This is a genomic window from Clostridium sp. 1001283B150225_161107_B6, from assembly GCF_015556325.1.
Lineage (GTDB): Bacteria > Bacillota > Clostridia > Lachnospirales > Lachnospiraceae > Enterocloster.
In genome coordinates, this window is the sequence record NZ_JADNMD010000002.1 from 1 (window position 1) to 57671 (window position 57671).

Consider the following 57671-nt stretch of genomic DNA (forward strand, 5'->3'; position numbering starts at 1 on the left):
CCTGGTGTACCGGTTTCTTTTCTCTTGCCATAATAAAAGGCCTCCTATGATTTTTTATTTTATCATAGAAGACCTTTTGCTAATACCTATTTACAGAAAAATTTTCATACACTCTGTAATGCCTGGAAAGTGTATTTATACTATCTTTCCAGGCTGATATACTATATCAATATAGATTGTATTTACGTAATCTTTTACATATTAAATAGCCATCTGATATATTTTCACCACATCATCTTTATAAAGTGTCTTGAAAAATCCAACATTCCCATTGCCGGAAGCCACACATTTTTCTGCCATCTCATTTATCTGCTCTTTTGTTGGGAAAATACCCAGCTCTTTCATGGTGACAGGCATTCCAATTTTATGGCACCAGTCTTCCCATGCTTCAATCCCTTTCAGCGCGGTTTCCTCCGGATTGTGATAATCCATAGGGACAGAGAATACGCGGGTAGCAAACTGTGCAAAGCGTACAACGTCAGTTTTATATACATATCGTGCCCAGCTTCCCCAAATTGCACAGAGACCAGCGCCGTGGGTTACATCAAACATTCCGCCCATTTCATGTTCAATTTTATGGGAGGCGAAGTCAGCGGTTCGCCCGGTACCGGTAAGTCCATTATGTGATAAACTTCCACCCCACATAAGTGTTGCCCTGGCTTCATAATCATGGGGGAACCGCACTGCTTTTATTGTAGCTTCTTTTACTGCGACCATCAGACCCTCGGCCATACGGTCAATCAAATCGACATTGGGAGTCGTGGTAAAGTACCGTTCCATGGTATGCATCATGATATCGGCCCCTCCGCTGGCTGTCTGATAGGCTGGAAGGGTATAAGTCAGTTCCGGATTCATGATGGCGAATAAAGGACGGGCACAGTCATGATTGTAAGCCCGCTTCAACCATCCGCTTTCGATTGTGATAACAGAGGAGTTACTGGTTTCCGAACCAGTGGCAGCTATGGTAGAGATACAGCCAATAGGGGCAATTTTGTCAGTTGAGACGCGACCCATATACAGGTCTTCTAAATCAAAGTTGTTGGCAAGGCCGTATGCAATGGCCTTGGCTGAGTCGATGGGGCTTCCGCCACCAATGGGAAGAATGAAGTCTACCCCTTCCTTTCGGCACAGTTCCACACCTTGTTTTGCTAATGCCATCCTTGGATTGGGGACAACCCCATCTAAATCTACAAAAGAAAGACCGCTGTCGGTCAGACTTTTATGTACCCGGTCCAGAGTTCCGTTCTCTTGCAGGTATGTTCCACCGTAATGAATCAGCACCTTCTTATATCCCCTGGATTTGATTTCCTGCCCAACTTGTTTTTCGGCATCTTTTCCAAAAATGACTTTAGTTGGTGTATGAAATTCGAAATTAATCATGTTATAATACCTCCCTTGTATTTTCCGTTTTTATCAATACTGCCAAATGGGATGCTGCGATTTTAGGTGCTATGCTACTGAACGAAATGCAGCTTTTATATCTTCTATAGTACCAGCGGCCTTTAAGGCATCCCTGAAATCATCATCCATCAGTCTGGCAGCCAGAGTAGACAGCATTTTAAGGTGAACATTGTCCGCGGTATTTGGAGCTGCGAGCATGATGACATAGTCTACCGGTTCCCCATCAAGAGATTCCCATTCAATTTTACGGGCCAGCTTGATGAGGGCAAAACCGGCCTGGTTTACTGAATCATCTTTGCAATGGGGGATGGCAATTCCCATTCCAATTCCTGTTGCACATTCTTTTTCGCGTTCTAATACGGCATGGATATAATTTTCCGTATTATTGATTTTTCCGGATTCATACATAAGCTTTGCCGTGGCATGTATCACATCGTTTTTTGATTTAGCGTCAAAATTAAATTTCACCAAATGTTCGTCAATCATTGCAGTTAAATCCATTTTAGACCTCCTTTAGTCTGTGAAATCTTTTTCATATAGGCGGAACTGGTCCGGGTCGTGTCCGAAGATGAGTGTCGCATCATATTCTTCCTGCATTTTTTTGATAAGTTCCAGTTCACTGTAAAATTCATCCTCTGTTTTATTAATGGTTCCCCCTGGCGGAAGCTCCTTCTCAAAGGATTCTCTGGTATAAATTGCATCTGATGTAAAAAGAAAATTCCCGTGATGCTCTGTTTTTACAATCATACCAAGGACCCCTGGCGTGTGACAGCGCTGAGTGAACAGAATTAAATCATCGGCTAGTTTAATGGTTCCGTTTACTGGGCGGTAGATGTTTCCGTAATGGCCGCAGATTGTATCCATAGTATATGCTCCGGTATCTGTCATGGTATTTACAATATAGAATGCTTCTCTGGCATCGTCTTCATTGACTATAATACCGTTTCTTCCTGCCTTTGTACCATCAAAATAAGGCAGACCTCCTGTGTGGTCCATGTGAAGATGAGATATAATGATGTGGTCGATATCATTAACGGTCAAACCGTTCTCAGCCAGCTTTTCTTTGATTGTTATGACCTCCGGCACAGGATAGACTGCTCTTGCATGAGGTGAATAGATTTTGTCCCCTGATTCGTAATTACCTGTATCATATAGGATATTGCCAAGAACAGGATGTTGAATCAGGACAGCAAGCATAGGGGAATGTATCAGTTCCTCCTTATTATCTGTGCGGACAAGATAATCTTTCCGGCATAAGATATGTCCAAGATAGAGCATCTTAAATTGAAGCCCCTTCATGGTGTTCCTCCTTTTTGTTATGGCGTGGATGTTATATACGCCTTGATGTTAGCTCTGATTATAACAAGATACCAGGATATGAAAAGTCAATAATATTCCCCAGGATAGTGAAATTAAATGTTATAAAAACGTGTGAGAAACCCGAATCAGTGGTTGATGAGGTTAAAAAGGCTTTAAAGTATAAATATTAAGGAAATTATAGATATATCCGTGTGGAAGAACTCGGATACCGGCTGTTATATTCAAAAAATGTCACTATATAAGGGAAGTTAATTGAATTGTCTATCTGTTCTTTTGTACGTATAATCACAGCATAGAACTCGCGAGGAACTGTAAATCAAACAAAATCAAATTAACAGGGGAGAGTGAAGTTATGTATATTTTAGCAATTACAAGTTGTCCGGTTGGTATTGCACATACGTATATGGCTGCGGCAAATTTGAAGAAGGCTGCAAAGAAAAGAGGGATTGACATAAAGGTAGAGACTCAGGGAGCTGAAGGGCCGGAGAATGTAATTACTGCGGATGATATCAGGAAAGCGGATGGAGTTATTATAGCCAGCGATGTCAAAATAAAGAATCCAGAGAGATTTGAAGGAGGCATACCGGTTTTGGAATGCAGAGTCCAGGAGGCAGTCAAGAACGGAATTGGTCTGGTAGATGAATTACTTGAGGCATTGGAGGATATGGAAAAATGAATACAATCCAAAGAAAAGGCGGAAAGAAGATTACGAGAGGTGAGAGAATAAAAGCCTCCTTTTTGACTGGCACTTCTTATATGATACCGGTGGTAGTTGCGGGGGGTATTATCCAGGCCATTGCGAAAGCAATTGGTGGTTACGATGTTGCCAATCAGGCAGGAACATTTGCTTATCTGATTAACCAGATTGGTGTATGTGCATCCTTCTTTACAGTACCCATTCTTACAATGGCAATCGCCCAATCCATTGGAGACCGGCCAGCAATGGGGCCAGGACTTGCCATTGGCTATCTTGCGAATCAGATTAATGCGGGTTTTGTAGGAGGGCTCATAGGCGGTTTCCTGGTAGGTTACATATGTTTATGGATGAAAAAATGGAAGGTTCCAAACTGGGCTAATGGCATTATGCCTATTCTGGTCATCCCTGTGTTCAGTACGTTAGTCACCGGCGCTATATTTCAGTTCGTAATCGGTCATCCCATTGCAGTATTAATGACAGCTTTCCAAAACTGGCTGGCATCCCTGCAGGGTGGTTCTAAATTTTTCCTTGGTGCGGTAATGGGAACCTGCTGGGGAATTGATTTTGGAGGGCCTCTCACCAAAACTGCGGCGTCCTTTGCCAATGCACTGAATGCAGATGGTGTATTTGGGCCAACAGCCGTTAAGATGGCGGCCGGAATGGCTCCTCCACTGGGAATGGCCATTGCTGTATTTCTACAGAAAAAGAAATTTTCCAGAGGTGATATTGAGAATGCCAAGGTTGCAGTGCCTTTGAGTTTTTGCTATATCACAGAAGGCGCTATTCCATTTGCTTTGAATGACCCCATTCGTGTATGGTGTTCCACAATCCCTGGTTCTGCCATTGGAGGAGGTCTGGCAATGCTTTTGGGCGTGGAATCCCCAGCTGTACATGGGGGTATGTTCGTGGTGCCTATGATGAATAAACCACTGGTATTTTTAATGTGCTTGGGAATAGGTTCACTGATTACCGGAGTTATATATGCATTCCTAAAACGTCCGGTTGATTTGAATATGGTAGATGATGATTAAATGCTGAATGGAGGTAAAATATGTATGTATCAATGAAAGAAATGCTTCTTCACGCCCACAGGAACGGGTATGCGGTGATGGCCATCAACTGTACCAATATGGAACAGGCGAAGGCGATTGTGCAGGCGGCAAAAGAGGAGTGCTCTGCAGTTATTATTAATGTTTCTCCCAGGCAGATGAAGGCCCATGCCCATGGAGAAATCATGGTGCCTATGGTCCGCAGCCTGGCGGAGACTGTGGATGTGCCCGTAGCATTTAATCTGGACCATGGAGGCAACTATGAGGATATTCTTTATGCAATAAGATGTGGTTTTTCCAGTGTGATGATAGACTCTTCCAGTTATAAATTCGAGGAAAATGTGAGAAGAACCAGTCTTATTGTGTCATTGGCACATAGCATGGGAATGTCCTGTGAGGCAGAGCTTGGACATGTGGGACAAGCCATTGAGGCAGATAATACAAAGCTGGATTTATATACGAATCCGGAACAGGCTAAAGAGTTCGTGGAGCGTACAGGCTGTGACTGCCTGGCTGTGGCAATCGGTACAGCACATGGGAGTTATCCCAGAGGTTTTGTACCAAAGCTGGACTTTGACCGGCTGAAGCTTCTTAAAAAGACACTCGAGATGCCATTGGTACTTCATGGTGGGTCAGGAGCCGGAGAAGAAAACATACGAAAGGCCGTGGCTTGCGGAATAAATAAGATTAATGTCTGCACGGACCTGTTTAAGTATGGGAGACAGTCTATGGTGGATGCAATTGGAAGGAATCCTGACATAGATTATATGGATGTGAATATAGCTGTACAGAATGCCATGAAAGAATATATCAAATCTTATATGCGTTTGATTGGCTCCAGTGGACAGTATACATTTGAAACAAGTGCAGGGCCTGAATTGGATTGATTTTCCGGCACAAGGGAAAACATATTCAGGGGAGTTTACAGGGGAGAGAACATAATAGATTGGAAAGCGGAGTGGACCGATAAACGGTTTCTCCGCTTTGTCTTCAAATTGGGAAAAGAGGGAGTACATGTTTCCAAGAGAAAAAAAGCTTTTGGAACTGCTGGCAAATGACAGCAGGGTTTACACAACGGCCCAGCTGGCAGATTTGCTGCATGTCAGCGCCAAAACAATCAAAAAGGATATAAAAAACATAAAAGAAGAACTGAAAGATTCAGGATGTGAGTTAATCTGCCAGACAGGAAAAGGGGTGTGGCTTACTTATACCGATGGAGGAAACACTTTTATCAGAAACCTGTTTAATGATTTAGGACAAATTAATTCGGATATTCCAGAAAACAGAAAGTATCATGTGCTTTTAAAGCTGCTTCAGGCGCCATCTTATCTTTCTATGGAATCCATTGCTGATACTCTTTATGTAAGCAAAGGTACAGTTGTTAATGATATTAACGAAATAATACCTTTTGTAGAAAAACATGGACTTCTAATTGAGAAAAAGGCAAAATATGGGGTGCGTGTCTCTGGAAAGGAGAGTCGGATTCGTATTACTCAATGTGCTGTCATAAGAAGATTAGTCATGCTTCAGGGAAACAGTCTGTTGGAAAAACTCGAACCCTTTTTTGCAAGGTCGAATGTGCAGATAATAAGCAGCATTCTTCATGAGATGGAAGATGATTATGGCTTTACGTTTGCGGATTTATCTTATGCGGAGATGGTGGTCAATCTTGCAATTACCATTGAGCGAATACAACAAGGCAATTTTTGTAGTCCGACAGAGGTTGAGTTGGATGGATATAAAAGAAAAATACAGTGGACTATAGCTGGATATCTGGCCAGAAAATTGGAACAGGTGTTTTGTGTGACAATGGATGAACGGGAACAAGCATACCTTACTATGAATCTTTTGGGAGCAAAACTGCAGAATCGATACGCGGAAAACAGTATTTTTGTCTTTGAAGAACAGGATAGCCGGAGACTGGATGGAATAATGAAGGCTGCGGAAGAACTCTATCATGAGGATATATTAGGGGACCAGCTTCTCAGAAACACTTTATATACGCATCTCGAAGGAATGTTCAACCGTTTGGATTATAAGATACATTTGGATAATCCAATGAAGCAAATGGTAAAGGATGAGCTTGCCTATGAGTTTGAAATAGCTACATATATTGCAGGACTGATTACGGAACAGTTCGGAAACAGTCTGGGTGATGATGAGATATGTGATATTGCTTTATATTTGGGAGCAAGCTTCGAACGCAGAAAGGTATCTAACTCCTCCGTCGCGCCCACAGTAGTCATAGCTTGCGGTACAGGAATGGGGACATCTCTGTTTTTTGAGGCCAGATTTAAACGTATATTTCCAGATGTTACAATCCGAAGAGTACTTCCGATATCCAGGATAAGGGAAGGATTGAAACAGGAAACACTTGATTGTGTGATTTCTACGGTTCCGCTGACTTTGGACGGCATTGACGTAATCCAGGTATCACCGGTTTTGAGTGACAGGGATATAGATGTGCTGCGCAACGCCTTATATCCTGCCAAGCGTGAAAATATAGTATCAGGTAAACATTGCTATCCCAAACTGTCGGCGATGCTGAATGATAGAATTACCATTTTAAAATGTGATTGCAGGACAGCGGAGGAGGTTATCGGGCTATTGGGACAAAGAATGAAACAGGAAAGATATGTGGATAGTGGTTTTATTGAGTCTGTTCTGAAACGGGAAAAGCTGGCGCCTACATCAATTGGAGGAACAATTGCCATACCCCATGCATTTGAAGGTCATGTGATAAAGCCGGGAGTGGGATTAATGACTCTTCGCAAGCCCATTATATGGGGAGAGGAAAGGGTACAGATTGTATTGATGCTGGCAGTAGACGCTGGATGCAGGGATATGTTCAGAGATATTTTTGATGAACTGGCGGATATAATCAAGAATCCTGCGATTATCCGCCAGTTGATAGAGGCCGAACAATTTGCTGGCTTGAGGCTATAGCGATTTCATAAGGTGCAGATGTGATGTATGTCATTTAGATGATTGGCGGCCAGAATATGACTTACTGTCCTGGAATCTTCCATAAGTTCCGCCAGACAGGAGAAAATCTGATGGAATTTTTCCTGGGCCAAGAGATTGGCTGACAGCATGAGGATGATTTGTACTGTTTCCTCACCCCAGACAATAGGTTTTTTCAAAGTCATGAGGCCAATTCCTGTTTTCCTTACATATCCGTCAAATGGATGTGGAATTGCAAATAATCCTCCAATCGAGGTTGGTGCAATTGCTTCTCGTTTAAGTACGCATTCAATAAAACCTTCAGTTGCATATCCGGCAGAAATCATTCTACTTCCAAGAAAACGTATTACTTCCTCTTTTGTACAGCAGTCGCAATGAAAGATAGATATTTTCTCATCCATCAGACAAGTTATATCGGAATAGGGGGTGTCGCAGGCAGAATGTTCTTTTATATTGGTATATAGGTGTCTTCCAATCAAACGTATATCGGAATCAGTCAGTACAGGGGATACCTGTATAATATCCAAACCTTCTAAAAAGAATGGAACGGTGGTTATAACTGTATCATGTATATGCGGTCCCAATTCTGTCAGGGCCCGCGATAAGGGCAAAACCTCTTTTATCTTCAAGTCAGGAAAAATCCGATTCAGACGAGCTGTTAAAAAGCATGAAGTCCCCATTCCGCTTCCGCAGACAATCAGGCAGTTGTGCGTTTTCTGTTTGCGCATATTTTCTCTGAATGCTGCCAAATATACAGCGATGTCGCATGTTTCATCTTCACCTAAAATAATATGGAACTTTTTTTCAGCAAGATGAGCAATAAATGTTGCCATTTCAAGTTCATAGGACAAATTCTCCTTCACCATACGCCTTATGGGATTGTGAAACGGAATCTGATGGTGCAGTCGCTTTTCCATGGAATAAAGATGTGTATACATTGCGTACTTAAGCGTCTCATCCTCAAAACGGTTTTGGTTGAATACTATGCATGCTTCGTTTAGTATACAATCCCATGTATGTTTTATATCAGGGGGAAGCGTGGATTTTATTGTGCATTCTTTATGCAGGTCCATAAAATGGAAGGTCTTGGCACTTTCTAAAAGTGTATACAGATAATATGCTTCATTCTCTGGTATTGTTATGAAAAAGGTGTCTTTCAGACGCAACACCAGATAGCGGCAGATGTGGCTGTCCAATTTAGAGGTAAATCCATGGGGATTTTCTTTCGGATATTCACAGAAGCTGCCTTGTTGGATGCGTTTTATCATGATTGGAATCAGCGTAAGACATTCACGATAGGAGGTATCCGCCAGAGTCAATCCAAATTGTTTTCCGCAATCTTTTAATATACACTGAATAGAATTTATGGAAATACTGGGAAAGAAGTCCTGGAGCGTTTGGATATAACCAGTTTCATCCCCAGGAAGCAGTTTTAACAGCAGATATGACCAGACAAAACGCCGGTTTGATTCCTTACCTTTTATGCAAGTCCCCAATTTAGCTTTTCGTTCGATTGACAGGCCATATTTTTCGAAAAACGGGATAAGCTCATTCATATCATTTGCAGCGGTTCCTCTGCTGATATACAGGGAGTTGGCTATGGAATCCATGGAAATATATGTGTCTGATTCCAGTAGACGAAGGGCAATATGGTATTTTCTGACTGACGGGTCGCTGGAGGGACTGAGAGTACAGCGGAACAAAAGGTGCTCCAGAAATGTATATCCTTTTTCAGTACAGGTGAGCCATATCCCCTGACCTGTTTTTGTATGAAGCAGACATCCGGTATCCTTTAACTCGCTCTTCAGATGTTTGATATCCAGTTTGATAGTACGACTGCTGGAGTGAAGGACGGCAGCCAACTCAGTGCTGGTAAAGCGGGACTTCTTTTCGTAAAGTATTTGCAGTATCTGTTTTTCCCTTTGCAGAAGCATAAGTATTTATCCTTTCATCTGAGTATGTGTGCACTTGCTAGTATTGGAGTAAACGATTATAATGAAAATGCAGAGATTGGTAGCTTTTTATATTATGAGCATGGGGGGCGCTTTGGGTGCGTATTATTGAGGTTGATAATGATTTAAAGGAACTGTGTGAACATGGAACAGCACATTTTCCTTTGTTAGTAAATCATGACGATTTGAATACCTTTCAGGAAAAGTATATCATTTGCCACTGGCATGACGATTTAGAGTTTTCAGTAGTGTGTCAGGGAACCGCCATATATCAGATTAATGGAATACCTCACGAATTATCGGAAGGTAATGGAATGATTATTAACACAGGGATTCCCCATATGATTGCACCAAAAAGAGACAGCCGGGTCAAACTGCTTACGATTGTAGTCCATCCGGAATTGATTTACGGAAATCCGGGCAGTGATGTGGATAGTCTCTGCCTTCGTCCTTTTATGCGGATAAAGGAGCTGGCAGGAGTTCCTTTAAAGGAATGTGTTCCATGGCAGGCCCGGGTTCTGGAGGCGTTATATGAAGTGGACTGCTATAATAAGGACCGTCCCTTTGGATTTCAATTGAAAATAAAAGGTCTCTTATGTGAGGCGTTCTATGAAATCATTTCATCTCAGGAAGATATTATAAAAAGTGGACAGCCTTTTAACCGGATGGACCTTCGAAGGCTCAAGGTATTGCTGGATTATATTCATTTGCATTATAACAAGGTCATATCCCTAAAAGAGCTGGCCGAACTCATCTATCTTACCAGAGAAAGCTGTTGCCGTTTATTCAAACAGCTGACAGGCAAAACAATCAGCAGATACATCTGTGATTACCGCGTGGCACAGGGAATCCGGCTCCTGCGGGAAGATAGATATTCAGTGACTCAGGTGGCTTCCATGGTGGGATTTGGAAGTTCAAGCCGTTTTGCCCAGGCATTCCGTAATGTTATGGATTGCAGCCCATCGGAATATCTTCGTAAATAATCATAAATAGAATAGAGATATATTGCTATCTGTAAATTGAGTCAATTGATACAGATATTGACGTTTTAGTTCCCTCTCAAACATAAAAACTTGAACATATGGTATACCTGTGGTATTATATATGATAGCAGGAGGGTGAAGGAAATATGGGAAGAGATGAAACTGGTTTAAAAAAGCAGACAGCATATGACCGTATAAAACAGATGATTATGAATAATGAATTGCCTGCGGGTATGCCTTTGGTTGAACGGACTTTAAGCAGCGAATTAAATGTGAGCAGGACACCAATCCGCGAGGCTCTGCGCAAGCTCAGTAATGAGGGAATGGTAGAGATAAAGGAAGGAAAAGGCGTATACGTAGCAGAACTTCATTTTGAGGATGTCATAGAGATATTTGAATTGAGGGAAAGTCTGGAATGTCTTGCCACCAGACTTTGTGTTCAGCGAAGGACAGAGGCAGTGGTGAACAGGCTTACAGAATATCTGAATGACCAGGAGAAAGCTTATGAGAATGAGGCCCATGGAGAATTCATGCATATAGATATGCTGATGCATAACTATATTGCCGAGTCTTCAAAAAATAAACGTTTGGCAGCGATGATATCGTCCATATACGACCAGGTGGCACGAATGGCTATTTCTGTTCAGGATGACCCTGTCATCAGGGATATTGCTATAGCAGAACACAGGAAATTGATTAAGGCGATACGGGAAGGAATGGCAGATGAAGCAGAAGCAGTTATGTGTTGTCATATTGCGTCTGTAAAACAATACCATATTGATAAATATTATTTACTATAGTAGCAAATAAAAACTCGTTTCAGGCAGTGTAAGGAATTATAAACCTTGTACTGCCTGTTTTTTTGCTTTAATGTCATTCATATGAATTTAATTGTGCATAATTGCTAAAAAAAAGTTAAAAAACTGGTAAAAACAGAAAAAACAAATATGGGTATTTACATGGTATACCAATAGTGCTAATATAAAGTACATAAGAAGAGCCAGATAAATACCAAAATAAAACCAAGAGCACAGTAAAAGAAATGAGGGGGATGAATGAAAGACGAAGAGAAAAAAAATCTCAATCGCATATGTAAGCGAATCCGTTATCTTACTATTGATGAAATAGGGGAACTGGGGGTTGGTCATGCAGGTGGAAGTATGTCAATTGTGGAAGTACTGGTGGTACTGTATTACAGACATATGAACCGACTGAATCCTGAAAAACCGCATCAGGAAGGGAGAGACCGGTTGGTTCTTTCTAAGGCGCACTCGGGACCTGCATTATATGCGGTTTTGGCAGATAAAGGATACTTTCCAATTGAAATGCTGAAGACATTAAATAAGCCGGGAACATCACTTCCAAGTCATGTGGATATGATGCGGACACCAGGGGTGGATATGACGGCAGGCTCGCTGGGACAGGGGCTTTCATGTGCTGCCGGTATTGCGCTGGGCTCGAGACTGAAGAGAGACGGTGCTTACATCTATGCAATTATTGGGGATGGGGAAACCAACGAAGGCCAGATTTGGGAAGCGGCACAGTTTGCATCTCACAGAAAGTTAAATCACCTGATTGTTTTTACAGATTACAACAAAATGCAGCTGGATGGTCCCGTAGAGGAAGTCAGTGGACTGGAGCCCTTGACCGACAAATGGAGAGCCTTTGGCTTTTATGTTCAAAGTGTGGATGGGCATGATGTAGAGGCAATTGACGAAGCCATCACGAAAGCAAAGGAATCAAAAGAAAAGCCCTCCATGATTATACTCCATACATTAAAGGGAAAAGGAGTATCTTTTCTGGAAGCTAAATGGAAGAATAACCATAACGTGACAATATCTCCGGAAGAGAGGCGGTCGGCTTTAGAAGAGCTAAAGGAGGGGGATGAACCATGTATGAAGACACAGAGATGAGGACAGTGCTTGCACAGTGGTTAGAGCAGGAATTAAAGACTGATCAGAGAACTGTTTTGCTGGATGCAGATTTGGCAAGAGCCAACGGAACTTTAAACCTGTACACAAAGTATCCGGACCGTACATTTGATGTGGGGGTGGCAGAATCCAATATGGCCTCCATTGGCGCAGGTCTGGCAAGTTATGGATTCTTGCCCTATATTTTCACCTTCTGTCCATTTGCCACCAGAAGAATTTGCGACCAGATTACGATATCCATTGTGTATGCAGGGCAGAACGTAAAAATAATAGGTACGGACCCGGGATTATCAGCTGCATTTAATGGGGGAACCCATATGACACTTGAAGATGTAGGTGTACTTCGTTCTATTCCAGGAATCGTGATATATGAACCGGTGGACGGGGATCAGTTGTTCAAGGCAATGCCGCAGATTAAAGCTTATGAAGGGCCTGTTTATATCAGATTGTTCAGAAAAGTCCCAAAGTCTACGTTTTTTTCTGATAGCAGCTATGAATTTAATCTGTTCAAAGCGGATGTCATGAAAGAGGGGAAGGATGTAACCTTATTTGCCAGCGGTATAGAGGTGAGGGAAGCAATGCTTGCATCCCAGATACTAGAACAAAAAGGGGTATCCGCGGAAGTGATTAATGTACATACAATCAAACCTGTTGATAAGGACACGGTTGTTCAATCTGTGAAAAAAACAGGTTGTGCAGTTACTTGTGAAAATCATAATATCATCGGCGGATTGGGGAGCGCAATAGCCGAAATACTGGCAGCCGAATATCCTGTACCTCTTGAATATATAGGAATGAAAGATTCCTTTAGTGAAGTGGGTAAGGTGGATTATTTGATTGAGAAGTATGGAATGGATGCCGATGGTATTGTAAGTATGGCAGAAAAGGTGTTGTTACGAAAATGACTACTTTTAAAGATAATAAAAGCAGGAGATTAATACAAGGGGGTACATAGTTATGACAACAGGGCAAATAGTTCAGATGACAATATTGGCAGTTTACCTGATTGTACTGGTGGTTGTAGGCAAAAAGGCGGCAGGACAAGTGAAGTCCAATACAGATTACCTTTTATCTGGCAGACAGATGAGCTGGCTTATTGTGGCCGGATGTCTTGTGGGAACTCATTTTTCCGGGGCAGCTATCACAACAATGTCAAATTTTTCCTATATGTATGGTTTGGGAGGTTCGCTGTATGAGCTGTTCACAATCATTGGTTTTCTTATATGTGCAATGATTTATGCAAAAAGGGTCCGTCTTAGCGGAGCGTTTACGATATCGGAGTTATTTGAAATCAGATATGGGCTTAATGTACGTCTGGTAGCAGGATTCTTTATCATGCTTTCAGGTATAGCGGCTGCAGCTGCCCAGTTTAAGGCAATCGGTCTGATTTTTTCTTCCATGTTCGGACTGCCTCAGAATATGGGAATTGTGATTGCCTGGTGTATCACCGCATTTTATATGATTCTTGGAGGTGCTGCGGCTGCCAATTACACCATTATTCCACAGCTTCTGTGTTGTCTTATCGCATTTCCGTTGGTGGCTGCCTGGAGTTATTTTAAAAATGGAGGCATGGCGGTTATTACTGCGATGCAGAATCTGCCTGAAAATTATTTTTCTCTACTGGGACCATCCGTAAAGCTGATTCTTACATGGGTCCTGCAATGGATGTGGATTAATAACTGGGGCTCACAATGGTATTTTCAAAAGGCGTCTTCAGCCAGAAATGTGAAACATGCAAAAATGGGATTCATGGCAACCGGTATTGCACTGGCTGTCATGGCAATGATACCAGGTCTTGTGATTGGCCTTATGGCAAGAGCCATGTATCCTGACCTTGTGAATACGGAACAATCTTTGAGCCTTATTGTGGCCCAGGCGCCTATTGTGTTGGGGGGATTAGCCATGACAGGCATCTTCGCAGCGGGTATGTCAACCGTAGACGGATGTGCTATGGGTGCGGTGACAGTTATAGTAAGGGATTTCTACCAGCGTGCTTTAGGTCATACTGATATGTCGGCAGAGAAGATGAACCGTGCATCCAGAATTATTACAATCATAGTATTATTGATTATTCTGACCATGGCAACTATGTTCAGTTCGGTCGTATCAGCCCTGAATTTTATGATTGTATTTAATACAGGAAATTTCGGCGCTTTGATTGCGGCATTGTTCTGGAAAAAGGCATCTAAAGAAGGGGCGCTTATTTCCATATTGTCGGCAGGTATATTTGCAATTATATGGAATGTGTCAGGCGGCAGTGTAAGATTTGAAGCAGCTTGGTGGTCTCTTTTAATTAGTATGATACTGATGGTGGGAATCAGTTTCATCGTATCCAAGACGGGTCCATGGTGGGGGGCAAGACCGAAGCCAGTACGTGCTGGAATAAAACAGGATATCATGGAATTTCTTGCTAACAGAAAAGCCAGTATGACAGATTTCATTGACCGTTTTGGTTATAATGCAGTGGAACTCAGACTGGCGGTAAGTGAGCTGACCATGGAAGGGAAGATTAGTGAGGTGGATTATATGACGTATAAGCGTTCTGAATTCTGTTCTCCAGGGGAGTCTTATACTAAGGATGCTTCTACTGCCAGAGATATACAAATGATTATTGTTGTGGCGGTTTGCATTCTAGCCTTTTATATCATATGGAATATTTCGTAGTAAAGGAGGAGTAACAGATGTTTGAATTGAACCAGGAGGAACTGGAATATCTAAAGGCCATACGTGACCTGAATGATGGTATGGGAGGGCGTAAGACAGATTATTATATGGTAGTGGAGGCTGTGCATGGGGATACCGGAAAAGCAATACCTCTGGTGGCCAGACTGGATGAAGACGGTTACATTACATCCAATGGGCTGATTAAACGTTATTGCAATATCACGGAAAAAGGCAGGATTACATTAACAGAACATGCTTTATAAAAGAGTTTTATAATTTATAAATTTTATGTCTAAAAGAAAAGGAGAGAGAACTTATGACAGACAAATGGTTGACAACAGATTATCCGCAGATTGTATTTGAGGACAGTCCTATTGGGAGGTTGAAAAAAGAAGTATTTGATATGACATTCGAGAACGTGGAAAAGGCGCTGGAAGAGGAATTCCAGCTTCCGAGCCAGCATAACAGTGAGATTGGCAAGGCGGGGTGTTACATACAGAATACCCCGCGGCATAAAGTGATTGAAAAAAGAAGAAAGAATGATATTGTACTGATTCCCATAGGCTGTACAGAGAATCATGGTATCCATAATCCCAGCGGTCTTGATACGTATATGTGTACCTGTATCTGTGAAGCTGTACGTCGTCGTACCTCTGCCCTGGGGTATGAGGTTTCGGTTGCTCTTCCACCTCTTAATTACGGCGGTCATCCCTATCATCATGTGGGAATGCCGGGAACTGTAATCATGAGTGAAAACGTGGTGCGTGAAACCCTTATCTACACATTGGCCGGTTTATGGGATGACGGATTTCGAAAGTTCATACTTGTGAACAATCATGGCCATAAATGGATGTTGGAAGCTGCTGTACAAGAATTTTTCAAAAGATTTAATCTTCCGGCCATTGTATCTGAATTGGAATGGCATCGGGCTATCCGGGAATTTTGGATTCCTATTGACAGGAAGGATTCTCTTACCACTCATTTTGTACATGCGGATGAGGCGGAAACAGCAGTGGCCAATCTTCTGTTTCCGGAGATGGTGGATATGAGTGTATGTGTGGATGCACAGCCTAAATCATTGACATTGATGGGGCATTACGATACGTCTGTGGACAGCTATGGAAGACCCCACACATGGTCAGAGGGTGAGGGTCAGAATGTAATTGAGCGCTTTGGTACTCCGGAAGGGGTAGTCGGATATCCTTCCAGAGGCGATGCATATAAAGCTAAGCGTCCTATCCTGGCAATCTGTCGTTATATAGTCAAGATGATTGATGATATTTTGGCGGACTATCCTGCGGGCAAGGTGCCTTTAGACGGTTTTACTTTCAGAGACAGAGATGAAATAGAAGCATGCCTAAAGGAACCTTTAAGCGACGGATGGAAATCAGTGCATGAGTTGTCCAGGTTCGGAATTTTCTAAAGAGGAAATACAATGAAACAGATTATATTTAAACCGGAAATTCATAAATTTAATACTTCAAAAGAGTTCGCAGAGAACTTTGATTTAGGTGAGGGGGATTTGATACTAACTAATCGGTTTATCTATGAACCTTATTTCGGAAGTCTCAATCTGGCCGCGGATATTCTCTTTCAGGAAGAATACGGTGCAGGTGAGCCCTCAGATGAAATGTTTGAGGCGATGTATCTTGATGCTATTAAGAGGGGGCCGCATAAACGTATAATAGGAATCGGAGGAGGTACGGTATTGGATATATCTAAACTTCTGTCATTGAAAAACTGTTATACCGTAGCAGATTTATTTGACAGGAAGTTGGATATTGTGAAGGAAAAGGAATTGGTACTGGTTCCAACCACTTGCGGCACGGGTTCTGAAGTCACTAATATATCTATACTGGCTTTCTTGTCAAGAAATATGAAAATTGGTTTGGCATTAGATGAGATGTATGCGGACCAGGCTGTTTTGGTACCTGAACTGCTTAAGGGACTTCCGTTCAGATTCTTTGCAACAAGTTCCATTGATGCATTGATTCATGCGATTGAATCCAGTCTGTCGCCAAAGTCTACCGATTGCACAGAGCTCTTTGGATACCGCGCTATCGCGGAAATTATCCGGGGATATCAGGAAATCGCAGCCAGAGGGGCAAATGCAAGGTATGATTTGTTAGATTCTTTCCTGACAGCAAGTAATTATGCTGGATTGGCTTTTGGGACAGCAGGATGTGGAACGGTTCATGCTATGAGTTATCCACTGGGCGGAACGTTCCATGTGGCCCATGGTGAGGCGAATTATGCTGTGTTTATTGGTGTCATGAAAAAATATATGGAACTAAAGAAAGATGGTAAGATAGAAAAACTTAATCGTTTCATGGCGGGATTGTTGGGATGCGGTGCAGAACATGTCTATGAAGAATTGGAGATATTACTGGACCAGATTATTTCAAAAAAGACTATGAAGGAGTACGGGGCTACACAGGAAATGTTGAGACAATGGTCACGAAGTGTTATTGAAGGCCAGCAACGGCTGATGGTGAATAGTTTTGTTCCATTGAATGAAGCTCTGATATTGGATATTTATCAATCCATATATGAGTAGAAAGTGACCTGGAGAGCAGGAATATCATTGAATTTACAAATCTTTCGGTTTGGTAAGTTTATGGTATACCTGCTCTCTTCATAATGAGGCGTAATAGACAGGGGGGATTCTTTGACAATCTAGCGAAGTCATATATGGAGCGCTGATATCAGTATAAGTCAGAGGGGGTAATTTTAGGCTTTTGTTTTAGGCCGACAGATTACTAGGCCTTATAACACATTGTAAGCCACAATGCGGGCTTTTTAAAAGGAGTATGAGGAGTTGGACATATCTTGAATAATACGATGAATTTGGCCAAATGTGAGAAGGATAATTTGGGTAATATCTAAGACATTAAATCAAACAATCTCTCCCGTTCGATTTGTGTGCAGGTTAAAGGGAGGTGCACCTAAGGGCGCCCCTCCCGGCCACAAACGCCCGCAATGCGGACGTTTTTTCTTTTCCACGAAGGTGCACCTGTTTGGTGCCTTGGTCACCTGCCAGGTGGTCGGAATACATGCAAAATTGCGGAAATACAAAGTTTCCTGCCAGTTTTTAGGTACACCTTTTAGGTGGTTCTGCCAGATTTCATCCGATTATTTCATGAGATATGGATATGGACTTTCGCAAGGGTAATCGGTATTGTAGTGTCACAGGAAAGGGAGGATACCGATGAAACGGATGGAACTTAAGTCATGTGATGAAATCATAGCATTCAGAGTAGAGACATTGGATAGTAAGTGGCAGGAGAGCAAAAACCAACAGGAGATAGCAAAGGAGCATAAGCTAAATGAGCGTATGGATGCATGGTTAAAGCAACTTGACCAGGAGCAAAGGGACGGCATTGAAGAATGTATCGATGACATGTTGGAAGAAAACTGGGCAGTACAAATGTATTTATATGAGGAAGGGGTGAAGGATGGAATCCGGTTGATGAAGATGATTCACAGTTTTTAATTTATCTAAAATGCAAAAAGAACAAACGTTGATATTAATTCATTTGCCGTCATGTTATATGACGGCTTTTTTCATGAGGAGGTGAGTACTTGGAAGACCGGATTAAGAAACGGATACCGGTTTGGTTATACCCGGAGACCCTTGGACAGATGGACCAGTGCCTGACAAAAGGAAACTGCAAAAGCCGGAGTGAATATATAGAGAAGGCTCTTCTGTTTTATAACGGATACCTGCTGTCGAAGGAGGCCAGCCCATACCTGCCAGTTATCCTTACATCTGCCATGTCTGGTATCGTGGAAACATCCGAAAACAGGATGTCAAGACTGCTGTTTAAGTTGGCAGTGGAACTTTCTATGCTTATGAATCTGTATGCAGCGCAGAATGACGTGGGGGAAGCTGTTCTAACCAAACTACGGGGAAAATGCATCCAGGATGTAAAGAGGACAAATGGTTCTCTCAATCTGGAGTCTATTGTGGAGTACCAGAAAGGGCAATAACAACCCGGGGTGATTCATATCTATGCCAAAAATCATATTGAAATGCCAGTATTTAAAAAATGAGAAGGCTCATCTGGGGCATCTGGTCCGTTACATTGCCACACGGGAGGGCGTGGAACCAGTCAGGGATACCCATGAACATTTACCAGCAACAGTGAGACAGAAGCAGTTGATAAAAGAGATTCTGGAAGCAGCACCGGAAGCAGCCGGGTCTTATGAATATCAGGACTTCCTGCAGTCGCCAACAAGGGGATATGCATCTGAATTCATTTCGACTTCCATCGAACAGAACATGGACCTGATTGCGAAGAAAGAAAACTATGTGGACTATATCGCAAACCGTCCGGGAGTGGAGAAGGTGGGGATGCATGGTCTGTTTACGGATGCGGGCATACCAGTCGTGCTATCAAGGGTACAGGAAGAGGTCGCAGGCCATGAAGGCAATGTCTGGACCTTCATCCTTTCCATGCGGAGAGAGGATGCCGGACGTTTGGGATATGATGACGTAAAGAGCTGGGAAGCACTCCTGCGCAGTAAACGGATGCAGATGGCGGAGGCCATGAAAATACCTCCAGATGAATTGGTATGGTATGCGGCCTTTCATAACGAGGGGCATCACCCACATGCCCATATCATTGCATACTCTGCGGACCCCAGAAAAGGCTTCCTGACGGAGAAGGGGATTGAACAGATGAGAGCTATGTATGCCAGAGATTTTTTTCAGCAGGATATGTACGAGCTGTATCAGGAACAGACTCTACAGAGGAAAGCATTGGTAAATGCCAGTGAGGTTTCACTAAAGTCGTTGTATGGGCAGGTAAAAGATGCATGGGACGGGAACACAGGACTGGAACAGCTGATGGTACAGTTAGCAGGGAGCCTGAAGCAGACAAAAGGCAGAAAGGTGTATGGTTATCTGCCGCCGAGGGTGAAACATCAGGTAGACCAGATTGCCGATGCGTTATCCTTGAATCCTGTGGTAGCTGAATGCTATGAGAAATGGTATCGTTCCAGGTCGGAAATCCTGCACACTTATACAGACCAGACACCAGTACTGCCACCGCTTTCAGCACAGAAGGAATTTAAACAAATCAAAAATATAATCATACGGGAAACCATGCAATTAGAGCAGGACAGAGCATGGACTGCGGAAGAACCGATGGACGAGACGGCGCAGTTGATTGTGGAACATAAGGAAAGCAATCTGAATGAGCCTGTATATCCGGAAAGTTACATGACAGCAGGAGAAATGGTCTATGGGATGGAACACAAAGGGGATGGCTATGCTGAGTGGACAGATGGATACCAACGGGCCAGGTCTGTTCTATATGAAACGTATGGTGGGCAGCCGGATTTTGAGACGGCCTATCAGGCCATGTTAGTGGAAGCCAAAAAGGGAAATGCATTTGCAATGTGCGACCTTGGACAGATGCAGTACCATGGAAGAGGATGCGAACCGGACCCAGAAATATCATGGTCATGGTATGCGCAGGCTCTCCACATTTTTATGAGTGTTGAGGAGGTGAGGGAATCTGATTATATAGAATACCGGATTGGATATATGTATGAGAACGGGCAGGGGATTAGGCAGAATTATGCGGAGGCCGCCGAATGGTATCATCAGTCTGCTATGAAAGGAAACCATTACGCATTATATTCTCTGGGAATGCTGTATCAACGGGGGCAGGGCATGGGCCAGGACTTTGAAAAGGCAGCCATTCTCTTGAAGAAATCCATGATGAATGGAAATCCATATGCGGCCTGGGAATATGGCAGGATGCTACGGGACGGAATCGGGACAGAGAAAAATGAGGAGGAGGCGAACCGGATTTTTCAGAAGGCATTTTCCGGTTTTCAGTTACTTGCACAAAACCAAATGGATGATAACCTTATGTACTGTATTGGGAAGATGTATCAGGATGGAATCGGGACCAGTAAGGACAAGGGAAAGGCAGTCCAGTACCTCCGGAAGGCCATTGAATTCGGGCATACCCATGCAATGTGTGCATTAGCGGATATCTATATACAGTCAGGAACACCGGAAGAAATTCAGCGGGGAATCCAATTGTTAGAGCGAAGTGCGTCACTCGGCAGTTCCAATGCAGAGTACAGGTTGGGGAAGATGTATCAGGAGGAACTGTATATAGAAAAGAACCTGGGGGCGTCTGTTTATTGGCTGAACCTTAGTGCGGGCCATGGGAACCAGTATGCGCAGTATCTAATGGGGAAGACATACCTTTACGAACAGGCAGTCAGAGATGAGGAAAGCGGTATCTTCTGGCTGCAAAAAAGTGCAGCTCAGGGCAATCCATATGCAGTGTATCTTTTGGAACATAAAGATGTGCGGGGAAGGTTACAACTCCAATCAGGAATCATCCGCCTGTTCCATCATCTGTCCACGATATTTGAAGTTCAGGAAAAAAAGAATCATGACAAGACACAGGAATGGATTGACCGCAAGAGAAGACGGAGACTTAAGGAAAAGAAGATGGCCCAGGGAATCCATGGATAGCAGGAGGCGATACGATTGGAGTATGTTGCTTTCACGGAAGAAGAAAAAGAACGGGCGGGAGCTGTGAACCTGGTGGAATTCCTAAAACGCCAGGGAGAGGAACTGGAACCATCCGGAAGCGAATGGCGCTGGAAACGGCATGACAGTGTGACCATGCGTGATAATACATGGTATCGGCATAGTTGTAAGTATGGGGGGGCACCTGTCCAGTTCCTGCAGGAATTTTATGACATGACGTATGTTGAGGCGATGAAATGCCTGCTGGAGGGAAATCACCCGGCGGTTATCCGTGGAGTTGGAGCCACTGGCCCACAGGCAAGAAGCAGGAAAAAATTTCAATTACCGGAACGAAATCAGAATGAGAAACGTGCCCTGGCCTATCTTTCCAGGACACGTTTCATTGATTATGGGACACTTGTGTCCTTTGTTGAGAAGGGAGCCATTTATGAAGAACAAAGACGGCATAACGTAGTGTTCGTGGGCTTTGACAATCAGGGAAATGCATGTCATGCCCACATGAAAGGAACCTATACAAACGGCGAAAGTTTCCGCCTTAATGTGGAAGGTTCAGACCCCGCGTATGGATTCGGTCATTGCGGGGAAGGGCCAAGGCTGTATGTGTTTGAAGCCGCCATTGACCTTCTGTCGTTTTTGACTCTTTATCCGCTTAAGTGGCAGCAGCAAAGTTATATCTGTCTTGATGGGCTGTCCGAACATGCATTACTTCAGATGCTTTACAGCCACGCACACTTACAGGAGGTCATTCTTTGTATGGACCATGACCCGGCGGGAATAGAGGGGTGTTATAGGCTGAAAGAAATCCTGGCAGGATTAGGATATAATAAGGTATCCCGTCTGGCATCCAGGAATAAGGACTGGAATGAAGACCTGATGGAGATGCATGGGATTAAGCCCGTTCCAGCCAGGGAACATCCACGGCTGGTACATTGCATGAAACTGTGTGTATGGCTGAAGAAACTTGAGAATCAAACATGTACCAGTGAGGAAGCCATAAAGCAGATTTACGATTCTTACCATCACCTGAGTATGGCCATAAAACGGCAGGAGACATATAAGGAAGACCATGGAGAAGAAATACACATGTGTCTGGAGGATATGTCTGCTGCCGGATTCCGGATTTTAATGGAAATGCATAGGAAGGAACAGTCATCCTATACCAGGGAACAGCTTGCTAACCAGCTTTTTATTTCCTATCAGCCACACCGGGACCGAGGAAAGATGCGGGCCAAATGGAAGGAACTGGAGATGATTATCAGTACTCTCAAGCAATCTGAAATACAGTCCGTATGCTTTGAACGCATGGAAACAGTTAAGGATTGTTACAGAGAACTAATCCTGGCCTGTCTGAAGCTGCACATCCAGATTACCGTGACAGCAGAAGAACAGAGGCTGGAGATTGATAGGAAGTTGTCAGAGACATGCATATGTACTAAGGCACAGGAGGTGTAACAGGATGAATGGTTCTGGTGTGACATTGCTTATCCTCACAGGGCTTTTCATGTTTGTGGTGATTGGCGGGATTGCGATGATATCGTGCCATTATACATTGGATGGGATAAAAAGCAGGACAGTAGGGGATGGGCAGCACGGGACTGCCCGTTTTGCTACAAAGCAGGAGATACGTAGGACATTCACCCACGTGGAATACCTTCCAAAGGAGTGGCGTAGGGGAATCGGATTGCCGGAAGCTCAGGGGCTGATTGTGGGAGGAGTATTCAAAGGAAACAGGGTGAAGGCACTGGTTGATGCGGACGATGTCCATACGCTCATGATTGGTTCAGCCGGGGTAGGAAAAACCGCGTATTTCCTTTATCCGAACATCGAATATGCATGTGCATCGGGGATGTCATTTTTGACAACGGACACGAAAGGTGATTTGTTTCGCAATTATGCAGGCATTGCCAGAAAATATTATGGATATGAAGTTGCGGTGATTGACCTAAGGAACCCAACCAGGAGCGATGGTAATAACCTGCTGCATCTGGTCAACCAGTATATGGATATGTACCAGAAGGATAGTGGTAACCTGGCAGCCAAGGCCAAGGCAGAGAAATATGCCAAGATTACCTCAAAGACCATTATCAATTCCAGCGGAGGGGATTCTGCTTCCTATGGACAGAATGCCTTCTTCTATGATGCCGCAGAAGGACTCCTGACAGCAGTCATCCTTTTGATAGCAGAATATTGTCCTCCTGAAAAGCGCCACATCATATCGGTATTCAAACTGATTCAGGACCTGCTGGCACCAAGCGGCGTGAAAGGAAAGAATCAGTTCCAACTGCTGATGGAAAAGCTGCAGTCAGACCATAAGGCGAGATGGTTTGCGGGTTCCGCCCTTAATACGGCGGACCAGGCCATGGCATCCGTCATGTCCACGGCGTTATCCCGCCTCAATGCGTTTCTGGATTCAGAGCTGGAGCAGATTCTGTGTTTTGATACAGCCATTGATGCTGAACGGTTCTGCAACACAAAATCAGCCATATTTATTGTCCTGCCGGAAGAGGATACAACCAAGTATTTCATGGCCTCTCTGATTGTGCAGCAGCTATACCGGGAGCTTCTGGCGGTAGCGGATGAACAGGGAGGAAAGCTAAGGAACCGTGTCATGTTTTACCTGGATGAGATAGGGACCATCCCCAAAATTGAATCGCTGGAGATGGCCTTCAGTGCTGTTAGGTCCAGACGGTGTTCCATTGTGGCCATCATACAGAGTTTCGCGCAGCTCCAAAAAAACTATGGAAAAGAAGGGAGTGAAATCATCATTGATAATTGCCAGGACAGTGTTTTTGGCGGGTTTGCACCCAACTCAGAATCCGCGGAATTGTTATCAAAGCATATGGGCAACAGGACTGTCCTGTCCGGATATATAAGCCGAGGAAGGAATGACCCGTCCCAAAGCCTTCAGATGATTTCACGTCCGCTCATGACATCGGATGAAATCAAGACTCTGAAAAAAGGAACATTCATTGTGACAAAGACAGGGGCGCATCCAATGCAGGCAACCTTGAAGCTGTTTCTAAAATGGGGAATTACATTTGAAGAGCCGTATGAATTGCAGGAGCGGGCTGCTCGGAAAGTGAGCTATGCAGACAAACAGGAGTTGGAGAGGGAAATCGTTAACCGGCAGTTATCGGTTGATTTACTTATGCCAGAGGATATGACTGGATTAGACGAAAAAGGTTTAGTCGACATGCCTGTTAAAAGAGAACATGCAAGGCCAGGCATCATTGGAGGGAAAATGCCTGTCCGTGTAGATTAGGGATGGGGGTGAGGAATGGGATATTTCCGGAAATTATATCAGTCGGGATTACCACACCGTGCTATCAGCGTTTATATGTATCTAAAGGACCGGACCGATAAGAATGGGACCTGTTATCCCTCAATAGGAACCATAGCAAAAGAACTTGCTTTATCGCGGAATACGGTAAAACGAGGGATTGATGATTTAATAAAAGCCGGATTCATACAAAAGGAAACAAGATTACGGGACAATGGAGGGAGAAGTTCGAATCTGTATTGGCTATTAAAATAAATATGAATGTTACGCCAGGGGAGAAGTCTGTCTATTATGTGGGCCATCCCCTGGTCCGTGATGGGCTGGCAGGAAGTACCCATTTTAACAGTATGGCAGAGTAGAAAGCATACTTGATATACAAGGATGAGGAAAGATGACTATTGTCCGCTATAAAAGACTCCTCCGATTCCAGATGACTGTAGATGGCCTCAATTTCTGTTAAGAGTTTCCTGGCTGCAGTTGGATTCTTCAACCTGGACACCAGATAGTCAATGATACGACCTAACAGTTCAACCGCCCGGTCCGTTATTTGAAGTTTATAATCCATAGTTCCCCTTCAGCTCATCAAGAGACGCCCTGGCATCCTGTGTCCGCCCTGCTTTTATCTGGCCTTCGGATTGTTCCAGATTGCGGTAAAGGCTGGTTTTCCAAATAGTTTTCTCATATGTCTCCATGCTCATGATTACCATGTCCCCATAACCATTCTTGGTGATGAAGATGGGTTCTTCGGATACATGGCATAAATCGGAAATATCTGAGGTGTTTTTTAAATCTTTAATTGGTATAATCTGTGGCATTAACTCACCTCCTGGCCTAAATATGGTTTAATTATACCATTATAATTTCACGAAATCAAATAATAATCCAAGAATCAATAAAATTTAAAATTCTTTCTGAGAAACTGGTTATCACTGGCCCTGTTTTTTGGCTCTTATATATAGAGGGGTATTTTTTTCATCAGTATTCTGAACGCATATTACCACGAAAATAAATATTCCGCAGGAAGTCTGTACATTGAAAATTTCATATCCAGCCAATCAGTTACGTTGGCTACCCGGACGCGAGGAGCGGAAGCGACATGAGGGGAGCGCAATGACTGCCTGCGGAATTATATTCTGTCAGATGACCTGTGATGTGTTTTTTGCGGTTTAAGGCAAGAGCGGCAAATTCCTGTCTCAAAATCAATCCACAGCGGATTGAATCACCATGAACCCGGATAGCTCATAATGATACTTCCGTCCAGTCACAGCCCCCTTGACCGGGGACCACGCAATGAGGGCGGCCGCCGGAGAACCTGGCGGAGGTGGGATTCCTATGATGCCTGTTAGCTGCAGGCAGGCGGGTTGGCTGCCCTGTCCAGATGTAATAGTGGACAAGCTTCGGGGAGTAGTGTCGAATAGAAGCGAATCAATAGATTGCAAAGAAGGTGATTTCAATGTCAGATTACGCAGCCGTCTGTTTTTGGACGGCTGTGTGGGTGTGGTATTGAAATGACATGTATGAAAGGAATGAGTATATGAACGAAGAGTTGATGGAACGTCTGATTCAAGGAGAGGGTGTCAAGGTCTATCTCAATACAAAAGAGAATAACAAAGAATATTGGTTAATCAATACGCCAGAGAATATTGCCAGATTTATCGCATCACATCAGTTCAGCGCCAGAAATATGACGTTCACTACAATGGCGGACCAGTTCATTCTGGATACCATGGGCGGATTTATCAATCAGTGTGTGGACAAGCAGTTGTTGGACCAGCTGCTGCCTATATTACGCCCGTTACAGACTTTGAATTGTTGTGTCGGGGAGATCCAGGCTATTGATGCAGATGAAATATATGATTATATGGAAGCAAGGGAACGTGAGGGGCTGTTAATGTGAAAGAAAGAGGAGGAGATATGTATGTTATGCAGGGGAGATATTTACTATGCAGATTTAAGCCCCATAGTAGGTTGCGAACAAGGGGGAGTGCGGCCGGTGCTCATTATCCAGAACAATGTTGAGGACCGCTATAGTCCAACGGTAATTGTGGCGACAGTCACAAGCCGGATGGAGAAACATCCATTGCCGACCCATGCGTTTATCAGCAGAATATATGGTTTACAGAAGAATTCAATCATTATGTTGGAACAAATTCGTACGATTGATAAAACTAGGCTGTTGGAGTACATAGGACATCTGGATTATAGAGATATGAGGGCAGTTGATGTCTCATTAAGAATTAGTCTGGATGTGGAATGGAAATTTGAGAGGAAATATTTAGAGGAGAGGCAAGAGCAAGGTTTAGTACTGGCTTAATTGATATGGCTATGCCGATAATCTTCTCTAAATGGCATATGTCGTACCAGTGGAAAAGGATTTGTCCTATTTCATGCCATATGAAGGTTCCTTTAGAAAGTTGTGGGCATCTATTCTCATCAGAAGTCCGTTCACTAAGCTTAATGGGTTTACGACCTTTTTGAAGGAACTGAACTAGCATATTATATTTGACAATAGATGGGTATTTGATATCTATATCAAACAACAAATAATGTATGAAGATATATAATAAAACACTAGATATTGGTGATGGGATTCGGCATTGTGATTTTGAATTCCGGTCAGGTAATGGAAATTTCAATGTGAAAGTACATAAGAGAAGTTCCCAAGGATGCGAATGGCCGGTATCCTGAAATAGGATACTGGGTTATGCAGGAGGTCCATAAGATAAGTTAGTGTTTTTTGAGGTGGAGTTTATTAAAGGGCTTTAGTATAAATATAACATTACTATAGTAAATTCTAGAATGTCACATAGATTTTCATTAGATTTATAATTTTTGGGTGAAAAAGCTATTTTATAATGAAAGTAATCTCTTAGCAGAATTTGATAGAAAATGGGATATGGATTTTGTTTGTGGTCTGTTATATAATGAGTATAGATGGTAAAAAAGTAGATAGGTGGTTGATAATATATAAACTGAACCAATGGAGGCAGAAGTGGACCTTGGCAGTGATGAAGGTATGATAGAGTTTGACAGTGTAAAATATTAAAGATTTTATAATGGAATTGTCAAGGTATTGGATTTGCTTGCCATATAGGAAAATATTATTTAAGAGATAGAAGAAAGTATAGATAAAGCTCCTGTTTTGTAGGGGCTTTATTCATACATAAAGGAGATTTTTATGAGAGAGCGCGAAATAAAAGAAGAGGTTATTCGATATATTGATGATAAAAACTACAATTATGCATTACTAATTGATGGTGAGTGGGGAAGTGGAAAGACATATTTTATTACACATGACATAAAAAGTGTTATAGAAAATCATGAACAAGAAGGTGAAAATAGGACTTTTAAATATATTTCGTTATATGGTATAAAATCAACCGATGAGATGGAGGAGAGTATTTTCTGGTCGATACTTGATGAAAATATATTTAAATTTAAGGATAAAATAGAGGGTAAGATATCTTCATCTATGGCAAATAGAGAAAAGACAAGTAAAGTAAATCCGGTTTTAACTACTACAAAGAAAATCATTGGAACAGCGATTCAAAAGTTAGAATTAGGATACAAATCTTATGAATATATTCAAGATTTTATCCGCTTAGATAGATACATATTTATATTTGATGATGTAGAGAGAAGTGAATGTCAAATTAATGATTTGATGGGTTACATCAATGGGCTGGTTGAGCATGAGAACGTTAAGGTTATTTTAGTCGCAAATGAAAAGGAAATAGGGAGATATGAACGTAATGAATTTAAAGAATTACAATATTTAGTCGCATCTGATGCTAAAATTCAAATTCCGATGGAAAGTATTTTCAACAAAGTAGCGAAAACGGATAAAGAAAAAGAAGATAAGTTTAATATTGAAGAGGTGGAAAGAAGAAGAAAAAAGATTTTTTCAGATATTGCATTTGATGGTAATTATAAGCGAATCAGAGAAAAACTAATTGGTATTACAATCCATTATGAGCCGGATTTTTCTGAGATTATGCATAAGTTAATAAATAGAAGTAATTTGGATATAGAATTAAAGAAGAAACTTGATGAGAATGTTAAGTCTTTTGTTGATGAGCTAAAAGATAAACATCACTATAATTTAAGAACATTTCAGTTTTTTCTTTCGAAGATGGATTATATTTATAGTGAATTTAATAGATATAAAGATATAGAGTCGAAATACTGGGACAGAATTCTGGATTTTTTAATAGAAAATTGTTTTATACTCTGCATCGCGTATAAAGGAAATATTCAAGAGCCAGAGGATGAGCTGGGTAAAATTATGTATAGAAGAAGGCTTATTTTACATTCCGTGGATAATTATGTAAGAAATAGCGTTTTTGCAGAGGATGAATTTAGAAAAGAGCTTAAACAGTACATTGATATTGAAGTAAAAAATAAATTGGATGATGACGACCCCTATAGCCTACTGTATAATCAATATTATATACAGCCGCAAAGTTGGGTACAGGAAAAGATTAATGAAATCCTGGATAAATTAGAGCTTGACATGTATCAGGTCAGTATTTATGGTAAAATATTAATTCAATTAATTTCAATGGTGGAAATAGGATTTGATTCAGCAATTGTAAAAAGGGCGACCGATTTAATGATAAATAATGTGAAGGACAAAGAAAATCAAAGCCATATTTCTACTGAATTTATGATAGAGGATAAAAAAATCATAGTCAAATGCAAGGAAATTGTTTTTAGAATTAATAGTTCGTTAGAAGGGGCTAGAGAAAAAACTATGCGGCAGACTATTGAAAAAATATTAGATGATAAAGAAGAATGGGGAGAAAAATTAAAAAGATATATAGAGTCTGTGGAATATGAGAAACAGAATCAAACGACATTTTTCAACAAAGTAGATGTAAAAAGATGGGAGGATAGTATAATACATTCTAATCCTAAAAACATACAACGTTTTAGAGAATGTTTGAGCGTGTTATATCCAGATAATGTGTATTGGGTTTATCGAAAGGATGATATGCCAGTTATTAAGGAAATAATTCAGAAAATTAAATTTTGTGCACAAAAAGATTTAATAATGAAAATGCAAGTATCTTGGCTGGTTGAACAGTTAGAGAATATTTATCAGAATTACATGGAGCGTGAGGAAGACTAGAAGAAAGGATAAGTTTTAAATTATTTCTGAGTAAGAGTAGTTAATAATATAGGTCATATGAATAGAAAAAGCAGAAAAATTGGAAGTATTAAAATCGAAAAACTTAATGAAGCCCCAAGAATAAATTCAGAGTTGAAAATGTAGATTGAGGAACATCCGACAGAATTTGGATATAATATTAATATAGAGTTGTGGTATTTGCTTGCTAAACTGAGGCCATATAGGGAGAATGGGTGAACCATGGAATTTACAGTCATGTATAAGGATGAACCAGTAGCAGTTGTAAGATTGTCGGAAGATAAGAAGAAGGTGGAAATCCAAAAATTGATTCCGGATTGTATTAGGCAACCATTTTGTGGTAACAAATTAGATTTAGAGCGGGTTTATAATTTCTTGAAGGACAGATGCTATGAGGATGGACGTAGTGACCTTAAGGAGATACTCAATCAGGCGGGTCTTGCTTATAATAATCCATGGAAATGGATGAAAATTACACACGGAGTAACATACGAAGATTTGTTTTGGATTCGGTTTCCTGGCGAGACGATAACATGGAAGGATGTGAAAGTGAGATGAGTGTAAAAGAATACAAGTTGAGTCCACAGGCATTGGTGATGGTACAGGGGAGTTCAAAAGGAACGCAGCCCAAGTATTATGAGAGTGGATATTGGTATAAAGTAAATAATTTGGGATATGAAGGATACTCGGAATACCTCGTTTCAAGGTTACTTGAGTGCTCCAATGTTGATAGTTATGTCCAATATGAACAATGCGTGATTAATGGTAGAGCAGGATGCCGTTCTAAAAGTTTTATTGGAGAGAACGAATCATTTCTAAGTTTTCAGAGACTATATGATTTGATTACTGGAGAAAGTCTACAGGAAAGAATTCGTTTAATTTCAGAGGTGGCAGACCGAATTGGATTTGTAAGAGAGTTTGTATTAGAAAATACAGGGTGGGATTGTTCGACATATTTATCACAAATACTGACCCTGGATATGCTTACTTTAAATACAGATAGGCATTTTAATAATCTAGGACTAATTGTGGATGCATCGACAGGAGTTTATAAGGTTGCGCCTATTTTTGATAATGGAAATTCGCTTCTAAGTGACTGGGACCGTTTCGACGAAGAAACAATGGAAGATAATCTTGAAAAAGTATATGGCCAGCCATTTTCGGCAAGTTTAGAGATGCAGGCTTATGAGGCAGGAATTGGATTAAGGATTGATTATCGAAAATTGAAATCAATCTTAGAGAATGAACCTGATTCCAGGGGGATGAAAGTGCTAAAGTATCAACTGAAACGTTATCACAATATTATTCCGGATTATAAAATGAAGAAGGAAAATAAGTTTGTACAAGATGCTCCAGTACTGAAATTTTAGGTGTGCCAGTGAATCAGTAAAACAGATTGGTTTATCAAAACCGCTTTATGGCATTCTATTGTAGGAATGCCATTTTTCTTGGTCCAAGAATTGATAGAGTGTAAGCGTCAAATCCTGCGCTTACCTATAAATTAACGCCGCTAACAGATATCAGCGGCGTGGTTTTCTGCATTCAGCTGGTAACTCTTTTGCCCATGGCAATAAGTGGTTTAGCTTCGCAGTATCTATATTTCCTTTTTCGTCACAGAGTTTGGGAAGCTCTGTGAGTAAATGCTTAAAATAATAATAAGGTCTCAGGTTATTGAGCTTTGCGGTTTCCGAAATACTGTAGATGACAGCGCTTGCCTGCGCTCCCTGAATGGAATCGTGAAACATCCAGTTCTTTTTACCAATACAGAAAGTTCTGATTGAACGTTCACTTAGTTATTCTCATATGCGGATAAGCAAGTTTATACGCAGGATATTTTTATCCTCATCTTTTTAGAAAATACACTTAAATACAGTGGCTTTGTCATCAAAGATGAGGATAACATATTTTATCTGAGTCCGAAAATCCTTGCCAGTTCAGCTTCATTATCTGGCCAAAGTGGTTGTTCAGCGTTTAATTCTGGATTGCTGCGGTCCATGGCAGATTTAATCATCTCTAAGGATGGCTTGGCATAAATCCTTGTAGTCTGAGTGGATGCGTGTCCGAGGATTCTTGACACCAATTCAAGCTCCACATCACTTTGATAAAGATTTGTGGCTCTTGTCCTGCGGAACATATGGGGATGAACTTTAGCTGGCAGATCAGGATGCTCGGGGCGTATCTTTTCAGCATATTTGTTAATGATCCGCTTAACATTGCCTGATGACATCGGATTAGCCTGATTGTGAATACATGTATAAAACAGATAATCCGTAGCCGGTGCATCCTGATTATGAAAAAGCTTTATGTAATGCTCCAAGTGTTTTACCGTACCTTCAGAGATGGATACAATACGCTCTTTATCCCCTTTGCCATGAATCCTGAGATATGGTGTAGTGTTTTTAAGATTTACATCGGTTAGCTTTAGGACCAGCAGTTCACCCAGCCTTATTGCTGAATCGTACAGTAATACAAGAATGGTAGTATCGCGTATCTCAATCTTGCGGTTGCCGGGGGCTGAAAGGAGAGCTTTTAAGCATTCTTCTGATAACAGGGCTTTTTCCTTTTCTGGATTTTTCAGAAAAGGAACACGGGATACCATTAGTGCTGTCTGCTGTTGGGTAATGTCACCATCAGCAACATACCACATATACGACTTTATGGCTGCCAAACGCTGATTACAGGAAGATTTTTCATAACCCTCTTTCTGCAGATACTCCATAAATCCAAGAAGGAAGTCCCGCGAGCAGTCCTGGAAACCAAATGTCCTAAGGGACAACCCCAGCATCGAAATGTATTTACGAAATACAGTCAGTGCATCCCGGTACGCTTTTACTGTGTGGGGGCTGCGACTGCACTGCTTTGTGAGGTACTCATCAAGGAAATCCCTTGTTTTGGAGAAAAACAGCTTTTCAAAGTCTTTATTCTTCATGCTGCACCTCCGGAATCACGCGGGATGTGATGGTATCTTTACGCCGGATTGTATCAAACGCATCCTGAACCAGATGGTAATAATAATACGATTCCAGCGGTCCTTTATGACCCAGATAGCTGCTGAGATAAGGCATCATTACCCGGAGGCTGGCATCCGACTCCATCCAGAGATTTATCCTTTTAATTACAAAAGCATGGCGCAGGCAATGTACAGTTGGTTTTTTATCGCACGTCTGGGAAGCTTGTGTGAATCTCCAAAACTCGTTAAACTTCCGGTCAACCGATGTTTTCGGGATACATTTATCCGGATATTTGCCGGGAAAAAACCATCCATATGTGTCTGACCGTTCTTTTCCCAGCCATTGTTTGTATTCGATGCATAACTCGCAGACATCATCAGCGAGATAAACGATACGGTCCTTATTTCCCTTTGAGTGAATAATGGTCAGTGTCCTGCTGTCAGTATCCACATCTGCCAGCCTTAAGGTACAGGCCTCATTGTTCCGGAGACCGCAGCAGTATATTAGCCGGAACAACACCTTGTATTCGGCTGCGAGACGCTCAAAAGCCTTTACCCGCGCATCTGATTTGTATAGATCAACCTGTTTGAAAAATTCCCTGATATCCTCGTCAGACATTAGGTATGGAACTGTTTTCTCAGGTCTTGGCAGCTGTGCCGGTATGTAGCTCGGTATGCCTATGGTATTCAGATGAATGCAGAAACATCTAAGTGCCTGCAGCCGGTTTGACTGCGTGGTTTTTGATTCACTTAGTTGTTTTGCAGACCATGAATCATAGAGTTCCTTTGTGATTTCGGTTTTATCTGCCTGTCTGGCTTCGCAAAACTGGTCAAAGCGGAATAACCAGTACGCAGGATTGTCAAACATAAAGCCGGCTTCTCTACGGGACTGTATATAATCACTGATTAAATCGGCAAATATACTGGAATAATTGAAATCCTTATGCATGGAAGACACCTCCTTTTAAAGAGATGCCTACGGTACCCAGCGATATAGGGCACTGCCGCATCCGTTCCTCGTCCAGCGAAAGATATTTATGCACGGTGCTGTCCGTACTGTGTCCGAGCAAGTCAGCGATTAGCTCTGCTTTCGTGTTTCCTCTTAACAGATTTGTTGCAAACGTTCTCCGCAGCACATGGTATCTATTACTGTAAGCATTCGCCTGAGGCAGGAACCGTTTTAAGGCTTTTGCACATACGCAGCGGTGAAGCCCTTTGAAAGGCGCTTTGTGCCTGATAAATACATGTATGTCGGCACTTTCTGGTCTGCCGTCACGAAGATATCTGAACAGAATGTTGCCAGTTCTCACGGGCATAGGCAGTGCGATGTTTTTGCCGGTTTTCTCCTGCGTCAGACATATGCTCCGCCTTGTCCAATCGATGTTGTCAAAACGAAGTAACACTATGTCGCTGGCTCTGAAGCCCATAGTCAATCCGACACAGACAATGGCATAATCCCGCAGTTCTACAGGTGAAAGTGTATCACTATTGACAGACCATATATAGGCCATCTCTTCCGGAGACAGTGTCTGCACAATTACTGTCCGTGGAGCCGATATAGTCGGAAGGGCTTTATACAGATAGGGATTGCAGACCATGCCCTGCTCATAAAGATATATAAGGAAACACCTTATCCTGCAGTTATAGGCTGCTTTGCCCTCAGGTGTCGTATGCATATCTTTACGGTTAAAATCTTGTAAAGTGTCCGTAGTGATTTCGCAAAAATCATTTATCCCTTCTTCTTGCAGATACTGACAGAACCGGATGCAGCAGGAACGGTGCATGGTTATGGTTGATTTTTTCCATCCCTCACGCTCAAGCAGGGTAAGATAGGAACGGATGCTGTCACATGCCCAGACAGGAAGTCTGTTAACCGGAGGAACATAAGACGGGTCACCTGTATAGGTGGTAGTAATAAGGCAGGTTTTCAGATAGTGCAGGAACTGGCACAAGCTGCGCCTGTGCTGTTTCCAACCGGTACCCAGAAAAGGTTTCACATGATTGAACCATAACCACAGGTTTTCTTCGGTGCGGCTGAAAGAATGCATATCCAGAAAAATATAGCAAAGCGTCAGGATATGTCTTGTACTTTTGAGGACGGTTTTCTTATACCGGGCATTAGCCATTTCCTTAAGAAATGTCTCTATAATCGACCAGGAAATAAACGGCAATTCAGTTTGGTTTGACCCCGGCAATTCGGTATCAGGAATCTCCACTATCTGATGGATTAGCAGCTTGTTAAGGGCAAGCGAAAAACCCAGCGAGCATTTCCCGTGGTCGGAACTGTACCTTAAAAACCCCCGTATCAAATCTTCATATACATCTTTGGAGATGGAAGATTTGTGGTAATCATCCTTGTGAAAACTCAGCAATCCAGAATAATCAAGCTGGCTAATGCTTTGGAGTCCCTTATTTTGCAGGTATAATAAAAACCTTGCACAGGAGATGCGGTAACGTCCATCATCAGGATTGACTAACCCATTGTCCAGAAAATCATCCAGTTCAGCTTTCAATGTTTCTGACAGCAGGCAGTAGGCGGATTGCCTTACTCCCAAGTGATCTGGTGATATATGCCCTTTGGTATATACCTCTTCAAGCTGGTCAACGCAATGCTTCCAGCCGGTATGCTGCCGATAGTTCCAGCAAGCTTTGTTGTCATCGATCCATCGGTATGCGGCGTCCGAAGAATAAAATATTTTTTCTTCAGTCAGATGTTTTCGCAATGCCTTATAGCAGAGCCGATGCAGACTTATCACAGATGCACTGAAGTTCTTTGCAACAAGAAATTCAAGGATGACAGTTACATTTTTGTCGTATTGTTCCATGTGGAATCACCTCCATAAATTTGATGATTCCATTATCAAGGATAAGGCTGATTATTATCCATATCTTTTATTGAAAAATACTTTGATTTATGCTATCTTTGGCAAAAGATGAGGATAAAAATATCCTGCGTATAAACTTAGTTATTCTCATATGCGGATAACTAAGTGAGAATGCAATCCGCCCATTTGTTGTAGGACGTAAGGGATGGCTGTTCAGCGACACCCCGGCAGGAGCCGAAACGAGTGCGGTCATCTATACAATGGTAGAGAACGCGAAGGCAAATGGAGTAAACGTCTACCAATACCTAAAACTATTACTGGAGAAGCAGCCGAATAACCGAATGTCCGGTGAGGAATTGGAACGCTTTGCACCGTGGAATCCAGAGGTGAAAGCCCTTCTGGATTCCCGGGTTACCGATGAACCTGAAAATGGCTGAATTCTATGTGGAATATCAAGGTGCTTCGTCTGCTATGTGTAGCCGGGGTACTTTTTGATTTGGAAGTAAAAAACTACGGCCTACCATAAGAACTACCGTCCGAAATTTAGGCGCTTACCTTTGAATGTCCGGCTGTCATGCTGGTTGCCCGGACGTACTGTATAACCCAGAATTCAGCCATATTTATCGCAGGCAGTTTCTATTGTATAGGCAAAGACCTGTTTATGTTCTCCTTTATGAAACCAGCCGCTTTTTGAATCGGTTGTGCTGCATTTCATCGTCTTTTCTTCTCTCTGACTTCCGCTAGACGGGGCGATGTTGGGCCTATTATCTCAAAGAATGATAATGATAAAAAGGTATGTGCTATTGGCGCGTTTATGGAAATGGCATCGGTAACCAAATCAATAATGGCATAAAAGGATAGTAATAATATGCAGATTAGAAAAAAATCTGTAATATCTATGACAAAACCTACCTTCTTTTTCGCTTTTTCGTAATACAACTAGATATTTAGATATATCTATTTATTTCGTACATAAAATGACGCAACTCGTGTGTATTTTGTTGAATTGTTGTGTTTGTTGCTATAAAATGTAATTATAATTTTCTGACAATAACAGCAAACTTCAAAAAACAAGTAAAATATCAAAATTAAAATATAACTATACCATTCAAACCTCAACGACGACTCTTACGAAAGAAACTTCGAAAGAGTCGTTTTTTATTTTATCCCTAACTAAAGAAGAATCAGCAGGAAAGGTGAGTGATGAAACGTAAACGCTGAAATTATCAGGCTGGATGTTCAAACCAGAACCTATCGTTAGGCTATTGTTTTAGACTGGCATGGCAGCTTCTTTTTAATGGGGTATAAAAATGGTTGTGTGCCATCCTGCGTTGCAGGATAGAGGGGTTGATGATATTAGGCAATGTGCTCAATGTCAGAGCTTACTGCAAAGATATCACCAATTTCCCATGACACACGCAATGTGTTGGGATTGGTGCAGTATACATAAAGAAAAATGTATTTACTGTGCTGAACCAAAGAAATCTCCCTTCAGCTATGTAGCTAACTATACTAAACCAAACATTGTTTACCTATCATGCATTGCGGGATTTTATTTACCCAGGGCGCCGCCCTTCTATTTCAAAATATGAAACTGAAAATTTTGAAATGGAGGATATGTAATGAATGATAAGGAGACATATGTAATAAGAATGCATGGACAATTAATATCAGTGAGTGAGGATGTATACTATACATTTTACAGATTCAAACGATATGAATTGAATTTGGAAGAAAAAGATTCCCGAAATCAAAAGGTTCTTTTTAGTAATCTTGATACAGGAAAGATGACAGGGGAGGAAATGATACCGGATGAAAATATGGAGCCGGTAGAGGATGAAGCTGTTCGTAACATCATGATAGAGAAACTAAAACAGGCTATCGTGGGACTGCGTCCAGCGGAGCGTGAAATACTGGATTTGATATATTTTCAGGGGTTTTCAGAGCGGCAGGCAGGCGCTTTGCTGAAAATAAATCAATCTGTCGTAAATAAGAAAAAATTGCGGGCATTGAAAAAAATGCGGTTTTTCATGGAACATAATTACTAAATAAATATGTGCAATTTTAATGAAAAATAAAAAAATATGTTTTAAGGGGCTATCAAAAGGGGGTTGGATACGGATAAGTAATGAGGGGTATTTTTTAGGACTCACCAGTACTTTGAAAATTTCATATCCAGCCAACCAGTTACGTTGGCTATCCGGACGCGAGGAACGGAAGCGACATGAGGGGAGCGCAATGACTGCCTGCGGAATATAGATTCTGTCAAAAGCCTGTAATAAGTTTTTTGTGGCGTAAGGTAAGAGCGGCAAATTCCTGTCTCAAAATCAGTCCATAGCGGATTGAATCGCCATGACCCCGGATAGCTCATAATGATACTTCCGTCCAGTCACAGCCCCCTTGGCCGGGGACCACGCAATGAGGGCGGCCGCCAGAGAACCTGGCGGAGGTGGGATTCCTATGATGCCTGTCAGCTGCAGGCAGACGGGTTGGCTGCCCTGTCCAGATGCAATGTCTGGACAAGCTTCGGGAAGTAGTGTCGAATAGAAGCAACGAACAAAGTTGGAAAGAAGGTGATTTCAATGCCAGACCATGCAGCCGCCGGTTTAAATCGGCTGCATGGATGTGGCATTGAGCAGGGAGGAAGAGAGTACGGAGTAGATTAAGTCACAAACATCATAAGGGAAAAAGCAGAAGAAAGGGGGTATGAATGATGTATAGAGGTGATATGTATTATGCAGATTTAAGCCCGGTAGTAGGATGTGAACAGGGAGGGGTACGCCCGGTACTTATCATCCAAAATAATGTTGGGAACCGTTACAGTCCCACCGTTATTGTTGCTGCTATCACAAGCCGGATGGACAAGCATCCATTGCCAACCCATGTGGCAATCAGCCGGAAATATGGTTTGCAGAAAAATTCGATGATTCTGCTGGAGCAGGTCCGTACCATTGATAAATCGAGATTGAAGGAGTACATAGGACACCTGGATGACAGGGATATGAGAGCAGTTAATATATCTTTGAAAATCAGTTTGGATGTGGAACCGGAATTTGACCGGATATTTCTGGATGAAAGACAAAAACAGCGTATCGCAATGATGTAAATCAAATGAAAGAAATCAACTTATATAAAACGGCATGGTTTTGACTTTATATGGCACGATTAAATATGACCCTTTATTTAAGTAGGACCCAGAATAGAATTTGCTTATAGCTTAAAAATGAAGCTGCGCCAGATTGGAACAGCTTCGTGAGGTGTAATAGGACATACCAATATTTTCATAACATAAAGTGACTGGTATTTATCGAAGGGAGAGCGTGAGTGAAAAGGAACTGTGTCCAGAATGTTATTGTCCATCTTCCTGACAATATGGATTTTCACGCACTTTCCGATAAAATCAATGAGTTCCATTTAGAGGTGGTGGAACGCAGGCTAAACAGTTCTAATCTAACGACCGATGAAAAAATAGCCGTCATTGATAAAGTACTGGATAACCTAAAATCACGTGAGTTTGATGGAATCATCAAATAAGTGTTTGTGAAGCCGCCATATATTGTAAGGCGGCTTTGCTTGCTTTTGTTCCCAGCTGCGAAGAGTAAGAAGTTTTACGCCCATAAGCTGTGCAAGCTCCTGTTGTGTGGCATGGTTCTCTTTACGATAGGCCTTCAGTTTTAAAGCCCAATCACCAAAGTCATATATTGGTACAGTTAATTCGGCTGTTTCTTCATTGTCAGCGCCGAGGAACAATTTTGTTTCCCTTTGTATGGTGGCGGAAACCTTCCGTTGCAGGGCACAAAGTTATTGGTTATCATGGCGATGAGCCGTTCCCTGGGGGAATCAATGATACGGCAGCCCACGATGCCCGCCGCGTTGCACCCGAATCCCATACACATGGTCAAAGCCTGTTTGCCGCAGGCATGGCAGCTCTTAAAGGGTTTATCCAGATTATAGGCAATCCTGGGAAGGTAACCCGAATCCTCCAGCAGGGTAAACAGGGGGAAGAAGATAGCCATAGGCGGCAGCATGACCGAGACAACCCAGGCCAGGACACGGTAAACGCCCAGTATCAGCAGACCGTGAAGCCATTGGGGCGCGCCCATGGCCATGAAGGCTTTGGTGAGCTGGTCCTGGAGACGGAACAGGGCATCCGCCAGCATCTGGGAGGGGTAATTGGCTCCTGTGATGGTCAGCCAGAATACCACGGCCAGCATGCCTATCATGACAGGATAGCCTGTGAACCGGCTGGTCAGAATCTTATCCAGTTTCCGGTCCCCTTCGTTGTAGCCGCTTTTGTGGAACTGGACCGTATCACGGCATATTTTTTCCGCTGACGCCACCAGGGCAGCCACAATGCGGTCTTTCAGGATTTCATTGGTAATGCCGTATTTGACCAGATGTTCCCTGGCCTGCGACAGGGCAAGGTTTACCTCGGGTACATCCAGTATGTCCTCACCTAGATATTCCCTTAATTCCTTCATGAGGGACGGGTCACTGTCCAGGAGCTTTAAGGTAAGCCAGCGGGAATTGACCTTTCCCTCCACCCTGTCCTTTACAGCAGGCTCCGCCATGGCAATGGCCTGTTCAATGATAGGAGAGTACTCCACCTGATAGGGGGAGGCGGTCCGGGTACCTTCCACCAGGTCATCCAGCTGTTTCATCAGCTGGTCAAGGCTCCGCTTCTTTCTGGCAATTGTGCCGGCCACCGGTACGCCCAGCTTTTCAGACAGTCCCTTCAGGTCGATGGTAATATTCTTGCGGACAGCTTCATCCATCAGGTTTACACATACCAGGACGCGGTCCGATATTTCCATGGTCTGCAGCACCAGGTTTAAGTTGCGCTCCAGACAGGTGGCGTCACATACAACCACAACCCCGTCGCTTCCGCCAAAACAGATGAAGTTGCGGGCCACTTCCTCCTCGGCGGAGTGGGCCATAAGGGAATAGGTGCCGGGAATGTCCACCAGCACATAGCTGTGTTCCTTTGTCTTACAGTAGCCCTGGGCATTGGTCACGGTTTTTCCCGGCCAGTTCCCGGTATGCTGGTTCATTCCTGTGAGATTGTTGAAAAGGGTGCTTTTACCTACGTTGGGGTTGCCTGCTATGGCGATTATTTTATCGTCAGGTGTCTGTTTTTTTATCTCCAGTCCGGAATCCACAGCTCCCATTCCGACGGATTGTTTGGTCAGACCCATTTTAATACTCCTTTTTTCTTTTTTTATATTAGGCAATTCTGCATCTGACCGGAATCAGATGATGTTTCTTAAATCCGCAGTTTTTGGGGGCGGCTCACAGGCTGGTGCTGGTGCAGCCCTCCATTGCTTCCTGCTGGCTGAAGCCAGTGCAGGGCTGGACCAGAATCCCGCGGCAGTCCTCTGAACGGATGGCGATGACAGCACCCCGGATCAGGTAGGCGCATGGGTCGCCCAGAGGGCTTTGCCCCAGGCATTCCACCTCCGTGTTTTCCACCAGGCCGATATCCAGGAGACGTCTGCGGATGCTGCCTGTGGAAGTAAGCTCTTTTACCCGCGCCCGGTTCCCGGGTTTTATATCGTTCAAACTTAGAAATTCTTTCATAATTACAATACCTCGCAATAGATTTAGGATAGGGAAACTTTTTCTTACTCATATAGTATTGCAGGAGGGACACTTTGGTTACTGAAAAAGATGGATTCTATACCATGAAAGGATATGAGCGCTCCGGTTCCGAGGAAATGACCTCATCCATGGAGGATTATCTGGAGATGGTGTGCAGAATGGAGGAAGAGGGGGAACCCATCCGTGTCAGCTCCCTGGCTGCCAGCCTTCATGTAAGACCCTCATCCGCCTCAAAGATGCTGGATAATCTGAGAAAAGCCGGGTATATTGATTTTAAAAAGTACGGCTCCATCATGGTGACGGATAAGGGATACCAGGAGGGCAGATACCTTCTGCACAGGCACCAGGTGCTTCAGGACTTTTTCTGCGCCCTTAACCACACGGAGGATGAACTGGAGCTGGTGGAGAAAATTGAACATTTCATCAATCACAGGACTGTGGAAAATATGGAGCAGACCCTCTCTTTCCTGCGGCATAAGAATGATATTACTGGAAATATGGGATAAAGTATTGTATAATGTGTAATATGCAAAATGATAAAAGGAGAGACATTATGAACGATGATAACTATGTAGAGTGGCTTGTGAAGAGAAAATCTCCGGCATATGCTGTTCCTGTAAAGATTTTAATGATTGCGGTCTGTATTTTCTCCGTGCTTTCCGCACTTCAGACCGTGTTTGGCGTAATTGTCATGACCATAGCAGGTGCGGCCACCTATTTTGTGTTCCTGAACCTGAGCGTGGAATTTGAATATCTGTTTGCGGAAGGCGGCCTGTCGGTGGACCGTATCCTGGGAAAGGCAAAGAGAAAAAAGATATTTGACTGTGAGAAGGACGACATCCAGATTGTGGCTCCGGCTGATTCCTTTGTGCTTAAGGATTATGAGAAGCAGGGCATGAAGATAAAGGATTTTTCATCAGGCATGCGGGATGCCAAGGTGTATGCCCTCATATATCAGAAGGGACCGGACCATTTCAAGGTACTGTTTGAACCCAATGAGAGAATGATAGGAGCCATGCGCAGGACATTTCCGCGCAAGCTTGTAATGTAATGTCATATACGTCTGGCCGGGAGAAAACGGGCCGTCGGGGACAGCAAATCAGCTGCTCCGGCGGCCCGTATTATGTTTGGCCATTGTCTGCCCTATTGTGTGCCCTATTTCAGGTTTTCGCCGCTCAGCATGAATTCAATCAGACGGTCCATGTCCTCCTTTTCATGCACCACTAACTCCAGCTCCTTGATGTATCCGTTGGAACACATATTGGCAATGGAGAGATATTGGGTCAGCTTTGACTTAAGGTTAATCCGGTCGCCTTCCTGGGATACCAGCTCGATTTTCCCCTTACACTGGTCCACTGCTTCAAAAAATGCTTTTACATCTGAGATATTTTCCAGTTTCATACAAGAACCCTCCGTTCTGTTGGCTTGTACTGCGTAGCGCAGCACTTTGTTTATAGAATATAACCAGTATATCAATGGGAAATAAAGATAACAATTCGCAAATTGACTAAACATAAACGAAATAAACAGGTGGCGGATGTGTATTAGCCACAAAAATAAATTAAAAATTAAAAATTTAATATTGCATTATTTCATTTTATCCTTTATAATGATAGTACGAGCAAAGGAGCTGTTGAGATGAGGGTAAAAAAGAATTTAGATAAGATTATCTATGACCAGATTATTGATAGTTTTATCCTCGGTGAATACAAGATGGATGACGCTATCTCACTTGACGTTTTATGCGAGAAGTATGAAGTCAGCAGGACGCCGGTGGTTCAGGCGGTGAAGCTTTTGGTCAATGACGGAGTCCTGGAAAAGCTCAGCAACGGGCGTGTGGTGGTCCCCACCTTTGACCAGAACCAGATTAAGAATATCTGCGATGTAAGGCTGATGATTGAAAAGCATGCCATTGAGCATTTCCTTTCTGAGGCCGGAGACCCATCCTCATTGATTGACCAGTTGGAGATTTGCGCCAAAAAGTGTGAGGAGTATCTGGATAAGGGGGATTTCCTGGAACTGTCCAAGACAGACCTGAGATTTCACCGGGTCCTGGTATCCGGGGCAAGGAATGAGTACTTATCGGAGCTGTATAAGAGGATACAGGGACAGTTCCTGGTGGCCAATTACCTTGTGCTGCCGCTGCGAAACAGGAATTTCCGTTCCACGGTGGATGACCATTATAAGCTGTTGGAATATTTAAGGAATAAGGATGTGGAGCAGTCTGAGCAGATGATTGCCGGCCATATAAACAACATATTCTACATCATCACCAACCAGAAGCAGTAAGAAAAAGCAGCAGTAACGGATGTAATTAAAACAATAACCGAATTATAAAGCTTGCGGTTAAGCTAAGAATCAGGCAATCCATGTTTCATGCATTTATATCATGCGTTCATGGGCTGCCCGGCACTTAGTTTGATAAAGTGTACTCTCAAATAAAAAATTTTAATTTTTAATTTATTATTTTGCCATAACAAATTAAAAATTGCGTTAAAAGGAGAGGACAAAGATGTTTGAAGGTAAACACATTCAGGTAGGAGCTGGACGTTATATCCAGTGCCACGGCGCACTTAAGCGCGCGGGAGAGGAGATGGTATGTTTCGGTAAGAAGGCTTACCTGCTGTATGGGGACCAGGTGGTGAGGGGGAAGACCTGCCAGGTGCTGGAGGAAAGTCTGAGGCAGGCCGGAATTACATTCCAGTGGGAGATATTTGAGGGACCTTCCACTGAGAAGAGTTTCGGGGAGGTGGCTGCCAGGGTCAGGGAATCAGGGGCTGAAATTGTGGCAGGAATCGGGGGCGGCCGCATCATAGACATTGCCAAGGCAGCCGGAGACATGGCAGGCGCCAGCATCTTTACCATACCCACATCCGCAGCCACATGCGCGGCCTACGCTGTACTGTATGTGGTATATGGCGAGGACGGGAATGTGGACCACAGCGGTTTCCTGAACCATGAAATCAGCGGGGTTATCGTGGACATGGATTTGGTGGTCAATGATTGTCCAAGGCGTTATTTTGTGTCGGGCATTGTGGACGCCATGGCGAAGAAACCGGAATTCAGCTTCACCATGTCCCACCTGAAGGACGAAGGCATGATTGCCACCTCGGAGATAGCCACAAAGATTGCGGATTTCACCTACAGTAAATATATGAGGGATACCAGACAGGCCCTTAAGGATTTCGACGACAAGAAGGACAGCATGCTCATAGACGACATGGTGAACATGAATATCATGCTGACAGGCATGGTATCGGACCTGTCCACAGGAGGCAAGCAGCTGGCTGTTGCACATAATTTTTATGACGCGGTCTGCTATATGCACAAGGACGTGAGAAAAAACTATCTTCACGGGGAAATCGTCGCCATGGCCCTGCCCCTCCAGCTGGCTGTCAACGGAAGACCGGAGGAAGAAATTGAAGAACTGAAGGCATTTCTCAGGGAGGCAGGGATACCTGTCAGCATAAGGGAAGCGGGGGTGCCGGAAGAGGGACTGGAGGAGCTGATTGCATATGTGCACCGGGTAACGATTCCCGATGACATGGAACTTCTGGAACAAATCCGGGATGGCTTTAAGTATATTATGTAACTAAAAAAAGTAAAAATAAAAAGTAAAGGAGAAGGTATTATGTTAAAGAAATGGGCAGCAATTGCGTTGAGTGTAAGCTTGGCTTTGTCACTGGCAGCGTGCGGAGGACAGCAGGGGGCGTCTTCCGGCAGCGCAGGTTCCCAGGCAGGGGATACCCAGGCAGGTTCCGGCGGGGAGGCTTCTGCGGATGAGGGCGATGTCATTAAGATTGGCCTTATTTCCATGATGACAGGGGATAATCCGCTGAACGGGGAGCGCATGAACCAGGGAGTGCAGATGGCTGTGGATGAGTACAATGCAGCCGGAGGAATCAATGGAAAGCAGATAGAGCTGACCATTGTGGATGACCAGACACTCCAGGACATGGCCGTGACCTGTGCCAATAAGCTGATTGGCGAAGGCGTGGTGGGTATTGTTGGTCCCCACAGAAGCACCAATGCACTGGCAGTTGAAGCAGTGGTAAAGCAGGCAGGGGTGGCCACCTTCACAGGCGGAACCACACCGCAAATCAGTACCCTGGACAATGATTATCTGTTCCGCTGCAGGGCTTCCGACAGTATTTTCGCAGAGGCAGCGGCAGCCTACGCAAAGGAGCTTGGCTGCAAGAAGCTGGGACTGTTCTTTAACAATGACGACTTTGGAACAGGCGCAGAGGGTGTTATCAAGCAGTACTGCGCGGACAACGGAATGGAGTATGTGGAAGAAGGACATAACACGGGAGACAAGGACTTTACGCCTCAGGTCATGAAGATGAAGGATGCAGGCGTGGACACGGTTATTATATGGACTCACGACGCCGAGCTGGCCATTCATGCACGTCAGATATACGAGCTGGGACTGGATGTAAAGGTAGTGTCGTCTCCGGGCGTTACCATGCAGCAGGTAATTGACATGTGCAAGGCAGAGTACATAGAAGGATGGTACGGAGTGACGGATTATGTGTCCACCAGCGACGACCCAACCCTTGTTTCCTTTAAGGAAAATTTTGAGAAAAAGTATGAGATTGAACCGGAATTATACGCAGCATCCTATTACGGCGGTGCAGTGGCCCTTCTGGAGGGAATCAAAGCAGCAGGGACAACGGACCGCAAGGCTGTTATGGAAGCGGTCAAGGGACTTAAGGATTTAAATGTGCCGGTGGGAGTCATTACCTGCGATGAGAACAATGACTTGGTCCACAACATCAATGTGGCACAGATTGAGAACAAGGTTCCGAAGTTCATCAAGGCTGTTTCTGTGGAATAGTTTCTGACTGATAGAGGACAGGGGCCGGACCTGGCCTGAATCCAAATCCGGTCCCTGTCATGACGAAAAGGAGGTAAATGATGGGCACTATACTTCAGCTACTGATAAGCGGTATTGCCATGGGATTCATCTATGCCCTGGTTGCCATCGAGTATACCCTGATATGGAATTCCACAGGACTGCTTAACTTCAGCCATGATAAAATCATCACCGTAGGGGCGTATATTTTTGCCGCCACCTTCATCATCAAGTTCAACATGAACAAGCCACTGGCCATTGTGCTGACTTTCATGCTCATGGGAATCCTGGGCTCTGTAATCGCTTCCGGCATCTTTAATCCGCTGCGGCACATGCGTTCCAATATCTTTGCCGTCATGGGAACCATGATGCTGGGCCGGATTCTGGCAGAGGCCATCCGCCTTATATATGGTCCCGTTCCCTTTACCATAGAGAACTGGCTCAGCGGAACCATTAAGATTGGTACGCTTATGGTCACAAAGGCCAATGTCATCATATGCGTGGTGGCTATCCTGGTGGTGGCAGCCCTTCAGCTGTTTATGAATTTTACGAAAATAGGCAAGGCCATGCGCTGTGTGGCCCAGAATAAGAAGGCAGCTGCCCTGATGGGCATCAATGTGGCCCAGAATATCTGCGTGACAACAGCGGTCAGCGCCATCATATGCAGCGTTATAGGAATGTTAATCATACCCTTGTTCAACATATCCACCACCATGGCGGCCAGCATAGGCCTTAAAGGCTTTTCAGCCGGAGTCATCGGAGGATTCGGATATCTGCCGGGCGCCATCCTGGGCGGTCTGTTCATCGGCGTGGTGGAAAACCTGGCGGTGGTGGTTCTTCCGGCTGTATACAAAGATATTGTGTCATTTGTCCTGTTAATCATATTCCTGCTGGTACATCCCAGCGGATTCTTAGGCAAGAAAGCGTGAAAGGAGTAAGGGAAGATGAAGATGAAACTGAAACTTAAATCACTGCATTTTGCTGTTGGAGCCCTTGTGATTGGCGCTTTTCTGCCGCTGTTCATCAAAAATGATTACTATATGATGGTCCTTAACCGCGTACTCATCAATATCATCGTGGTTTTAGGCCTGAATTTCATCACTGGCCTGACCGGTCAGATGAATCTGGGCACAGCGGGAATCTTTGCGCTGGGAGCCTATTCCTCGGCCCTGTTTACCAGATACACGAATCTGACGCCCTGGCTGGGTCTGATTGTGGCGGTAATCATGGGAATCCTCATCGGCAGGGGACTGGGATATCCCAGCCTGAGAGTCAGGGGTGTGTACCTGTCCCTGACCACCATTGGATTCGGGGAGGTGGTGCGTCTGCTGATTTCCAATACGCCGAAATTCACAGGAGGCACCCAGGGTATCCGCAATATAAGGCCCTATAATATTGGAAGTTTCCAGATTCAAAGCCAGAAGGAAATGTATTACCTGTTTCTGGTATTTACCGCCATTGCCTTTTTTATTGCCTGGCGCATTGCTTACTCCAAGTGGGGGAGAATTTTCAAATCCCTGCGGGACAATGTGGAGGCAGTGGAGATGAGCGGCGTGGACATTGCGTCCTGCAAGATTAAGGCGTTTACCGTGGCCTCCATATTCGGCACCGTGGCAGGAGCCATGTATGCCCACTATATGGGTTACATCAATCCATCCACCTTTAATCTGGACCTGTCCACCAACTATGTGGTCATGCTGATGGTGGGAGGACTGGGGTCCGTGGTGGGAACCATCTTTGGTTCTGCCATTGTCACCATTCTTCCGGAAATGCTGCGTTTTCTGGGCAATTACTATCAAATCGTATTCTGTTCCATCATTCTGCTGGGAGCGATTTTCTTCCCGGACGGCTGGGTGAGCGCGGCAACAGGTCTGTTCATGAAGATGTATCAGAGAATCAGCGGAAAGAGCTATGCAGAAGGCGGTGAATAAGAGAATGGCAAGTCTGTTGAAAGTGACGGAAATCACAAAAAAATTCCAGGGCCTTGTGGCGGTTGACAATGTCAGCATCGACATGAAGGAGCACACCATCCACGCCCTGATTGGACCAAACGGAGCAGGCAAGACCACCACCGTAAACCTGATTACAGGAGTACTGCCCCTGACATCAGGCAAGGTGGAATTTGCGGGAAAAGACATTACCGGCATGACCACCCACGATATTGCCAGGCAGGGAATCGGCAGAACCTTCCAGAATATAAAGGTATTTCCGACCATGACCCTGCTGGAGAATGTAATGGTGGGGGGACACCAGCAGGCGCCCATGGGCATGATGCGTGGAATCTTTGATATCAGAGGCGCCCGGGCGGAGGAAATGAGGCTTAAGGAAAAGGCCGAGGAGGTTCTGAAGCGCATCGGTATGTATGACCTGAGAGGCTCCCTGATGAAGAATCTGCCCTATGGGCGTCAGAAGATATCGGAGATTGGAAGGGCCATGATGAATGACCCTAAACTGATTCTGCTGGATGAGCCTGCGGCCGGCCTTAATCCGTCGGAGCGCGCCGAACTGGTAGAGGTTATCTATAAAGCATATGAGGACGGGTACTCGTTCTTCATGATTGAGCACAACATGGATGTGGTCATGAAAATCAGCGACTACATAACAGTGCTGAGCTTCGGGCGCATGATAGCAGAGGGCACGCCAAAGGAAGTACAGAGCAATGAAGAGGTTATCCGCGCATACCTGGGCAGCCGGTATGTGGAGCAGGATTCCAGATAATCGGAGGGATTCTTATGTTAAAAGTCAATGGGATTGACGCTTATTACGGCGATGTCTGTGCATTGCATGATATTTCCCTTGAAATAGGCGATGACGAAATTATTTCCATCATCGGGTCAAACGGCGCTGGAAAGACCACGCTCATGAACTGTATTGTGGGCTGGGTGAAGGTAAAAAAGGGCAATGTGGAGTTTAACGGTCAGGATATAACCAACCTGCCCACACACAGCATAACCAGAACCGGGGTGGTGCAGATTCCGGAAGGAAGAGAAATTTTTTCCAACATGACAGTTCTGGAAAACCTGGAGATGGGAAGCTACAGCATAAAGCGCTCCAAAAAGGAAATGAATGCAAAGATTGAGGAGATGTATGACTTATTTCCGCGCCTTAAGGAGAGAAGGGGGCAGAAAGCAGGGTCGCTGAGCGGCGGCGAACAGCAGATGTTAGCCATAGCCAGGGGACTGATGGGGGACCCCAAGCTTCTGATGTGCGACGAACCGTCCCTGGGACTGGCTCCCGTGATTGTGGACGATATGTTTGATATTTTTTTAAGAATCAATAAGGAGAAGCATCTGCCAATCCTGATTGTGGAGCAGAACGCCTTCATGGCCCTGGAGGTGTCCAGCCGCTGTTACGTGCTGGAAAACGGACGCATGGTGATTACAGCCTCCAGCGAAGAGCTGGCCAGAAGCGATACCATTAAAAAATCCTATCTGGGCGGATAAAGGGGTGTGCTGCCTTTATCCTGCTGTTGTGGAAGGTGAACAAGAAAATAAAAAATATTTAATTTTTTTGTTGACATTGAACGAAAGATGTGCTAATTTAGAATCAGGCAAAATAATAATTAAAAATATTTAATTTTTTATTTTTAATTTAATATTACATATTAACACAAAACAAATTTTTTATTCCAAGTGTAACTTGGGGGAAAGGGAGAAAGCTATGAAAGTAAAAGACACAATCAAGAAACCTTACGGTATCTGCCCGGCATCCATGACCATCTGGAATGCAGACCAGACTTACAACAAGAAGGGTATGGAGAAGTACCTGACCTGGCTGCTGGACAATGGCGCACAGTCCATCTCCATCTGCGGAAGCACCGGTGAGAACATTGCCATGAATATGGAAGAGCAGAGGGAAATCATCGAGCACGTATCCGGTTTCTTAGGCGGCCAGGTTCCTCTGGTATGCGGTACCGGCAGATACGATACCTTAAATACCATTAAGATGAGCAAGTTCGCACAGGACCACGGCGCCGACTGTGTCATGGTTATCCTTCCATTCTACCTGAATCCGCATAAAAAGGCAGTTATGCAGCATTTCAGGGATTTAAGGGATGCGCTGGATATTGAAATCATGGTTTACAACAATCCATGGTTTGCCGGCTACGAGCTGAGCGTACAGGAGGTCAAGGAGCTGGTGGATGACGGAACCATACAGTGCATCAAGGCAGCCCACGGCGACCCCAACAGGGTACATGAACTGAAGTTCCACTGCAAGGATGACCTGACTGTATTCTACGGACATGACTACGCTGCCATGGAAGGCCTCCTGGCCGGAGCGGACGGCTGGCTGTCAGGATTCCCGGCCGTGCTTCCGAAGCAGTGCCGCAGACTCCAGGATGCCTGCTTTGCAAAGGACGTGGACGCAGCCATTGCAGCCCAGAACAACATCCAGCCATACATAGATTACTTCTTCTATGATAAGGTCAACGGAGTTCCCCACTGGCAGGAAATCTGCAAGTATACATTACAGGCACAGGGCCTGGATGTAGGTCTGCCGCGCAAGCCGCTTGGCGAGCTGGATGACGCCAACAAGAAGAAAATCGAGAAATTACTTGCAGACATGGAGTAATTGACGAAAATGTAATAGGGTACGGTCATTTATGATATCGGTGCATGTATTGGAAACAGGTGATACATGCACCGATTTTTTAAGGAGAGGGATTTATGAAATGTATTGTTTGCGTTAAGCAGGTGCCGGACACCGCCAATGTGGAGGTGGACCCGGTGACCGGAGTACTGAAGCGGGACGGGACCCAGTCAAAGTTAAATCCGTACGACCTTTATGCAATGGAATCTGCCCTGGAGATGAAGGAGCAGCAGGGAGGCACAGTGGATGTCATCACCATGGGGCCGGGACAGGCAAAGGAGGCATTAAAGGAATGCATGTGCATGGGGGCTGACCGCGCGGGCCTTATCAGCGACAGGAAATTCGCGGGCGCGGACGTGGTGGCTACCAGCTATACCTTATCCCAGGGCATACGCAGAATGGGGGAGTATGACCTGATTCTCTGCGGCAAACAGACCACAGACGGGGACACGGCGCAGGTGGGGCCGGAGGTTGCCCAGTGGCTGGGAATACCCCATGCTTCCAATGTGCTGGAAATCAGGGAAACAGGGCCGGGATGGATACGGGTGCGCATAAATATGGACGGATATGAACAGATACAGACCATGGATTTGCCGTGTCTGATTACACTGGATAAGGATGTGAATACGCCAAGGCTTCCCTCCTACAAACGGGAAAAGGAGCTGCCGGAGGGTTATCTGAGGGAATTTACCCTGCCGGACCTGGAGGACCGGGATGAAAACCACTACGGATTGTCCGGTTCGCCCACCCAGGTGGAGCGCATATTCCCGCCGGAGAAACGTGAGTACAGGGAAATATTCGACGGTATCCCCGGTGAGCTGGCTGATAAGATGTACCATGTGCTGAAAGAGGCAAAGTTTATATAGTTGTACGGACAGAAAGGAGAGAGGATTGTGGCTGAACTGAAGATTCATCAGGAACGGCTGGATGAAGAGGGAATCCGGCAGCTCATTGACATATGCCCCTTTGGCGCCATCAGCTGTAAGGACGGAAGGGTGGAGATTGACTCCGGCTGCAGAATGTGCAGGCTGTGTGTGAAAAAGGGTCCCGCCGGGGCGGTGGAATATCTGGAGTCCCGGGAACAGGAAATGAATAAGGATGAATGGCGGGCGGTTGCCGTGTACGTGGAATACAACGGAAAGGACATCCATCCGGTGACGCTGGAGCTGATTGGAAAGGCCAGGGAACTGGCAGCGGTCACAGGGCATCCGGTGTATGCGCTTTTTATGGGGCATGATGTGGGAGCAAAGGCAAAAGAACTGCTGGCATACGGCGTGGACCGGGTCTTTGTGTATGACAGGAAGGAGCTGGAGCATTTTTCCGTCCTTACATATGCCAATGTATTTGCTGATTTCATAACCAGAATCAGGCCCTCGTCCATTCTGGTGGGAGCCACCAATGCAGGACGTTCCCTGGCGCCCAGGGTGGCGGCGCGGTTTCGTACCGGACTCACAGCAGACTGTACGGTTCTGGAAATGAAGGAAAACACGGACCTGGTGCAGATTCGCCCGGCCTTTGGGGGAAATATTATGGCCCAGATTGTGACTCCCAGGAACCGGCCCCAGTTCTGTACGGTGCGGTATAAAATTTTCTCTGCTCCCTCTGTGACGGAGGAACCAACGGGCGTCATCCAGTCCATGGAGGTGACGGATGACATGATTGACCGGAGAATCAGGGTGGAGGAAATCATACACAAGCCAAAGGAGATTGACATATCCGAGGCAGAGGTGATTGTGGCTGCCGGAAGGGGTGTGAAAAGCCAGGCAGATTTGGAGATGATAAGGGAACTGGCCTCTGCCCTGGATGCCCAGACAGCCTGCACCAGGCCCCTGATTGAATGCGGCTGGTTTGACCCCAGGCGTCAGATTGGCCTCAGCGGCAGGACCGTGAAGCCAAAGCTCATCATTACCGTGGGCATATCCGGGTCCGTACAGTTTGCAGCGGGAATGAGGGGAGCTGACTGCATCATTGCCATTAATAAGGACAGGAAAGCCCCGATTTTTGATATTGCAAACATCGGCTTTGTGGGGGACTGGTATGAGATTCTTCCACGGCTGCTTAAGACGGTTAAGGAGGGTGTATGATGGGATACAGGAAACTGGATGAACAGGACATCGCTTATTTAAAAAGGGTGACAGAGGATGAACGGGTCCTGACCGGCCCGGATATAAGCGAGGATTACAGCCACGACGAGCTGGGAGGCGTGGAGTGTGCTCCCGAGGCCCTTGTACGGGTATTGTCCACCAGGGAGGTTTCGGATATCATGGCTTACGCCAATGGACAGGGAATTCCCGTGGTGACCAGAGGCTCCGGCACCGGCCTGGTGGGGGCGGCTGTGGCCATCCACGGCGGCATTATGCTGGAGACAACGCAGATGAACCATATCCTGGAGCTGGACCGGAAGAACCTTACAGTGACAGTGGAACCGGGTGTGCTATTAATGGACCTGGCCCAGTATGTAGAGGAAAACGGGCTTTTTTATCCGCCGGACCCGGGGGAGAAATCAGCAACCATTGGAGGCAATATAAGCACCAACGCAGGAGGGATGCGGGCTGTGAAATACGGTGTCACAAGGGACTACGTGCGGGCGCTGACAGTGGTGCTTCCCACCGGCCAGGTGGTGGAGTTCGGCGGAAAAACAGTAAAGAACAGTTCCGGCTACAGTCTGCTGAACCTGATGATTGGCTCCGAGGGCACGCTGGGCATCATCACCCAGGCCGTGCTTAAGCTGGTTCCGCTTCCGGGTAAGACAGTGAGCCTGCTTGTGCCGTTTCCGGATATGGAGCAGGCCATTGAGATGGTGCCGGTGATTGTGGAGGCGCAGATACAGGCAACAGCCATTGAGTTCATGGAACGGGGGACCATTCTGTTTGCAGAGGAATACCTGGGCAAACGGTTCCCGGATACCAGAAATGATGCCTATATCCTGCTTACATTTGACGGAAGAAATGCAGAGCAGGTGCAGGCGGAATACCGGGAGGTGGCAGACCTATGTCTGGACCATGGGGCAGTGGACGTGTTCATCGTGGATACGGAGGAGCGAAAACAGAGTGTGTGGAACGCCAGAGGAGCATTTCTGGAAGCAATCAAGGCTTCCACCACCCAGATGGATGAGTGCGATGTGGTGGTGCCCAGGGACCGGGTGGCGGATTTTATCAAATTCACCCATGAAGTTGCAAGAAAACTGAATCTGCGGATTCCAAGCTTTGGCCATGCAGGCGACGGAAACCTCCACGTGTATCTCTGCAGGGATGAACTGGCAGAGGATGAATGGAAGGAAAAGCTGGGCCTTGGATTTGAGATGATGTACGCAAAGGCCAGGGAGTATGGGGGAGCAGTGTCAGGGGAGCACGGCATCGGATATGCCAAGAGGGCGTATCTGAATGAACAGCTGGGGGATGTGCAGATTGGCCTAATGAGGCGGATTAAAAAGGCCTTTGACCCCAATCTGGTTCTGAACCCGGATAAGGTTATCTGATATGGAGCTGGCCTGTACTACCCTGAGACAGATTGCAGTAATGTTTGTCATCATATCCGCAGGTATTCTGTGCAGCCGTTTCGGAGTCATTGACCATGAAAAGAGCAAGACTCTGTCCGCGGTCATACTGAAGGTGGTGACGCCTGCCCTGATTATTTCCTCCTTTCAGACGGAATTTACGGCAGACACAGTCAGGGGACTGTATGGTTCCCTCCTTTTGGGAATTGTCAGCTTTGCTATCTCCATTTTGGTTCCCACCTGGATTGTCAGAAAGAGCAGGGATTACGATTACGTGGTGGCCCGGTTTTCGTGTATGTACCCCAACTGCGGATTCATAGGGATTCCGCTGGCATACGGTGTCTTTGGCCAGGAGGGGGTATTTTACATCAATGCCTTTGCGGCTATCTTCAACCTTCTGGTGTACAGCCATGGTGTATATATCATGAACAGCAGTGATTACTGTTTTTCATGGAAACGCCTGGTGTCCCCCGGCATTGCCGGTGTCATGATCGGCCTGTCCCTGTTTATTATGAGATGGAAGCTTCCCTATGTGGTGCTAAGGCCCATGGAAATGCTGGCGGATATGAATACGCCTCTGGCCATGCTGGTGGCCGGGGTGTCCATGGCGGGAACGGATTTGGCAGGAGTCATCAGGGCTCCCAAGGTGTTCCGGCTGTCCCTGTACAGGCTGGTACTCATACCGGTCCTGTTCATCCTGGCCAGCCGTTTCCTTTTCCTGCCTGAGGTGGTGAGGATGACAGGGGTACTGGCTGCCTCCTGTCCTGCGGCCGCCATCGGCATCCTGTTTTCCCTGCAGTACGGGCGGGATGAGGTGTATGCGTCCCAGGTTTTTGCCATGACCACCATATTGTCCATTGTTACGGTGCCTCTTATGGTGTGGCTGGCTACCTGGCTGTGATGTTCCCGGGGGCGGTGTTCCCGGGGAGTGCTTCTGGCGGTGCTGCTCCTGGCGGCGGTGTTCCCGGAGTTGCTGTTCCCGGGGCAGTGCTGCGGGGGGATATTAGGACGGCTGATGGAACCCTATTAGTAAAATCAATGAATATTTCTCCCTGTTTTGGTTTGACAAGCCAGATAAAATTTGCTAGTATAAGATACTAATAAGAAACGGACCGTTCGCGGACTATCAATATTCTGACAAACATATCAAACCAAACACGCAGAAAGAGAGGAAATTTATAATGGGTACAATTATCGGCGAAGGCATAACCTTTGATGATGTGCTTCTGGTACCGGCATTTTCAGAAGTGATTCCCAACCAGGTAGACCTGACCACAAATTTGACCAAAAAGATTAAACTGAACATCCCGCTGATGAGCGCCGGCATGGATACGGTTACAGAGCACCGTATGGCCATTGCCATGGCCAGGCAGGGAGGTATCGGTATTATTCATAAGAATATGTCCATTGAAGCCCAGGCAGAGGAAGTGGACCGGGTAAAGCGTTCTGAGAATGGTGTCATCACAGACCCATTTTTCCTTTCGCCGGAGCACACCCTTAAGGATGCCAATGACCTGATGGCAAAATTCCGCATATCCGGTGTGCCCATTACAGAGGGCAAAAAGCTGGTGGGCATCATTACCAACCGTGACCTGAAGTTTGAGGAAGACTTTGACCGCCCCATCAAGGAGTGCATGACCACCAAGAATCTGGTTACTGCCAGGGAGGGCGTTACATTAAAGGAAGCAAAGGCCATCCTGGCCAAGGCAAGGGTGGAGAAGCTGCCAATCGTGGATGACGAGTTCAACCTGAAAGGCCTTATTACCATCAAGGACATTGAGAAGCAGATTAAGTACCCATTGTCCGCAAAGGACGAACAGGGACGCCTTTTGTGCGGCGCTGCCGTAGGCATCACCGCCAATGTGCTGGACCGCGTAGGCGCGCTGGTGGAGGCAAAGGTGGACGTGGTGGTCCTGGATTCAGCCCATGGCCATTCAGCCAATGTTATCCGCTGCGTGAAGATGATTAAGGAGGCGTATCCGGACCTCCAGGTGGTGGCCGGAAATGTGGCCACGGCAGAAGCTACCAAGGCATTGATTGAGGCCGGGGCTGATTCCGTCAAGGTGGGTATCGGACCTGGTTCCATCTGTACCACCCGCGTGGTGGCAGGCATCGGCGTACCGCAGATTACGGCTGTGATGAACTGCTACAGCGTTGCCAAGGAGTACGGCGTGCCCATTATTGCCGACGGAGGAATCAAGTACTCCGGCGATGTGACAAAAGCCATTGCAGCAGGCGGCAGCGTATGTATGATGGGAAGCATCTTTGCGGGATGCGATGAGAGCCCGGGTACCTTTGAGCTGTACCAGGGACGTAAATATAAGGTATACCGCGGCATGGGTTCCATTGCCGCCATGGAAAACGGAAGCAAGGACCGCTATTTCCAGACAGACGCAAAGAAGCTGGTTCCCGAAGGCGTGGAGGGACGCGTGGCTTACAAGGGAATGGTGGAGGACACTGTATTCCAGCTCTTAGGCGGCCTGCGTTCCGGTATGGGCTACTGCGGCGCCCAGGATATCACCACCCTTCAGGAGACAGCGCAGTTCATTAAGATTTCCGCTGCATCCTTAAAGGAGAGCCATCCTCATGATATCCACATTACCAAGGAGGCTCCCAACTATTCCATTGAGGAATAGGAAAGAGTGCCTGGTGATTGAAGCGCAGGAAGAATTGGTTTATAATGATACCCGTCGGAAGAACTCCGGCGGGTATTTTATATGGGAACGGGAGGACGGGGAAATGGAACAAAAAAGCAGATTAACCACACTGTGTTATATCGAACATGAGGGGGCGTATCTGATGCTCCACAGAATCAGCAAGAAGAACGATGTGAATAAGGATAAATGGATTGGGGTTGGCGGGCATTTCGAAGGGGATGAGAGCCCGGAGGACTGTCTGCTCAGGGAGGTGAAGGAAGAAACCGGCCTTACCCTTACCTCCTGGCGGTTCAGGGGACTGGTTACATTCATTGCAGAGGGCTGGGAGACAGAATACATGTGTCTGTACACTGCGGACAAATATGAGGGAAACATGACAGCCTGCAGCGAGGGAGCGCTGGAGTGGGTGAAGAAGGAGGACGTGCTGTCCCTGAATCTGTGGGAGGGGGATAAAATCTTTTTTAAGCTGTTGAATGAGGAGGTACCCTTCTTTTCACTGAAACTGGCATATAAAGGGGACCGTCTGACGGAGGCCGCCCTGAACGGGAAACAGATGGAGCTGTTCGATGTGCTGGATGAGGACGGGAAGAGGACAGGAGTGGTCCGGGAACGGAGCCTGGTCCATATGGACGGGGTCCCTCACGGAACGGCCCATATATGGATTGTAAGGGAGAATGAGGATAAAACATACGACCTTCTGCTGCAGAAGCGGAGCCAGGGCAAGGATTCCTATCCGGGCTGTTATGATATTTCTTCAGCAGGCCATGTCCGGGCCGGAGATGATTTCCTG

At 44.8% G+C, this 57671-nt stretch carries 53 protein-coding genes and 2 pseudogenes (1 of these 55 running past the window's edge); 43 read left to right on the top strand and 12 right to left on the bottom strand.

The window, feature by feature from the left end; genetic code table 11:
- Nucleotides 1-201: 201 nt before the first annotated feature.
- From I2H39_RS05190 to I2H39_RS05200, 3 genes are all read right to left on the bottom strand, one after another.
- Entirely contained in the window at nucleotides 202-1380 is a 1179-nt protein-coding gene (locus I2H39_RS05190; RefSeq protein WP_195625992.1) for an iron-containing alcohol dehydrogenase, read from the bottom strand.
- A gap of 69 nt (nucleotides 1381-1449) precedes the next feature.
- Entirely contained in the window at nucleotides 1450-1902 is a 453-nt protein-coding gene (locus I2H39_RS05195) for a PTS sugar transporter subunit IIA (protein ID WP_195625993.1), read from the bottom strand.
- Between the two features lie 12 nt (nucleotides 1903-1914).
- Complete coding sequence (locus I2H39_RS05200; protein ID WP_195625994.1) at nucleotides 1915-2700, bottom strand: N-acyl homoserine lactonase family protein; 786 nt, start codon at nucleotides 2698-2700, stop codon at nucleotides 1915-1917.
- Between the two features lie 373 nt (nucleotides 2701-3073).
- Here I2H39_RS05200 and I2H39_RS05205 point away from each other — a divergent pair, with 373 nt between their 5' ends.
- The 4 genes from I2H39_RS05205 to I2H39_RS05220 all read left to right on the top strand — a co-directional run bounded on the left by I2H39_RS05205 (nucleotide 3074) and on the right by I2H39_RS05220 (nucleotide 7413).
- A complete protein-coding gene (locus I2H39_RS05205; RefSeq protein WP_195625995.1) occupies nucleotides 3074-3397 on the top strand; it encodes a fructose PTS transporter subunit IIB in 324 nt (107 codons plus the stop codon).
- Complete coding sequence (locus I2H39_RS05210) at nucleotides 3394-4449, top strand: PTS fructose transporter subunit IIC (RefSeq protein WP_195625996.1); 1056 nt, start codon at nucleotides 3394-3396, stop codon at nucleotides 4447-4449. The genes I2H39_RS05205 and I2H39_RS05210 overlap by 4 nt, the downstream gene beginning before the upstream one ends.
- A 20-nt stretch (nucleotides 4450-4469) precedes the next feature.
- The gene (locus tag I2H39_RS05215; RefSeq protein ID WP_195625997.1) at nucleotides 4470-5354 is read left to right on the top strand and encodes a class II fructose-bisphosphate aldolase; all 885 of its coding nucleotides are present in this window, start codon (nucleotides 4470-4472) and stop codon (nucleotides 5352-5354) included.
- Between the two features lie 127 nt (nucleotides 5355-5481).
- Nucleotides 5482-7413 (top strand): BglG family transcription antiterminator, encoded by a 1932-nt coding sequence (locus I2H39_RS05220; RefSeq protein ID WP_195625998.1) that lies wholly within the window; start codon nucleotides 5482-5484, stop codon nucleotides 7411-7413.
- A 5-nt stretch (nucleotides 7414-7418) separates the two neighbouring features.
- Here the strand turns inward: I2H39_RS05220 and I2H39_RS05225 are convergent, their stop codons facing one another.
- Nucleotides 7419-9365, bottom strand: coding sequence for a PTS sugar transporter subunit IIA (locus I2H39_RS05225; RefSeq protein ID WP_195625999.1), 1947 nt, complete (start codon nucleotides 9363-9365; stop codon nucleotides 7419-7421).
- A gap of 116 nt (nucleotides 9366-9481) precedes the next feature.
- Between I2H39_RS05225 and I2H39_RS05230 the strand changes: the two genes are divergently transcribed.
- From I2H39_RS05230 to I2H39_RS05300, 14 genes are all read left to right on the top strand, one after another.
- Nucleotides 9482-10366: an AraC family transcriptional regulator gene (locus I2H39_RS05230; protein ID WP_195626000.1), complete on the top strand. Its 885-nt coding sequence runs from the start codon at nucleotides 9482-9484 to the stop codon at nucleotides 10364-10366.
- 146 nt (nucleotides 10367-10512) lie between these two features.
- Nucleotides 10513-11166 carry a GntR family transcriptional regulator gene (locus I2H39_RS05235; protein ID WP_195626001.1) on the top strand — a complete coding sequence of 218 codons (654 nt, stop codon included), beginning with the start codon at nucleotides 10513-10515 and terminating at the stop codon, nucleotides 11164-11166.
- A 255-nt stretch (nucleotides 11167-11421) separates the two neighbouring features.
- Complete coding sequence (locus I2H39_RS05240) at nucleotides 11422-12279, top strand: transketolase (protein ID WP_195626002.1); 858 nt, start codon at nucleotides 11422-11424, stop codon at nucleotides 12277-12279.
- Complete coding sequence (locus I2H39_RS05245) at nucleotides 12258-13202, top strand: transketolase C-terminal domain-containing protein (protein ID WP_195626003.1); 945 nt, start codon at nucleotides 12258-12260, stop codon at nucleotides 13200-13202. Before I2H39_RS05240 ends, I2H39_RS05245 begins: the two co-directional genes overlap by 22 nt.
- A 52-nt stretch (nucleotides 13203-13254) precedes the next feature.
- The gene (locus I2H39_RS05250) at nucleotides 13255-14961 is read left to right on the top strand and encodes a sodium:solute symporter family protein (RefSeq protein ID WP_195626004.1); all 1707 of its coding nucleotides are present in this window, start codon (nucleotides 13255-13257) and stop codon (nucleotides 14959-14961) included.
- 17 nt (nucleotides 14962-14978) lie between these two features.
- Complete coding sequence (locus I2H39_RS05255; RefSeq protein WP_195626005.1) at nucleotides 14979-15224, top strand: hypothetical protein; 246 nt, start codon at nucleotides 14979-14981, stop codon at nucleotides 15222-15224.
- Nucleotides 15225-15277: 53 nt separating this feature from the next.
- Nucleotides 15278-16384 carry a 3-dehydro-scyllo-inosose hydrolase gene (gene iolN, locus I2H39_RS05260; protein ID WP_195626006.1) on the top strand — a complete coding sequence of 369 codons (1107 nt, stop codon included), beginning with the start codon at nucleotides 15278-15280 and terminating at the stop codon, nucleotides 16382-16384.
- A 12-nt stretch (nucleotides 16385-16396) separates the two neighbouring features.
- Nucleotides 16397-17518: a 4-hydroxybutyrate dehydrogenase gene (locus I2H39_RS05265; RefSeq protein ID WP_195626007.1), complete on the top strand. Its 1122-nt coding sequence runs from the start codon at nucleotides 16397-16399 to the stop codon at nucleotides 17516-17518.
- A 651-nt stretch (nucleotides 17519-18169) separates the two neighbouring features.
- Nucleotides 18170-18454 carry a hypothetical protein gene (locus I2H39_RS05270; RefSeq protein WP_195626008.1) on the top strand — a complete coding sequence of 95 codons (285 nt, stop codon included), beginning with the start codon at nucleotides 18170-18172 and terminating at the stop codon, nucleotides 18452-18454.
- A gap of 89 nt (nucleotides 18455-18543) precedes the next feature.
- Nucleotides 18544-18951 carry a hypothetical protein gene (locus tag I2H39_RS05275; protein ID WP_195626009.1) on the top strand — a complete coding sequence of 136 codons (408 nt, stop codon included), beginning with the start codon at nucleotides 18544-18546 and terminating at the stop codon, nucleotides 18949-18951.
- A 22-nt stretch (nucleotides 18952-18973) separates the two neighbouring features.
- The gene (gene mobP3 / locus I2H39_RS05280; protein WP_227147702.1) at nucleotides 18974-21463 is read left to right on the top strand and encodes a MobP3 family relaxase; all 2490 of its coding nucleotides are present in this window, start codon (nucleotides 18974-18976) and stop codon (nucleotides 21461-21463) included.
- Nucleotides 21464-21478: 15 nt separating this feature from the next.
- Nucleotides 21479-22933, top strand: a complete 1455-nt coding sequence (locus I2H39_RS05290) for a DUF3991 and toprim domain-containing protein (protein ID WP_195626010.1) — start codon at nucleotides 21479-21481, stop codon at nucleotides 22931-22933.
- A gap of 4 nt (nucleotides 22934-22937) precedes the next feature.
- Nucleotides 22938-24743: a VirD4-like conjugal transfer protein, CD1115 family gene (locus tag I2H39_RS05295; protein ID WP_195626011.1), complete on the top strand. Its 1806-nt coding sequence runs from the start codon at nucleotides 22938-22940 to the stop codon at nucleotides 24741-24743.
- 15 nt (nucleotides 24744-24758) lie between these two features.
- Nucleotides 24759-25016, top strand: coding sequence for a helix-turn-helix domain-containing protein (locus I2H39_RS05300; RefSeq protein WP_195626012.1), 258 nt, complete (start codon nucleotides 24759-24761; stop codon nucleotides 25014-25016).
- Between the two features lie 299 nt (nucleotides 25017-25315).
- Here I2H39_RS05300 and I2H39_RS05310 read toward each other — a convergent pair whose 3' ends face one another.
- Entirely contained in the window at nucleotides 25316-25576 is a 261-nt protein-coding gene (locus tag I2H39_RS05310) for a type II toxin-antitoxin system Phd/YefM family antitoxin (RefSeq protein WP_195626014.1), read from the bottom strand.
- A gap of 719 nt (nucleotides 25577-26295) precedes the next feature.
- On the opposite strand from I2H39_RS05310, the gene I2H39_RS05315 reads away from it, so the two are divergent.
- The 5 genes from I2H39_RS05315 (at nucleotide 26296) to I2H39_RS05335 (ending at nucleotide 31280) form a co-directional block, all read left to right on the top strand.
- Complete coding sequence (locus tag I2H39_RS05315; protein ID WP_195626015.1) at nucleotides 26296-26658, top strand: hypothetical protein; 363 nt, start codon at nucleotides 26296-26298, stop codon at nucleotides 26656-26658.
- Nucleotides 26659-26679: 21 nt separating this feature from the next.
- Nucleotides 26680-27075 carry a type II toxin-antitoxin system PemK/MazF family toxin gene (locus tag I2H39_RS05320; protein WP_195626016.1) on the top strand — a complete coding sequence of 132 codons (396 nt, stop codon included), beginning with the start codon at nucleotides 26680-26682 and terminating at the stop codon, nucleotides 27073-27075.
- 864 nt (nucleotides 27076-27939) lie between these two features.
- Entirely contained in the window at nucleotides 27940-29892 is a 1953-nt protein-coding gene (locus tag I2H39_RS05325; RefSeq protein ID WP_195626017.1) for a P-loop NTPase fold protein, read from the top strand.
- Nucleotides 29893-30132: 240 nt separating this feature from the next.
- Nucleotides 30133-30468 (top strand): hypothetical protein, encoded by a 336-nt coding sequence (locus I2H39_RS05330; protein ID WP_195626018.1) that lies wholly within the window; start codon nucleotides 30133-30135, stop codon nucleotides 30466-30468.
- Nucleotides 30465-31280 (top strand): hypothetical protein, encoded by an 816-nt coding sequence (locus I2H39_RS05335; protein WP_195626019.1) that lies wholly within the window; start codon nucleotides 30465-30467, stop codon nucleotides 31278-31280. Before I2H39_RS05330 ends, I2H39_RS05335 begins: the two co-directional genes overlap by 4 nt.
- Nucleotides 31281-31430: 150 nt before the next feature.
- Here the strand turns inward: I2H39_RS05335 and I2H39_RS05340 are convergent, their stop codons facing one another.
- The 4 genes from I2H39_RS05340 to I2H39_RS05355 form a co-directional block, all read right to left on the bottom strand.
- The gene (locus I2H39_RS05340; RefSeq protein WP_227147704.1) at nucleotides 31431-31655 is read right to left on the bottom strand and encodes a transposase domain-containing protein; all 225 of its coding nucleotides are present in this window, start codon (nucleotides 31653-31655) and stop codon (nucleotides 31431-31433) included.
- Between the two features lie 161 nt (nucleotides 31656-31816).
- On the bottom strand, nucleotides 31817-32839 hold the full coding sequence (locus I2H39_RS05345; protein WP_195626020.1) for a tyrosine-type recombinase/integrase: 1023 nt from the start codon (nucleotides 32837-32839) through the stop codon (nucleotides 31817-31819).
- Complete coding sequence (locus I2H39_RS05350) at nucleotides 32829-33809, bottom strand: tyrosine-type recombinase/integrase (protein WP_138307548.1); 981 nt, start codon at nucleotides 33807-33809, stop codon at nucleotides 32829-32831. Before I2H39_RS05350 ends, I2H39_RS05345 begins: the two co-directional genes overlap by 11 nt.
- Nucleotides 33802-35685: a tyrosine-type recombinase/integrase gene (locus I2H39_RS05355; protein WP_195626021.1), complete on the bottom strand. Its 1884-nt coding sequence runs from the start codon at nucleotides 35683-35685 to the stop codon at nucleotides 33802-33804. The genes I2H39_RS05350 and I2H39_RS05355 overlap by 8 nt, the downstream gene beginning before the upstream one ends.
- Before the next feature lie 161 nt (nucleotides 35686-35846).
- Here I2H39_RS05355 and I2H39_RS05360 point away from each other — a divergent pair.
- The 4 genes and pseudogenes from I2H39_RS05360 to I2H39_RS05375 form a co-directional block, all read left to right on the top strand.
- A pseudogene (locus tag I2H39_RS05360) lies at nucleotides 35847-36122 on the top strand (transposase domain-containing protein); the annotation flags it as partial.
- Nucleotides 36123-37307: 1185 nt separating this feature from the next.
- Nucleotides 37308-37733 carry a sigma-70 family RNA polymerase sigma factor gene (locus tag I2H39_RS05365; protein WP_195626022.1) on the top strand — a complete coding sequence of 142 codons (426 nt, stop codon included), beginning with the start codon at nucleotides 37308-37310 and terminating at the stop codon, nucleotides 37731-37733.
- Nucleotides 37734-38395: 662 nt separating this feature from the next.
- The gene (locus tag I2H39_RS05370; protein ID WP_195626023.1) at nucleotides 38396-38791 is read left to right on the top strand and encodes a type II toxin-antitoxin system PemK/MazF family toxin; all 396 of its coding nucleotides are present in this window, start codon (nucleotides 38396-38398) and stop codon (nucleotides 38789-38791) included.
- A 218-nt stretch (nucleotides 38792-39009) separates the two neighbouring features.
- Nucleotides 39010-39219 (top strand): hypothetical protein, encoded by a 210-nt coding sequence (locus I2H39_RS05375; RefSeq protein ID WP_195626024.1) that lies wholly within the window; start codon nucleotides 39010-39012, stop codon nucleotides 39217-39219.
- Nucleotides 39220-39458: 239 nt separating this feature from the next.
- Here the strand turns inward: I2H39_RS05375 and I2H39_RS05380 are convergent.
- Nucleotides 39459-40880, bottom strand: a pseudogene (locus I2H39_RS05380) (ferrous iron transporter B); the annotation flags it as partial.
- A 94-nt stretch (nucleotides 40881-40974) separates the two neighbouring features.
- Nucleotides 40975-41262 carry a FeoA family protein gene (locus tag I2H39_RS05385; RefSeq protein WP_138311584.1) on the bottom strand — a complete coding sequence of 96 codons (288 nt, stop codon included), beginning with the start codon at nucleotides 41260-41262 and terminating at the stop codon, nucleotides 40975-40977.
- A gap of 74 nt (nucleotides 41263-41336) precedes the next feature.
- On the opposite strand from I2H39_RS05385, the gene I2H39_RS05390 reads away from it, so the two are divergent.
- Together I2H39_RS05390 and I2H39_RS05395 are read left to right on the top strand one after the other, a co-directional pair.
- Complete coding sequence (locus I2H39_RS05390) at nucleotides 41337-41789, top strand: iron dependent repressor, metal binding and dimerization domain protein (protein WP_195626025.1); 453 nt, start codon at nucleotides 41337-41339, stop codon at nucleotides 41787-41789.
- Between the two features lie 47 nt (nucleotides 41790-41836).
- The gene (locus I2H39_RS05395) at nucleotides 41837-42334 is read left to right on the top strand and encodes a DUF6106 family protein (RefSeq protein WP_138311582.1); all 498 of its coding nucleotides are present in this window, start codon (nucleotides 41837-41839) and stop codon (nucleotides 42332-42334) included.
- Nucleotides 42335-42438: 104 nt separating this feature from the next.
- Here I2H39_RS05395 and I2H39_RS05400 read toward each other — a convergent pair whose 3' ends face one another.
- On the bottom strand, nucleotides 42439-42684 hold the full coding sequence (locus I2H39_RS05400) for a polya polymerase (protein ID WP_138311581.1): 246 nt from the start codon (nucleotides 42682-42684) through the stop codon (nucleotides 42439-42441).
- Nucleotides 42685-42921: 237 nt separating this feature from the next.
- Between I2H39_RS05400 and I2H39_RS05405 the strand changes: the two genes are divergently transcribed.
- The 14 genes from I2H39_RS05405 to I2H39_RS05470 form a co-directional block, all read left to right on the top strand.
- Nucleotides 42922-43572 carry a GntR family transcriptional regulator gene (locus tag I2H39_RS05405; RefSeq protein ID WP_138311580.1) on the top strand — a complete coding sequence of 217 codons (651 nt, stop codon included), beginning with the start codon at nucleotides 42922-42924 and terminating at the stop codon, nucleotides 43570-43572.
- A gap of 223 nt (nucleotides 43573-43795) precedes the next feature.
- The gene (locus I2H39_RS05410; protein ID WP_138311579.1) at nucleotides 43796-44875 is read left to right on the top strand and encodes an iron-containing alcohol dehydrogenase; all 1080 of its coding nucleotides are present in this window, start codon (nucleotides 43796-43798) and stop codon (nucleotides 44873-44875) included.
- A gap of 39 nt (nucleotides 44876-44914) precedes the next feature.
- A complete protein-coding gene (locus I2H39_RS05415; protein ID WP_138311578.1) occupies nucleotides 44915-46120 on the top strand; it encodes an ABC transporter substrate-binding protein in 1206 nt (401 codons plus the stop codon).
- 77 nt (nucleotides 46121-46197) lie between these two features.
- Entirely contained in the window at nucleotides 46198-47067 is an 870-nt protein-coding gene (locus I2H39_RS05420) for a branched-chain amino acid ABC transporter permease (protein ID WP_330640787.1), read from the top strand.
- Between the two features lie 21 nt (nucleotides 47068-47088).
- The gene (locus I2H39_RS05425; protein ID WP_243281778.1) at nucleotides 47089-48069 is read left to right on the top strand and encodes a branched-chain amino acid ABC transporter permease; all 981 of its coding nucleotides are present in this window, start codon (nucleotides 47089-47091) and stop codon (nucleotides 48067-48069) included.
- A gap of 4 nt (nucleotides 48070-48073) precedes the next feature.
- Nucleotides 48074-48856 (top strand): ABC transporter ATP-binding protein, encoded by a 783-nt coding sequence (locus I2H39_RS05430; RefSeq protein WP_330640788.1) that lies wholly within the window; start codon nucleotides 48074-48076, stop codon nucleotides 48854-48856.
- A 14-nt stretch (nucleotides 48857-48870) separates the two neighbouring features.
- The gene (locus I2H39_RS05435; protein ID WP_138311575.1) at nucleotides 48871-49581 is read left to right on the top strand and encodes an ABC transporter ATP-binding protein; all 711 of its coding nucleotides are present in this window, start codon (nucleotides 48871-48873) and stop codon (nucleotides 49579-49581) included.
- Nucleotides 49582-49798: 217 nt separating this feature from the next.
- Complete coding sequence (locus I2H39_RS05440; protein WP_138311574.1) at nucleotides 49799-50710, top strand: dihydrodipicolinate synthase family protein; 912 nt, start codon at nucleotides 49799-49801, stop codon at nucleotides 50708-50710.
- Between the two features lie 95 nt (nucleotides 50711-50805).
- On the top strand, nucleotides 50806-51594 hold the full coding sequence (locus I2H39_RS05445; protein WP_138311573.1) for an electron transfer flavoprotein subunit beta/FixA family protein: 789 nt from the start codon (nucleotides 50806-50808) through the stop codon (nucleotides 51592-51594).
- 27 nt (nucleotides 51595-51621) lie between these two features.
- Nucleotides 51622-52812: an electron transfer flavoprotein subunit alpha gene (locus I2H39_RS05450; protein ID WP_138311572.1), complete on the top strand. Its 1191-nt coding sequence runs from the start codon at nucleotides 51622-51624 to the stop codon at nucleotides 52810-52812.
- Nucleotides 52812-54206: an FAD-binding oxidoreductase gene (locus I2H39_RS05455; RefSeq protein ID WP_138311588.1), complete on the top strand. Its 1395-nt coding sequence runs from the start codon at nucleotides 52812-52814 to the stop codon at nucleotides 54204-54206. Before I2H39_RS05450 ends, I2H39_RS05455 begins: the two co-directional genes overlap by 1 nt.
- Before the next feature lies 1 nt (nucleotide 54207).
- Complete coding sequence (locus tag I2H39_RS05460) at nucleotides 54208-55125, top strand: AEC family transporter (RefSeq protein WP_195626026.1); 918 nt, start codon at nucleotides 54208-54210, stop codon at nucleotides 55123-55125.
- 280 nt (nucleotides 55126-55405) lie between these two features.
- Complete coding sequence (gene guaB / locus I2H39_RS05465; protein WP_195626027.1) at nucleotides 55406-56860, top strand: IMP dehydrogenase; 1455 nt, start codon at nucleotides 55406-55408, stop codon at nucleotides 56858-56860.
- Between the two features lie 103 nt (nucleotides 56861-56963).
- Nucleotides 56964-57671: the 5' portion of an NUDIX domain-containing protein gene (locus I2H39_RS05470; protein WP_195626028.1), read on the top strand. 327 nt of this gene lie beyond the right edge of the window; only the first 708 of its 1035 coding nucleotides appear in the window; the start codon lies at nucleotides 56964-56966; its stop codon lies beyond the right edge, outside the window.

Excerpts from the sequence above, each read along its gene's own strand:
- I2H39_RS05190 (WP_195625992.1), bottom strand. The coding sequence starts at position 1,380 with ATGATTAATTTCGAATTTCATACACCAACTAAAGTCATTTTTGGAAAA.
- I2H39_RS05195 (WP_195625993.1), bottom strand. The coding sequence starts at position 1,902 with ATGGATTTAACTGCAATGATTGACGAACATTTGGTGAAATTTAATTTT.
- I2H39_RS05200 (WP_195625994.1), bottom strand. The coding sequence starts at position 2,700 with ATGAAGGGGCTTCAATTTAAGATGCTCTATCTTGGACATATCTTATGC.
- I2H39_RS05205 (WP_195625995.1), top strand. The coding sequence starts at position 3,074 with ATGTATATTTTAGCAATTACAAGTTGTCCGGTTGGTATTGCACATACG.
- I2H39_RS05210 (WP_195625996.1), top strand. The coding sequence starts at position 3,394 with ATGAATACAATCCAAAGAAAAGGCGGAAAGAAGATTACGAGAGGTGAG.
- I2H39_RS05215 (WP_195625997.1), top strand. The coding sequence starts at position 4,470 with ATGTATGTATCAATGAAAGAAATGCTTCTTCACGCCCACAGGAACGGG.
- I2H39_RS05220 (WP_195625998.1), top strand. The coding sequence starts at position 5,482 with ATGTTTCCAAGAGAAAAAAAGCTTTTGGAACTGCTGGCAAATGACAGC.
- I2H39_RS05225 (WP_195625999.1), bottom strand. The coding sequence starts at position 9,365 with ATGCTTCTGCAAAGGGAAAAACAGATACTGCAAATACTTTACGAAAAG.
- I2H39_RS05235 (WP_195626001.1), top strand. The coding sequence starts at position 10,513 with ATGGGAAGAGATGAAACTGGTTTAAAAAAGCAGACAGCATATGACCGT.
- I2H39_RS05240 (WP_195626002.1), top strand. The coding sequence starts at position 11,422 with ATGAAAGACGAAGAGAAAAAAAATCTCAATCGCATATGTAAGCGAATC.
- I2H39_RS05245 (WP_195626003.1), top strand. The coding sequence starts at position 12,258 with ATGTATGAAGACACAGAGATGAGGACAGTGCTTGCACAGTGGTTAGAG.
- I2H39_RS05250 (WP_195626004.1), top strand. The coding sequence starts at position 13,255 with ATGACAACAGGGCAAATAGTTCAGATGACAATATTGGCAGTTTACCTG.
- I2H39_RS05255 (WP_195626005.1), top strand. The coding sequence starts at position 14,979 with ATGTTTGAATTGAACCAGGAGGAACTGGAATATCTAAAGGCCATACGT.
- iolN (WP_195626006.1), top strand. The coding sequence starts at position 15,278 with ATGACAGACAAATGGTTGACAACAGATTATCCGCAGATTGTATTTGAG.
- I2H39_RS05265 (WP_195626007.1), top strand. The coding sequence starts at position 16,397 with ATGAAACAGATTATATTTAAACCGGAAATTCATAAATTTAATACTTCA.
- I2H39_RS05270 (WP_195626008.1), top strand. The coding sequence starts at position 18,170 with ATGAAACGGATGGAACTTAAGTCATGTGATGAAATCATAGCATTCAGA.
- mobP3 (WP_227147702.1), top strand. The coding sequence starts at position 18,974 with ATGCCAAAAATCATATTGAAATGCCAGTATTTAAAAAATGAGAAGGCT.
- I2H39_RS05295 (WP_195626011.1), top strand. The coding sequence starts at position 22,938 with ATGAATGGTTCTGGTGTGACATTGCTTATCCTCACAGGGCTTTTCATG.
- I2H39_RS05300 (WP_195626012.1), top strand. The coding sequence starts at position 24,759 with ATGGGATATTTCCGGAAATTATATCAGTCGGGATTACCACACCGTGCT.
- I2H39_RS05310 (WP_195626014.1), bottom strand. The coding sequence starts at position 25,576 with ATGCCACAGATTATACCAATTAAAGATTTAAAAAACACCTCAGATATT.
- I2H39_RS05315 (WP_195626015.1), top strand. The coding sequence starts at position 26,296 with ATGAACGAAGAGTTGATGGAACGTCTGATTCAAGGAGAGGGTGTCAAG.
- I2H39_RS05320 (WP_195626016.1), top strand. The coding sequence starts at position 26,680 with ATGTTATGCAGGGGAGATATTTACTATGCAGATTTAAGCCCCATAGTA.
- I2H39_RS05325 (WP_195626017.1), top strand. The coding sequence starts at position 27,940 with ATGAGAGAGCGCGAAATAAAAGAAGAGGTTATTCGATATATTGATGAT.
- I2H39_RS05330 (WP_195626018.1), top strand. The coding sequence starts at position 30,133 with ATGGAATTTACAGTCATGTATAAGGATGAACCAGTAGCAGTTGTAAGA.
- I2H39_RS05335 (WP_195626019.1), top strand. The coding sequence starts at position 30,465 with ATGAGTGTAAAAGAATACAAGTTGAGTCCACAGGCATTGGTGATGGTA.
- I2H39_RS05340 (WP_227147704.1), bottom strand. The coding sequence starts at position 31,655 with ATGTTTCACGATTCCATTCAGGGAGCGCAGGCAAGCGCTGTCATCTAC.
- I2H39_RS05345 (WP_195626020.1), bottom strand. The coding sequence starts at position 32,839 with ATGAAGAATAAAGACTTTGAAAAGCTGTTTTTCTCCAAAACAAGGGAT.
- I2H39_RS05350 (WP_138307548.1), bottom strand. The coding sequence starts at position 33,809 with ATGCATAAGGATTTCAATTATTCCAGTATATTTGCCGATTTAATCAGT.
- I2H39_RS05355 (WP_195626021.1), bottom strand. The coding sequence starts at position 35,685 with ATGGAACAATACGACAAAAATGTAACTGTCATCCTTGAATTTCTTGTT.
- I2H39_RS05365 (WP_195626022.1), top strand. The coding sequence starts at position 37,308 with ATGAATGATAAGGAGACATATGTAATAAGAATGCATGGACAATTAATA.
- I2H39_RS05370 (WP_195626023.1), top strand. The coding sequence starts at position 38,396 with ATGATGTATAGAGGTGATATGTATTATGCAGATTTAAGCCCGGTAGTA.
- I2H39_RS05385 (WP_138311584.1), bottom strand. The coding sequence starts at position 41,262 with ATGAAAGAATTTCTAAGTTTGAACGATATAAAACCCGGGAACCGGGCG.
- I2H39_RS05395 (WP_138311582.1), top strand. The coding sequence starts at position 41,837 with ATGAACGATGATAACTATGTAGAGTGGCTTGTGAAGAGAAAATCTCCG.
- I2H39_RS05400 (WP_138311581.1), bottom strand. The coding sequence starts at position 42,684 with ATGAAACTGGAAAATATCTCAGATGTAAAAGCATTTTTTGAAGCAGTG.
- I2H39_RS05405 (WP_138311580.1), top strand. The coding sequence starts at position 42,922 with ATGAGGGTAAAAAAGAATTTAGATAAGATTATCTATGACCAGATTATT.
- I2H39_RS05410 (WP_138311579.1), top strand. The coding sequence starts at position 43,796 with ATGTTTGAAGGTAAACACATTCAGGTAGGAGCTGGACGTTATATCCAG.
- I2H39_RS05415 (WP_138311578.1), top strand. The coding sequence starts at position 44,915 with ATGTTAAAGAAATGGGCAGCAATTGCGTTGAGTGTAAGCTTGGCTTTG.
- I2H39_RS05420 (WP_330640787.1), top strand. The coding sequence starts at position 46,198 with ATGATGGGCACTATACTTCAGCTACTGATAAGCGGTATTGCCATGGGA.
- I2H39_RS05425 (WP_243281778.1), top strand. The coding sequence starts at position 47,089 with ATGAAACTGAAACTTAAATCACTGCATTTTGCTGTTGGAGCCCTTGTG.
- I2H39_RS05430 (WP_330640788.1), top strand. The coding sequence starts at position 48,074 with ATGGCAAGTCTGTTGAAAGTGACGGAAATCACAAAAAAATTCCAGGGC.
- I2H39_RS05435 (WP_138311575.1), top strand. The coding sequence starts at position 48,871 with ATGTTAAAAGTCAATGGGATTGACGCTTATTACGGCGATGTCTGTGCA.
- I2H39_RS05440 (WP_138311574.1), top strand. The coding sequence starts at position 49,799 with ATGAAAGTAAAAGACACAATCAAGAAACCTTACGGTATCTGCCCGGCA.
- I2H39_RS05445 (WP_138311573.1), top strand. The coding sequence starts at position 50,806 with ATGAAATGTATTGTTTGCGTTAAGCAGGTGCCGGACACCGCCAATGTG.
- I2H39_RS05455 (WP_138311588.1), top strand. The coding sequence starts at position 52,812 with ATGGGATACAGGAAACTGGATGAACAGGACATCGCTTATTTAAAAAGG.
- I2H39_RS05460 (WP_195626026.1), top strand. The coding sequence starts at position 54,208 with ATGGAGCTGGCCTGTACTACCCTGAGACAGATTGCAGTAATGTTTGTC.
- guaB (WP_195626027.1), top strand. The coding sequence starts at position 55,406 with ATGGGTACAATTATCGGCGAAGGCATAACCTTTGATGATGTGCTTCTG.